Here is a 57,671-nt window from a genome sequence, read left to right on the forward strand (position 1 = left end):
TAGAATCAATCGTAACTTTTTTGACTAGCTCATCATTCTTCTTTCGAATCTCTCGAATGATAAACCAAATACTGGAAAATAAGGCATAAAGCACCAAGATAAATAATAAATCAAACATCCTAACAATAAATGGGTTTGCTGGCCCCTTTAACAAGAAAAAACTAATTGTTCCAATCATACTTTCATCTCCCGTATAAACTGTTTCATAGAATCGCCTATCTGAATAGTGCGATTTTATGAATGCTCTAGAATTAGATTATTCACCCTCATATAACCAAATAAGTAAAGATATGTTTACCTATAGTATAGTTTAATCTCGCGAAAAGTAAAGATATATTTACCTTCAGAGTAAAAAAATCTGATTGTTACTTTTTCTTTTGAAAGATGTCGATCCCTTTATAAAACTATCTCAATTGAGTTTATCCCTCCATCACCCGATCCTGCATGATCCCCGCTGCTTTCAAAAACATACAGGTAATGATCGGTCCCACGAAGCTGAAGCCTCTTTTCTTCATATCCTTTGCGATCACCGTCGCTTCCGGCAAAGTGTTCGGGACCTCATCCGTCATTTCGTACTGATGAATGACAGGTACTCCCCCTACAAAATCCCACAGATAATCAGCAAAACTATCGTACTCCTCTAGCAGTTTGACGATCGCCCGCGCATTTTGGACGACTGCTTTAATTTTCCGCGTATTACGGATCATCTCTGGGTCTTTGGCGACCCGCTCGATATCATCTGGAAAGAAGGCGGCTACTTTGCGAAAATCCATCCCGCAAAAATTTCGTTCAAATACTTCTCGTTTGCTGGCGGCCGCCTGCCAGCTTAATCCAGCTTGAAAAACACCAATCGTCAACAATAAAAAAAGCATTTGATCATCATGGGTCGGTTCGCCCCAGCGATCGCTGTACCATTGAGATTTATTCATTGTCGTTGCACCACCTTTAATTCATTCATCATACAGCTATCTTTGTTTAAATGTACAATTATTAATCAAAAATACGAAGAAGGAAACTTATTTGTACTTTGTAAACTATTTTTAACGGGCTAAGCCAGATAGAAAAACCGGCTTTTCAGCCGGTTCGTTTACTATACTTCTTTGTGACACACTGCTTCAATATTGGAGCCATCTGGATCGAAGACAAAGGCGCCATAATAATTCTCATGATAATGGGGGCGCAAACCTGGTGCACCGTTGTCCGCTCCACCGGCCTTCATCGCTGCTTCATAAAACTCATCAACCGTTGCCCGATCCTTCGCACTAAAAGCCAGATGGATCTTGTTAGGCTCCATTGCTCCGATCCATAAGTCCCCGCCATCAGCTCCGAAGCAAATGGCATTATCCATCTCAATCTTAACCTGATAGCCTAACGGTTTTAATGCTGCTTCATAAAACGCTTTGCTTTTCGCTAAATCAGTAACACCAATACTCAAATGATCAATCATATACTACACCTTCCTCTTCGTTAAATTAATTTCAGTATAGCGGAAAAAACGTTCGCAACCAAGAGAAGTTCCAGATAATGTATTTTCACACTCAATATAGGCTTCGCTATCGTTTTTAACAACCCGCTTTGTTCGTATCGACGTCTCATTAAGTAAATCAGAATTAAAACCGATCATCGTTTTTTCTGAAATCAAAAGTCACTCACTTTTTCCGTTAGTAGGACAAAATATTGCTGTTGATGCCTTTTTACTTAATCAATGAACTGTTTTTTTGAAAAAAATCAGAGCCCATAATTTGAACTGATTTTAATATTTTTGGTGTCTCTATCCTAATAACGAACATTCAATAAAAAAAAATGAATTTTTTTAGGAAAATCACATTCGACTCGAAGACCAATTCACAAATCGATAAACAATTCGTATTAATTGACGAATTTTTAATGTCAATAAGCTATTTCCATCAAGAATTAGGTCAATAAGGCTATGCTAAAATTAATTTATAAGCAACATTTAGTCTGTTTTAAATAATCGTCGCTTCGAAATAACGGAATAATAATAGAAAGGGTGGAAGTTATGTTTAGAGAACTGTTCTTAACCAATCAGCAGCAGAAAAAGATCCATTTTTTCAAGCTAATGGAAGGCTATCCAGAAGGGGAATATTCTGTCCACACACTTAGTCATAAATTTGAGTGCAACTACCAGTCCTTTTTACAGATGCTGCGAGAACTTAACGAATCACTCCTTGAACTAAATGAAGCTCCTCTGTTTATTGAAACTTCGAAGATTTATTGGAAGAGCGATCCCAGTCGATCCAATCGATTCTTAATCTCACAGGTCAAACACTCCGTTCCGTATCGTTTTATCGTGAATTCCCTCTTTCAACCTGAAAAAAGTCTAGCGGATTTCAGCAAAGAAACTCATGTCAGCGAGTCCACGATTTTACGTAGAATGCACCCTCTGATCGATTATTTAACCGAATGCGGAATCCAGCTGAACTTTTCAAAAATGGCGCTCACTGGGCATGAAGCAGTGATTCGTCTATTCTATATTAAGACGCTTTGGTCTGCGTCATTTGGTGAAGATCTAGCGAAGTGCAAATTTGATTTTACCGCCGAAGACAATCTGATCAGAGATTTGATGTCCGTCTTCTCTTTACATATCCATCCGAAATTACTTCGTTTGATGCTTTGTGTCTGCCGCCTGCGAAATGAACAAAAAAAATATTTAAACGAAGCTCCTTTTGACGATCTCTTATTTTCTCAATCGACCCAAATGCTTGAAATCTACCTTTCTAAGATTTTAGATTCTCCAGTCCAAGTCAAAAGAAATATCGAATTTTTCAATTATCTAATTTACTACTACCCTTACTGTGTGAAAAAAGAGCCTCACATGGTCAACCCGTTAATGATTTACTACAATCGAAATGTTGAAGAGCGGGATCCTTTGTGTTTGGCGATCGACAGCTTTTATCGCTATTGCTCTGGGGAACTGCTGCAAAATGTATTAGGCGAACAAGAAGAAAAAACATTGTTGAACAACATTGCCCGAACCTTCTTAGGCTATTCGATTCAAAAGAAAAAAATCCCGTTGCTTTTTGAAACAGGCAATAAGGAACAATTTGTACAATCCGAGCTATATTGCAGGCTCTATCCAGCGATCAAAAAAGCGATCAAAAAACTAAGCCGCCGTAGGAAACTGGAATGGCTGGCAAGAGTAAATGACTCGCTTTCAAAAACGCTATGCCTAAGTCTCTTACCGCTTTTTATCGCCAATGATGAAAAAATCCGTGTCGGATTAGTCTCCATTCCTAACTATCTTTACTTACAGCATGTCGTCAAATTTCTAAATAATTTGAATTTCATCGAAATTGTTTTCCAACCAGAGCCAGACGAACCGATCGACCTTTTTATTACAACGTTCAAGGAATTATTACCATCCCAAAACAGCGATTATTATTTGATCAATGTTTTGAATGCTGATTATACATCCGACCTGCTGCCGCAGTTGCTGGCGATCCAAAATGAAAAAAGATTTGCATAAAAAAATCGTCTGGCTCGATTCGAGTCAAACGATTTTTTTTAGCTATTTTTTTGCAGGTCTTCATAGAACGCTGCTTTAGTAGCAGAGATATATGGTGCCAACCAAAAATAGGCGATTCCCAAAGTCAGGGCTGTCACGAAATACCAGCCGATGAAGGTCACATCCAACCAGAACAATCGGCCTTTGTGCCCGTCCATCAACCGGCGACTCGCCGTGATCGTATCCAGTACTTTTGGTTTCTCACCCGTTTGCTGGATGTGATCGTAATAGATGAAAAAGCTTTGCGAATACGCATAGGCTTTTACGATCCCTGGAATAACGAACAAGAGCGTCCATAAAGAAGTAAAGATATTTGTAAGCAACGCTAGTAGGACCACGCCGCCGATAAATACACCCTGGAACCCGCGAAACGCATCTTTAAATGGTTCGATTCCTGCACGTTCCCCTCTTAATAGATCCAAGTACGTCCAAGAAATTCCACTCATAAACAATGCGCTAATAATTGACGAGACAAGACTGGTTCCCCCGCCGCCAGTATTATTTTGCTGATACTCGGTAACAGAAGAAACGATATTGTCTCCTGACCCATTAATAAAAAAACAAATGATACCTGATACTACGACGAAAAAGGTCACTGCCAATCCCAATAATGTCGGAATCAAATTTAGTATTACTGCTTGTCCCCATTTGCCTCTCAATGCGGCTTTCGCTTCTGCTTTTAGCTCAGCAGTCGTTTTCATAAAAATTTCCCCTCTCTTTCTCCTCATTTTAGTATATCAGGGCGAACTTAGAAAGCTTTTTGCTGAAACAAAATGAAAGAAGCCTACTCTATTTGATTCAGCATTTGCCAAAAATCAGCGAGCAGACGAGATTGATATCGGCTTTTACGAACCAGGACAGAGATATCATTCGTCAGCTGCCAGTCTGCCACCTTGAGTTCTTTCAGTTTTCCCTGTGCGATCTCGCCCTTCACTAAGCGGTAAGGTAGAACAGACAGTCCAAAACCAGCTTTGACTGCTGAAATGAGTGTCTGGGAATCCACACTTTCCCAGATTGGAAAAAGTTTAAATCCTTGAAGTACCGCCGCCGATTCAAACGTTTCCCGCACCGCACTCCCTCTTTCCCGCAGCAATAGTGGCTGCTGCAACAGCTCCGCGAAGCTTAATTTCGCTTGGGCAAATGCTGGTTCCGCAATTACACATAAGCGATAATCTGCAATTTTTTTTGCATCAAAAGAGGGCTGCAGGATATGGCCTTCAATAAAAGCCAAGTCCACTTCCCCTGCTTCTAAACGCGCAATTGATTCCGAAGCAGGAAAAACCTGCACATTGAAATGCGCCTCTGGATATTCCGCATTAAATGTTTGCAGCAGCTGCGGCAACTCGGTCTGTGCGTAAGTAATGCAGGAAGCGATTTTTAACGGCGGTTGGTTGTCCAAATTCGGCAAATGTGCTTCGACAGCTTCAAATTCTTCTACTATCGGCTGGATCTCCCTTAAGAATAATTCACCGGCTGGCGTCAGCTTGACGCTGCGATGCAGACGTTCAAAAAGCTGCGTACCTGCTTCCTCCTCCAGATCCTTGATTGCATGAGAAACGGCTGATTGGGTCAAAAATAAATGATTCGCTGCTTTAGTAAAATTATTTGTCTTCGCGATCTCACGAAAAATGACGCACTGTTTGAAGTTCATACTAGCTCCTTTATGATGAATTGAATTCATATCTAACTATTAATATTATCATTTCACACATGGCAAACCAAGTCTTATACTAGAAAGATAGTAGTAAGAGAAGAAAGGTTGTTTACATGTCGAAAATCAGATTTTACTCATGGTTAGCTGGGATTAATCTATTCATTAGTACCTTCACCTTTGGCGGCGGCTACGTGGTTGTTCCCATGATCCGAAAATATTATGTCGAAAAAAAGGGCTTGTTTACAAACGATGAGCTCATTCAAATGGCCGCTGTCGCCCAATCCTCACCCGGGGCCATCGCCATCAATCTAAGTGTATTAGCCGGGAAAAAGGTCGCTGGCACACTTGGCGTCTTCATCAGTGCCATCTGTGCGGTCATCCCGCCGTTAGTGATCATCGGCTTGATCTCAAATTGGTATGCTGCCTTTGCCACGAATCAAGCTGTCATGGCCGTCTTAAAAGGAATGCAGGCATGTGTGGCAGCGCTGATCATCGATATCGTAATCGATATGTATCAGCTGATCCGCCAAGAAGACTCTAAATTGTTGAATGCCTTAGTTCCCATCGCATTTATCGGAAATGCCTTTTTCAATCTTAATGTCATCTACATTTTATTATTCAGTGTTGGAATCTGCCTGCTCCATACTTATTTCCAACAAACAAGGGAGGCTTGATGATGCAATTATTTTGGACATTTCTAAAAATCGGCTTATTCAGTATTGGCGGCGGCTATGCCATCATTCCGGTGATTCAGGAACAGGTCGTTCATCAGCAGGGTTGGTTAAGTGAACGCGTCTTTAGCAATATTATCACCATTTCCCAGATGACTCCCGGTCCAATCGCCGTGAACACCTCCACCTTTGTGGGTATGCAGATCAATGGAGTCACTGGCGCAATTGTCGCGACGATTGGTTGTATTTTAGGCGGCGCCGTTATTTCCATTAGTCTATATCAGTTTTTCCAAAAGCATAATGAATCACTTTACGTCTCCACTGTTCTGGAAAGCTTGAAAGCTTCTTCGGTTGGTTTGATCATGTCGGCTGGCTTTACGATCCTGCTGCTGACCTTTTTCGAGACCTCGGAATTCTCCAGCAGTATTCTTGCGCAGTTTGACTGGAAGGCCGCTATTTTATTCGTTGTCTCTCTAGTGATCCTGCGCAAATTCAAACCAAATCCGATCCTTTTGATGTGTTTAGCCGGTGTCGTAGGATTCTTTATCTATTAAGAAAGAGGCACTCTCTGCTGAGAATGCCTCTTTCGTTTATTTTATGACAACAGCGCTTCTTGTTCCCGCTCCTGTTCATAATATTCCAATGCGGTACTAGTTAAGAGATAACCTTCACCCCAAGAAGTTTGAACCGTTTCTCCTACCACGCCGTCTTTTTTGAAGGCGATGCGCAGTTTCTTGATTAGGATCGAAAGCTGCGCTAAACGTGATTTCGTTGCGCCGTCCTTCCACAAACACTCGCATAATTCTTCTCGTGAGATGACTTTGCCATTTGCTTGATAAAGCTGCTCTAACGCACGCCGCTCTAATTTTGATAAAGACAGCGAACCAGTCGGAGTAGTTTCATTTCCGTCGCTGATCCGACTTCCCACCAATGATAAAATGACTTCCTGTGAGGTTGGATATTTTTCCCACTGACAAAGATTTTCCCGCAGTTCTTCAACAGTCGCTTCCTCACTGATCCAGCCATGAATTCCTTCTAGCTGCTTCTCTGGCTCCCTCTCCAGCTTCCGCAAAATAGTTTTCGATTCCGGCAGCAAAGTCAAAAGCTGCTGCAGCTCATTTTCTGAGATTGTTTCGCTGAGGATGATATAGTCAAAATAATTAATCATCGGCAGCCTTTTAGCCTGCTGAGTCATTAAATAGAACATGTTTGAGCAACAAAAAACCTCATAATTCAATCGCTGCAGCTTCGCTTGGAGTTTCTGTTCCACTAAAATATTTTTTGTTAAAAGCAACACAGATCCCATTTTCTTCACCTCTCTTTATCGATCATTTGATTTACTCATCATTTCGTCGCTGAAATTTTTTCTTAAGCTGTTTGTTCATTTGTTCGGTCATTTTGGTGCTGACACTGAATAGAATGCCCTTTCCGATAAAGAAACCCGTAAGTATTACTACAAAAGATAGAACCATGGTTTTTGCCGGAACATTCCAGACAAAAAACTGACTGCAGCCGATGAATGTTGAAAAAATAATGAAAAGGTAAGCTACTTGAATCCAAAGAATTCCAAGAAAATCTACCAGCGAATCAATGTAAAAGATGCCGCAACCAACCCCAGCGATCAAGGAAAAAATCAGGATGGAAAAAACATTTTCGTTTGTTAAATTTGCGCCCGTAAAGAGCGCAAAAACGATACTCAAGGTAAATATGAATGAAACAATAATCGTTAAATCACGTACAACAATCCATTTATTCATACTCACTCCTCCATCCCTAATTGATTTTTTAAGTTTCGGACATAATTTCTAGAGATAGAAATTTTTTCGCCATTCTTCAACTTTACGATCAATCGTCCATTGAAGGTTGGACTGATTAATTCAATTTTTTCAATATTCAGAATTACTGACTTAGAGACGCGTATATACTGTGTGTCTTTATATTTTTCTTCTAATTGGTAGAGTTTTTCTTTGATCTCAAAAACTTCATCTTTCGTGTATAAAAAAACTTTTTTCTCCACTGCTTCAAAGTAATAAACATCCTTCAATTTTATCTTTTGCAGATGTTCATCTTTGGTTACCCACAAAAAAGCATTTTTTACCTGCAGAGAATTGATCAATCGCAGTAAATCATCATCTAATGATTTTACTTTTAGGACGAGTTCTTCCTCTCCTTCGTCAATGATATCCACTTTAATTTTGATAGAAAAACCTCCCAACCTTACCAGAATATTATACATAAAAAACAAATATAATTGTTTTAATTCCTTCTGTTATTTATTTTATATGAAAAGTCTGTTTGATTGATTTTATCTATCCAAAGGAGATACTGTTGTTTTTTTCCGATCAACACGTATTCTCCTCCTCTTACATCAACCTTTTTTATCAATGCTTCAGAATCAAGCTGTAATACAACAGGTTTACTTGCCTCAAGCACAGGCTTGTTACTTTTTTTATAACACAGTTTATAATCGTCATTTTCAGGATTAACAATTGAAATAGTATAGCAATGGTGTGCGATGATCTGCTTTTTGATTCGCCGCCAAAATAGATACAGGATACCAATGAAAGCAAGGATGCCCAAGGCGATCACTAAGAATAACAGCCATTTTTGTTTTTTCTTGAGAGCGGCCAGTTCTTGTTTGGCTTTAGTCGGCAGCTTCGTTCGTTCGCCGGTCACCAGTAAGCGATGAGAGTTGACCATATAGGGCGTGCAGGTGAGCAGTGTGACTAAATCTTTTTGCGGTTCAATTTTTAATTGCTCGGTTTCTTCCGGTTTGACCACTTGTATTTTTTTTACCTTGTACGCAAAAGTATTCCCGCCAATCTCGATGTAAAAGAGGTCCTTCTTTTTTAACTCGGGCAGATCGCTAAAAAATTTCGCTTTCGACAATCCGCGGTGGGCAGAGATTACTGCATGAGTATTTTCCCCGCCGATCGGATAAGAGGTTCCCTCTAACAAGGAAGAGCCCCGTTCAAGAAAAAAATCACTGGTCCGATCGAAAATCGGCAAGCTGACATCGATCTTAGGAATCGAGATAGTGCCAATCGTATGATCCGATAAATAATCAGGATTTTTCGAAAAATCCTTTTCATCCTCTTTACCGGAAAAAGGATCTCCGCCAGCATTGATACCTTCTAACGCCAGCTTGGCATTTTTTTCTAGCATCTTTTTTTGCGAAGCAGCCATATTTTTTTGATCCTCGCGATTCGCCTTTTCTTGCGCGTCCTCAATAATACGCTGATCAAGATACGACATGACTGTATTCCCCACAAAAGGATAGGCAATGGCCCCAATCCCAAATATCAAAATCAGCATCATGAGGACGTCGACGATGATCTTTCTCTGCCATTTCTTCATTGAGCCACTCCCTTTAATACAAAGGCCGAGATTCAAATCACAAGTGATTGATATCCCGGCCTATGATTGATCATTTGTTTGCTTTAGTCTTCAGCTGTTTCTTTATTGCGTAAGAAGTACACGCCAACCGCTAGGACTGCTACTACACCGACTGCGATAATCGCGTAGATGCCGTTGCCGCCTGTTCCTGGCAAAGTACCTTTGCGTTTGTTTTCTACTTCAGTTTCAGAACCGACTACAATTGTTGATGTGTAAGTTCCATAGTCAACAGTAAATGGAATATCTGCTGTCAATGCTACATAGTTATTATTTGGTGCTTTTGTTTCTTCTAACCAGTATTGAACTAATTCTTTGCCCACTGTTGCTGGGTGTGATGGATCCCCGATTGAAGAGCTTCCTGGTACTGTTTCTAAAGGTAAAGCTGTTCCACTTGCATCGTGACTCACAGTTCCTTCAAGACCTGAAACAGTGAATAACCCGCCGCCTGCAGAAGTCAAAACTAAAGCGTCTGTCTTAGTTGTTGACCAACGAGAAGGGCTAGTTGGTGTTGCTTGAGCGATCATGTACTCAGTCACGCCATTGTTTTTACGTTTAACGATGAATTCTGCGCCATCTAATGAAGATCCATTGTCTTGGTCAACTTTTTCAAAGCGACGTCCGTAAGTAATCACATCATCACCAGTCCAAGGTAAGGTTTGTAACCCATTCGTTGGATTATTTTCATATTGTAACGTTGCTTGGTTATCGATCCATGTATCTGGAACTGTATTTTCATCTAAATACATGCGATATTTGAAGACTAATTTTTTCCCAGCGTAAGCACCAAGTTTTGTAACATCGGGTGTTTGATTTGCCAAACTATCTTTATCATTAAAGAATACGTGGAAGATATTGTCATAACCTGTTTTGATCGGTGTTCCACTTGGATCTGCGACTACTGAGAAGTCCACATCACTTATTGCTGTTAAAGTAACTCCATCTGCTTCTACTACATAAAGTCCTTGATTATCTAAATAGTGCAAGTTTGGTTGTGACTCATCACGTAAGAAGAACTGCGTATAACGATAAACTGGATTTAACGGATCATTATTTGCTAAACCGTCGATCCCTACTGGTACATCAAACGTGATCTTAAATTCGATTGGTTCGCCAACAGTGAAATCATCTTTGATTTCTTTTTCTTTTTCTACATCAATATCATCTGTTTGAACGTTTTTTGGATATAAGAAAATTTCAGAAAGCTTGTCATTGGTAGGTGTTCCATCTGCATTCATTTTGTAGACTGGGAAAATCACTACCATGTTGTCTGCTTTATTTGCATTAGAAACGTTGCTTGGACGAGACGTTTCAACGAATAGATAGACAGCATCTTTTTCTACCGAATTTACTGTTACTTTATCTGGTAACGTAAATTTAGTATGACCAGTCGCATCTGTGATTTGCTCAGCAGCTGCTACAGATAGTCCAGCTTCTCCAGCCGCTGCAATCGCATCACGCAAATCATTAACTGACTTAGATGGATCTGCCGCTGCTAGTGTGTAGAATTTTTCCGTTGCATCATAAACCGTGAAACCAACATCTTTTAATGGACGTCCGCCATTGTTCGTATGCCAATCTTCGTCTTTTTCCCCGGTATTTTGAATATCTGTTGGTTTTGTATCATAAGCCCCCTTATAAATATTTACATCAACATCTGTTGATGCTGCTTCGGCTACAAGCCCGCTGCCTAATAATCCAGTAAAGCTGCTTGCCATGAAGATAATAACGCCCAATAATCCCCAAATCTTTCTCTTAATTCTCATGCCTAATACTCCTTTTCGTTTTTCTTAAAATAATCACTGTGAGAACACAGATAACACCAATAACTAATAAATAAATCGATTGAGTCATCCCGGTTTGCGGCAATCGTCGGTCAGGCAAACGATACGTTAATCGCTCGAATATCCCTGGTGTACCGTCGTTCGGACTGCCCGTTGGCGGTAATTTCTTATTTTCACCCTTCTTATTAACGATTTTCAGCGGTTCTTTAGTTTCGCCGCTGGCTTCATTAATCTCAAAATCAATAAAATGATTTTCTGGTAAAAAGTAGCCATCTGGTGCTTTGACTTCTAGCAAGGAATAGTTGCCATATTCCATTCCGTCTAGCTCAAAGAATCCTTGATCGTTTGAGGTCAAAATCAATAGCTCATCCGTGTGTTCATTGCCATACTCGGCTGTGACCCATTCTTTTTTCTTCGTTAGATAAAGCGTGTCTTTATTCGCAACGACAAAGCTTGCATCCTTTAACGCATCGCCGGATTTTTCATCGACTTTTTTGAACTGCTTCTTGCCAGCTATGCGATTGTTGTAAACAACTGGCAGCTTATCCTTTTGCGATAAAGCGCCGACTTCGATTCCGTTGATCAAGATCAGTTGCCGCTGATCTTTTGGTATCTCCACCGCTATTTTGCGTGATTGGTCTGATATTTCGTAACCATCCACTGTTGCGACCTCTTCAAATTGATATGTGCCGCTTTTCAGTCCAAGATTGGGACGGACGATTCCGTCTTGATCAGAAACCATTTTTTTCACACGTTCATCTTTTAAAGGCGAGTCGGTGACATCTTTTTCAGAAAGCCAGTCGCTGACTGAGCCGGCGGTGGTTCTTAAATAGAATTTCTCGCCCTTCTCATTCTTCGATAAAACGAAGCTTGCGCCAGCTAATGGCTTCGTGGATCCGTCATAATCCTTCGCCATTTTGACAAAATAGGGTTCACGAATATACGCTCTGTTTTTGGTGTAAACATGTGTTGCACCTGATGCGAATAATTCGCTGTCTAAAACTAAATAGCTGGATAATCCGTCATGATCGACTGGTAGACTGTCGCCGCTGTCTAATTCGACGATCAGATAGATTTGCTTGTTGCCTGTTTCCAATGAAACGGAGAGCAAGCCATCTTCAGTCACACTATTTCCGCTGCTATCAGTAAAGCTGCCCTTTGCTGTTTCTTTGGTTTGAAGGAATTTGATTCCTTGGTAACGCGACTGGATAGCTGCAAGATTCGCATGATTCGGTGTTGCTAACACCTCTAACTCGTTGCGTAGGACGTTGACCTCGTCAGCGATAAATTCTTTGGCTTGATCCAAAGTAATATTTAAGCCGTTGAGGTAATCACTAACTTCAAAGATGGCAAAGGTCGCTCCATTAACGCCATATGAATCCTTCAACAGCTCCGCATTTCCCAGCTCACCGCTTTGATTGATTTGGCTAGGCGCTTCTTGATTTACAAACAATCGTTTATGGAGATGGACTTGTGTTTCGGCTGCGTTCGCTGATTGAGTCCAGAAAAGACCAACCATACAGACCATTAACAGAGAAAGAATATGCTTCATTTTCATCGTCCATCACCTGCCTTTTTTTGCTTGAATAGTTCGTTCGCAAAATAGAGGAGCACGATCATCAAGGAAACGACTGCCATTCCAATAATCAATGAATGACCATTGCCGCCAGTTTCAGGTAACGTACCCTTCGGATGATTTTCAACCGTTACAACATTGGCCGGTGCTAATTGACCGCCGGTAATCGTGAATGTTACTGGTTTAGAAAGCTGTACATAGCCAGTCGGTGCTTGGGTTTCTACAAAATAGAAGGTTCCTTCTGGCATGCCAGTAATCACTAATTTCCCTGCTGGTGTCACGACATTTTCTAATTGGAAATTCCAAGTCGAGCCCGTTTTGACCGCCTTGTAGGTTCCCTTAGCTGCCGTTCCATCGCCAACTTCCAATTCTTCTGGAGCAAAGAAAGTCGTACCCGCACTATCAGTAGCTACTTTAAATTTCGCGCCCTTCAAGTTCTTATCATTCGTGGCATCTTTCTTCTCCAGCGTTACACCGCCTTCTGCTCGATCATTGGTTACATCATAGGTGATCGTTACACCCTCATCCGTGATCTCGCTGACAGCGGTCTTGCCGTCACCGACAATTTTGTGACCATCCGGAGCTTTGGTTTCCAGCAGGTAGTACTTCCCTAAAGGCAAGCCGGTGATGTTGATCTCACCCTTCGTTCCGGTACTTTCAATAAATTCATATTTTTTACTGGTCGTATTGTACTTGTACTCGTAGTTTTTACCGGTAACAAATTTCGTTCCCATTTTGCTTTCCGAAGTGTCTGGATTAACTAAGTACAATTCAAATTCAGCACCGTTTAGCAGCTCACCATCAGGATTCTTTTTCGTGAGCTTCAATTTTCCGACTTTTTGTCGGTTCTCTCTCGTTACACTGACCTCGTCTCCATCAGCGGTAATTTTGACCGAACCAGACTTGCCATTGTCGTCATACATGTAGCCGTCTGGCGCCGCTTCTTCTTGGAAATAATACTCATCAATTGGCAACCCTGAGACAGTGATTTCTCCTTTTATACCAGTTGCTCCACCATCTTCTACCAATTCATAAGCTTTACTTGTATCGTTGTATTGATACTTATAATTTTTACCCGTTTCCAATAAAACCTGCGGCGTAACCAGCTCACTGCCATCTTTCTTGCGAAGGGTGAACTTGGCACCATTCAGTTTTTCGCCCGTGTCGGCATCTTTTTTTACTAAGGTAATTTTCCCTTTTGCTAGCACATTGTAGGCACTTACCGCAACGCCTTCTGCGGCGCTTTTATCGATCGTAAAATAATACTTACCAGACTCATTTTTTCCATCTGGTGGAACGATCTCCAATTTATCCGTGTATCCTGGATTAGGGTTGTTCAGCTCAACCAAACAATAATTTCCATCTGTCAAATTCTCATAAAGCAAGACACCGTTGCTATCTGTTTTCTTCTTTCCTCCTGTAATCGCGACATAGGTATTTGAACCAGGGGGAGTTTCTTTTCTTAACTCAAACTCGACATTTCTTAAGATAACTTGAGTGTCCTTATCCATCTTCTTCAAACGGAATGTGGTTGGCGGCACGCGAGTTGCACCACCACCCCAGTTACTGACAGTGACTTTACTTGCGTCACTCTCTTCACCAGTATCATTAGTTTCCCAATATACTGTTGCTTTGTTTTCAATAATCGATCCTTCGCCTAGGGTTGTTGTACAAGTGATTCGAACAACAAGTCCAAATGGATAATTATCATTTTCTAAATTCCCATCAACACTGAAATACTTTTCATATGCTTCTTTGGTTTTTTCACCACGAGAGGCAGTCATTTTCCCTGCGGTAACCGCTTTGTCGATTTCATCCCAAATGCGTTCTTTTGCGCTTTTGGCTGCATTACCAAAAAGTAAAAGTCCATTGCTCTTATCATTGGTTAAATTGGGCAAATCCTTAAAATTCATTACCAACAAATTACCGGAGGTGACCCCATAGCACGGATAATTATAGCTTTCAATCCGACTCTCAAAATCAGCATCGGATTCAGAAGGATTTTGTGTGATTAGCTCTAGAGGCAGGTTAGTGTTGGTTCCTGTCGAACTTAACATTTGATGGGAGATAATATTATCCGATGTCATGTTTCCATCTTCATCTGCTGCGTAAATATTCATATAGGTAGAATATTCCAACAAGGTTAGTGAAGGATCTAGTTGGTCTTTTAAAACAACTTTTTTGTACAAATTGGGACTATCACCTTCGAAGGCCTTTTTGTAATTGTCCATCATAATCGGGATATTCCAGTAAACGCGATTACTATTATTGGTCGCTCCACCGCTTTTGGTGATTGGCTTTTGATCCCCAATCGTTTTTCCCGGAAACGACTCAGATGGTTTAGGATCAATTACGATCGGATAGCTTCCAGTTTCTGTATTTCCAATTTGACCACTGCTATTTTCTTTACTCGCAGTTCCATACGCAGTAGCATAACAATCCTGTAACCCATTCCAGTTCTTTTCAACATCAGCATTGAAGGTGATTTTCAAATATTTTTTGGTCCCTATTGTTTCTAGCGTCATATCACCGATTTTATCGCCACCGCTCTCATAAAATGGCACGGTATTGCTGACAGAAGAGAAATTGAAATATTCTTCTGGCAATGCAATATAGATATAGTCACCATCTTTCAAGTTAGCCGAAGATGGAACCGTAAACGTATAATCAAAATAGACACCATCACCGACCTTGATTGTTGGTGGAGAAGGCTGGACAACACCATTTTGTACAATGTAGATAGGTGTATTACTGCCATTCTTGATATAAATATTGTTTAACTTCATATCAGTAATTGAAGTTGTTTTTTCACTTCCAGAAAGTGGTGTGATACCCCCACCTAGGGGTTTTATTGCCTGACTGCTTTCACTCGTTTTCTTTTTGGTGGTACTTTTCTTACTCGTTGTTTCTTTAGTTGGCTGCTCTTGCTTCAGAGCCAGATAAAATTCGTACGCGTTAAAGAAATTCAATGTTACCTGTGATTGTGAACGTACTTGATCAGCTAACTTAAAGTCAAAACTCACTCCTTCAACCGAAGCCTGCTGGTCGCTTTCATTGGTGAACTTTAGTTGATTATCTTCAATTAAGACAGTGATATCTTCGTGTTGATAAAGCTTCTGATCATTTGTCGTGATTTCTGCTGGAAGTCCGTAAGTGCCCTCTTCGTTTTCCCCAATGACCAGATCAAATTGCGCAACAATTGAAGCATCTGGCTCTACCTCTTGCGAAAGAGCTTTCCCCTCAATATCCGTCAGCTGCAGATTCTTTACAAAAGATTCTTCTGACGGCTGCAGGTTCTCAGCGATCGTTTGAAGCGGAAAACTTGATAAGACGATCAGCAGGATTGAAAGTATCGCCCACCAATGGCTTTTGTATTTGTTCATGATACCCTCCTTTCCCCTATGACTTTTCTAACTCCTTTTTCCATTGATCCCCTCCACTCCATCTTTTGATGTACTTATTTCCTAAGCAAAATTCAAGCAAATAATTATGTTCATTCATTATTATAATTACCCGAACTTATACGCTTATAAAATAAATACATAAAATCATTTTGAAATCATTTTTATTATATTCACGCTATTTTTATAAGGCAATATTTCCGGAATAAGATGCATTTCATTAGAATAAGAGGTTAAAATTAAGTCGCAAAACTCATTCTTCGACGTTGGAAATAAGGTAATAATCTAAAAATATTATCTAGAACCACAAAAACATTTTATGTTTCATTATTATTCAATTACTTCGATACAATTAAAGAAGTTCTCCATTTTCTCAAAAATATATAAATAAGATAATAGGGAATAAATATATTTTTATGTAAAAAAAGAAGCCGTATCCTTCCACTTGGATACGACTTCGTGATTAGAGCTTTTCCCATTCTCCTGATTCTCGATAGCTGTCCGCATAGGCTTCAGCCTGTTCAACGATTTCCTGATCATAATGACAATAGGCCAACAGTTTGATCGCATTGCTGCCAGTCGTCACACCCTCTCGCAAGGTATAATCGAACAAAATATCATCCGCTGTGATCACTTCTCGGAAATGATAATTTTCATAGCGTGTACCTAATATCTGACTCAGCTCCACATCATGAGTCGCTAAGCAAATAAAGCAATTAAGCTCGGCGAATTTTTTCAGAATGATCGAAGCGGCAGCGATTCGTTCGATCATGTTGGTTCCTTTAAACATTTCATCCATGAAGATCATGGCGTAGTCATTGGATTCTGCGATCTTTATCAAACGCTTCAATGATTTTATTTCCGCCATATAAAAACTGTCTCCAGTAACAATGTCATCCTTCAAATTCATCGAACTATAAACGTGACAAGGTTTAAAGGTATAACTTTTCGCCAGACACGTATTGAAGAGCTGTCCGAAGATCGTATTGATCGCTAACGTTCGAGCAAATGTTGATTTTCCGCTGGCATTTGAACCTGTGATCAATATCTTATTTCCAATACTGCGAGAATTAGGAACGGGCTCTCTCAATAGCGGGTGGATGATTTCCTCAAAAGTCACCTCATTTGTATCGCTGAAATACGGCTGACAATAATAAGGCAAGCTTTCCCGATAGGAAGCTAGAGAAATACACAATTCGACATACCCAATCGTCTCATATAATTTCAATGCCTCCTTGCGATATTTCTGAAACATTCGGACCATCGCATAATACGCATAGCCATACAAAGAAAAGTACGAAGTAATGATCATCATCAGGCTATTGGATGAGCCAGAAACTTGAACAAGATAATCCGCTAATCCCGTGATATTTTTGAAGACCTTTAGATTCTTACGCAATTGTTCCGTTTCTGCTTTAAAAGCAGGCAAATCGAGCTTCACCATCACCTTAGCAGCCCGAACCATTCTGGTAAACATCCCCATCGCTTCAAAGGCTTGATAGATTTTCCGCAAAACAATCGAAAACAAAATCAATCCCAAGCAAAAGCTCAAACAAACAGCCAAGACACCATAATCAATATCGATCGCCAGCCAAATCAAACTCCCGACCCCGATCACTGTTACTAAAACAATCGGCAGCATCGAGATTTTTGGAAACTTGCTGGGCTCTAATAATAAATCAACCAATTGATTATTCGTCTTCCGTCCAATCCGATAAAAAGCAAATTGCAGCCGTTCACGTGCCTCAGCACTCTCACTCATGCACTGAACAGCTTCTTCAAAATGAGCCAAATCTGGATTTTTCTGTTTTCTGAAGAAATAATAGCTATATTCATCACCAATACTGGACTGCGTATTTTTCATCTGTTTGAAGATCTGATCCATATTCAGATCATTAAAGGTGATATCATCAATCGCCGACTCGTCTGTTTTCTTGTGCTGATAATACTTTTTCATACTGGCATAGTCCCGTTCATCCAACTTCCATTCAGGCTGCTTGCCGTATTCCTCCTTGATTCTCGCTTTGATTTTTAGATTCCGGCGATACAAGAAGTAAAAATAAAATAGAAAGAAAATCCCAACAATCCCTATAGCAATTCCATAATACCCGATAACTCCCAATAACTTTCCCTCGCATTCCTTTTAGAATATCTTACCATTAAAAAACAGCATCCTGATATAGAATCAGCGAGCTGCTTAATGAAGAATATTAACTATTCGAAATACATAAATTTCGCTCTGCTTCTTCTAATCTATGTAAACAAACATGATCCTGATTCTCCAAAAAGACGATGGAGAATTTTAATCAAAAAACAGAATCGAATTGAGCTTTCTAGGTTTCTGTTACCGAGAATGAATGATACAATAGTGAATTGTATTGAACCAGATGCCAGTTTAATAAAAGGCTACAGCTTATTCAGTAAGTTGGAATAGAAAGAATAATTATTTCTGTTGAATTACTACTTTGATAGAAACGAGGAGAATATATTTAATGACCAATGCACTTGAAATAAAAGAGTTAAAAAAAGTCTACGCCACTGGTGTTGAGGCTTTAAAAGGGATTGATCTGACCGTTGAGGAAGGCGATTTTTATGCGCTTCTGGGTCCCAATGGCGCTGGAAAATCCACGACCATCGGAATCATCACTTCTTTAGTCAATAAAACCGCAGGCAAAGTAAAAGTTTTCGACTATGATTTGGACACAGAGCTAGTCATGGCGAAGCAGCAAATCGGCTTAGTGCCGCAGGAATTCAACTTCAATCCGTTTGAGACTGTCCAACAGATCGTTGTTAATCAAGCCGGCTATTATGGGGTTCCCCGTAAAGAAGCCCTGATCCGCAGTGAAAAATATTTGAAGCAATCTGATCTATGGGAGAAGCGCAATGTCAGAGCGCGGATGCTTTCTGGCGGGATGAAGCGCCGCTTAATGATTGCCCGTGCGTTGATGCACGAACCGCGCTTGTTGATCTTGGATGAGCCAACAGCCGGTGTCGATATTGAACTGCGCCGAGAAATGTGGACATTCTTAAGAGAGTTGAATGCCAATGGAACCACGATCATCTTAACGACCCACTATTTGGAAGAAGCCGAGATGCTTTGCCGCAATATTGGGATCATCCAATCTGGTGAACTGATCGAAAACACCAGCATGAAATCTTTACTATCGAAATTACAGTTTGAAACCTTTATTTTTGATCTTGAACCTTATGACAAGCAACCAGTAATCACTGGCTTCAAACATAGCTTTGAAGACGATCAAACCTTAGAAGTGGAAGTCGTACGGGATCAAGGGATCAACGAATTGTTCGAACAATTAACAAGTCAAGGAATCAAAGTCCTTTCCATGCGGAACAAATCCAACCGCTTAGAAGAACTATTCCTGAAAATCACGGAGGAAAATCATGTCTAATCTCTATTTTACTGCCCTTAAAAGTCTGGCAGTCAAAGAAACCAATCGCTATCTGCGGATCTGGGTACAGACTTTAGTTCCGCCAGTCATCACCACCTCGCTGTACTTTGTCATTTTCGGCAATTTGATCGGTGGACGAATCGGTGATATGGCCGGCTTCTCTTATATGGAATTTATCGTTCCCGGGTTGATTATGATGTCGGCGATCACCAGTTCATATGCCAATGTCTCGTCTTCCTTCTTCTCACAGAAATTCCAGAAGAATATTGAAGAAATCTTGGTCGCACCTGTTCCTACTCATATTATTATCTGGGGCTTTGTGACCGGCGGGGTCGGACGCAGTGTTTTAGTAGGATCGTTAGTGACGATCATCTCGCTATTTTTCGTTCCGCTGCATGTATACTCTTGGGCGATAGTAGTTATTACCTTATTAATGACCGCCATCCTATTTTCATTAGCTGGATTATTGAACGGCATCTTCGCTCAATCCTTTGATGATGTGTCGATCGTACCGACCTTTGTTTTACAACCATTGACTTACCTTGGTGGGGTCTTCTACGCTATTTCCATGCTGCCGCCATTCTGGCAAGCTGTCTCAAAAATCAATCCGATCGTCTATATGATCTCCGGTTTTCGCTATGGCTTCCTGGGCGTGATGGACGTATCGATCGTCGTATCAATGTCGATCTTAGTATTATTCATTGTGGTTCTTTACAGCGTTTGCTGGTATTTAATTGATCGCGGGCGTGGGTTAAGAAGTTAAAAAAAGAGAGTTGCATTTGAGCAATTGACTCAAATGCAACTCTTTTTTTATTTTAGTGCTTGCTTCATCATCTGCAACAACTTCTCCACGTCTCCTGGTCTTGTATTTCCGGTCTTAGGATCAATAATCGAACTATAGACATGGGGGATGATTTTTTTGACGCCTGCATCCACCGCTATTTGGACAATCTCCGCAAAATTGTCCAGATCTATCCCGCCGGTTGGCTCCAAGTAGAAATCATATTTAGCACAAGCTTCAGCCACTGCTTGATACTCCTCTTTATGAGACAAGCCCTTCATCGGGAAGTATTTCACCGAGCTGCCCCCCATATCCTGCAGCAGTTTAATTGCTGTTTCGATTGGCACGGTGGCTTCTGGTGCCTGCGAACTTAATGGTCCAGTCGCAATATTGACATAGCCGACTTTTCCAGTTGGTGAGACTAAACCGTTAATGATTGTTTCCTTCTGTCCTAATAGTGCGCGGGAAGTTCCCACCCCAGTAAACACTTGATTGACATGTTGCGGCTGTAAAACAGCGGAGATGCGTGAGACCATTTGACTTTGATTAGGATCACCAGCCCCTAACCCAACAGATAAGGCATTCTCCGTTGCCGCTTGATATAACTTCATATCTGCAATCGCCGCTTCATCGGTAGCATAATTCTTCGACAATACACCTAGTACAACATGCTCTTCTGCAGCATCATAACAATCTTTGGCATTCTCTACAGAATTGGCTAAGACATTTAAACAGATCCGATCATTTAAATAATTGGGACTTAATGACATAGTTCATATTCCTCATTTCATAATTTCTTGCAAACGTTGAACGATTTTCTCCATTTCTTGCTCATTAACCGAACGAACATCAAACTCAATAATTCCGTTATTCGCTTGGTATTCCCGTGTATAAATTGCCGGATTTTCTTCTTTCAGTTCAGCAATGACTTCCTTGGCTGATTTTGAGCCGCTGACTTTAAGACTCCCTCGATAAATATCGCGTCCAGCGCCATCTTGTACAATCTTCGCTTCTAAGCCAGCAATTTGATTGACTACTGCGATAAATGGTTCCAAGCGCTGCTTCATCGCGTTGCCAGATTCGCTGCCATGAGCCAAATAATCTTCCACCGCTTGTGTAAACCCCAACACATTATCCTTGCCGATCTTCATTGAACGGCCGATTCCTTTGCTCTGCAATCTCACCCATTCCACATACTGCTGCTTGCCGATAACTAATCCAGCGCTGGGGCCTTCGATCGCCTTAGCCCCTGAATAAATCACTAGATCGGCACCTGCTTGAGTATAGTTGAAAAGATCCTCTTCCGCAGCGGCATCCACAATCAAAGGGAGATCGTATTTTCTAGCTACTCCGACTGCTTCTTCTACGCTCAGCATACTTTTTTGGACTGTATGATGGCTTTTTATATACAAAATTGCCGCTGTTTCAGCTGTTATCATCATTTCTAAATGTTCCGCTGAACACATATTGGCATAACCGGCCTCAACAACTTTTCCGCCGCCCTGCTGAACCATGACCTCCACCGGAGTACCATAATCCACATTGTGCCCTTTTGGAAGGATGATCTCACGCTTCGTTATCTTAGAAGTATAAGGATGGTACACGTGATAGAGACTGCCTTCGCCAATCACCGCGGCAACAGACTGAGCGATGCCTGCCGAAGCAGAAGAAACGATTTGCGCACCTTCTGTTTTCAGCAAGCCAGCCAGATACTTCCCTGTTTGAACCATTAAATCACTCATCTCAAAGAAATGTTCGCCGCCAAAGCGCTGGGCTTCCATTACTTTTTTCGATACCTTCGACACGCCTAAAATCGTCATTCGTCCAGACGCGTTGATGACTTCTTTTAGACCAAATTTTTCATAGCTGATCATGTTTACACCTTCATTTTTATAATAGTCCGAAGAACGATGCGACGATACTGATTATGACGATCGTGCCGATAATGATACCGTAGCGCGGACCTTTTTTAACCATAAAATAGTAAATCGCGAACACCGCAGTCAGCGGCAACAAGCCTCTCACGATCTGATCAAAAATATCTTGTAAAATAATCGTAGCACCACCGGGAACTTTGAATTTCATTGGGCTGGTGATATTTACATAGCTGGCACTCAGAGCCCCCATCATCATCATTCCTAAAACATTGGCAGCATAGATCACTTGCTTGATCTTGCCGTCCTTCAGCAAGCTCAAAATCGAATTACGTCCTAGCGTATAGGATTTATTGATTAACAACCAGCTGATATACATCGTTACTGCTGTATAAATCACAATTGGTCCAATCCCGCCGATCGCATTCCCATTCGAAGCCATTGGAATAAAGATCGAGATGATCAGCGGCATAACAGCCGCCCAAATAATTGAGTCGCCGATCCCAGCCAACGGTCCCATCAAACCAGTTTTGATCGAAGTGATCGCCGTATCCGTGATCGCTGCGCCGTTGGATTTTTCTTCCTCCATCGCAATAACGATCCCTTGAATAGAAGAACCGATCGTTCCCTCTGTGTTAAAGAAATTCAAATGGCGTTTCAAGGCTTCTCTTTGCGCATCCTCATCATCAGCATACAGCTTTTTGACCGCCGGAATCATTGAAGCACAAAAGACCAAACTTTGCAGACGCTCATAGGAATTGGATAGCTCACAACCTAATTGATAGATCCAGAATGAACGAGATAATTCTTTCTTCGTAATTTTCTTTTGCTCTAATTGCTGTTCGTTTTTTTCTGTCATTTGTTCCATTATGCTGCCGCCTCCTCATCTAACGCTTTGTTTCTAACCAAGAATGCTATACAGATACCAATAATTGCTACAGCCATGACCTCCGCACCAAAGTAAACAACGGCCACAAAACCGATCAAGAAATAAGGAATCAAATGCTTCTTCCCGATTACCATAATCGTTAAAGCAAATCCAAGGGCTGGCAAAATTCCACCCATAACTTCAAAGCCATGCATCAGCCATTTCGGAATCACATCTAAAATCTGATTGACGATCGATTGACCAAAGAAATTCGCAGCGAACACAAGCGGAAAACGAATAACAAAACCAGCCATTGCAGGATAAAGAAATGCTGCCCGATAAATCCCTGAATAATTTAAATCCTCCGCATATTTGTCTGCCATGTGAACCCAAGTCGCATTGATCGTCCGGCGAAGCTGATCCATGAATACGCCCAATACACCAAACGGCACCGCCAACGCAATCGCCGCTTCCGCATTCATACCAACACCTAAAGCAATCGGAATCGCAATAGCAGATGCAAGCGCCGGATCACTCGGAACATTTCCGCCAGGTGTCGAGGTTACACCCAAGTAAACCAGCTGAATCCCTGCACCGATCACCATCGCCTCCGCCAATTTACCTGTCGCAACTCCCGCGATCAACGCCGCCGAAAGCGGCTGGGAAAGCATTCCTGAGAAGGTGTAGCCAAAACGCAGACGCGCAAACCAATAGTACAACCCCATCACGATTGAAATACCTAGAACACCCATAATTCAAACACTCCTTTTTCATATTAATGTATTTATTTTTCCTTCAGAAAAATAAGTTTGATTTTCAAGCCGTATACCATCTAACTAGATTTTGTTCATTGATTTGTTCTGAACTTTCGTTTTCATTTCGCATCAAGTAAACTGTGAAAAGTTAGACTGGCATCCTTTTTCATATTAATGTATTTATTTTTCCTTCAGAAAAATAAGTTTGATTTTCAAGCCGTATACCATCTAACTAGATTTTGTTCATTGATTTGTTCTGAACTTTCGTTTTCATTTCGTATCAAGTAAACTGTGAAAAGTTAGACTGGCATCCTTTTTCTTTTATAGTGATTTGTATTTTTCGATTAATTTTTGGATCGGTACTGGTGTTTCTTCTGGAATGGCTTGGAAGTATACGTCCATTTCCTTCGCTAATAGTCCTTCTAAGATTTCGACATCTTCTTCGGATAGATTAATATTTTTCACGACGTTTTTACGACTAGGTCCGCCGCCTAATCCGCCGACCTGAATCGCTTCGGTCACGATCCCAGCTTCGACCATTTCCTTTAAGGTGGTTAAATCAGGAACTAAAAATAATACCTTCGTATTTTTTGTTGACGCTTCATTCTCCCAATAATTTTTAACTGATCCTGTTCCTTTGATGATGACTTCCACTCCCGGAGGTGCCGCCATCAAGTAAATACTTTGCAGAAATTCATCCTGTTCCAATTCATCACTCACTACAATGATTTCATTCGCTGCTGATTGTTGCAGCCATTTAGTAACAACTTGACCATGAATCAAGCGACTATCTACTCTTGCTAACACGATTTTTGACATTTTACTCATCCTTTACTGTTTAATGGGTAATTCCAATATTTGACAACTATCAACGACTGTCCTGTGAATCTCCTGCGCCAACTCCCTTGTAAACCCGCCAGCCTCCTGCTTCATGACTGCCTCCAATAACATAGATGCACACAATCCTGAAATTGCCACGACTTCATAATCCTTTGACAAGCGCAACGCGACATTACTTGGTGTTCCACCCTTGATATCTGTTAGAATCAACAGTTTATCGCTCCATTTCAATTGATCAATCTGCGCTTTGACTCGCTCCAAATAATCTGGCAAAGAATCTTCTGCGTTTAAAGCAACCTCATGAACATTGCTGATTTCTCCAACAATCATTTGAACACTTTTTAAAAGCTCTAGTCCCCAACCATTATGTGTCAAAATTAAAATCGGCTCTTTTTCCATACCCTCAATCCTCGCTTCCACTAACATTGTTTTCACTTTCCTATAAAGCAAGTGCTGTGCCAAAAAAATAACCCTTTAGAAAAGGGCTATTTCTTGCGGTTTAGACATTGACTTCAAACAACAATTCATAAATATATTTCACTTCAAGCGGCGGAATGACGACATTGTATGACACTTCGATCGGTCGGAAGGCCATTTTTATGACAGATGCTAATTCTGGCAGCTCCCGATATGACAGTTCATAAGACGTATGGTCGTATTCCGGATGTTGAATCTGCCGTTCGATCATACAGGCACAGTGAATGATGAAGCGCAGAAGTCGTTTTTCATCACTTTTCTTTTTCGTTTGCATGCAGATATCCGAATAAATCTTGGATAATTCGATCGTAATACTTTTCGGATTCAAAATAACCAATAAATCGGTAATGGCTTCAATCGACAAGCCCTGAATGTATTTGGCCGAGACCTTTTTCAGTACCGCTTGGTTCTCATCTTTGGTTAAATCAAAGCCCAGCATTTGAAAAACTAATCGAATTCCTTGATCCGATAATAAATTATCTAACGAGACAAACGGAATATCAGGTATTTCTGTCTTCACAGTCCCGATAATCCCAACTAGCTTTTCATCTTCATGAACAAAGGATAGCAGTCCACTGAGATCCTCCAGCTCCTTTTTCTCCAGCGTAATAATTCTCACGTTGGTCAATAATTCTTGCGGGAACGTATTCAGCAGCAGCTTTTCGATCTTTAGTGCTGTACCTAAACCCGTCAGACAAGAAATGACCAAAACTTTGGAATCCTCAAAATTCCCTTTGCGGCAAATCAAGGCTTTATGATTCTTTTCTTTTAGAACAGGTAATAGGTATTCAAAATTGGTTGACTCATAAATCACTTCACGCGCCACCTCAAGCAAGGTCAGCAGATTAATATTGCTGATCAAGAGTACCTCGATTTGAAATTCCTGACTGATCACATTACCAAAATAGACGAGTGAACCGATGTCTACCATCAGAATCAATTTACTGTAGCCGTTATCTCTGACGACATTTCGCACCTTGTCCAGCGTTTCCTCCACCGACTGATTGATCGGCATATTGACCGAATTCATCAGACTCGTTGAAAACAGAACGTTGGTATATTCCACCATGCTGGAGGCTGTGGCACTGCCATGAGCAACCACCACGATCCCGCATTTTTCATCCAGCTCATAGCGGCGATCCGTCGCCTTGGTTTTCCGAATAAACAAATCATAAAAAATGATTTCGGTATTCGGCAGCTTTAAAGCAAAGTAATCTTCAATATACAAAACAATCTTTTCCGCCAGTTGATAGTTTTCGATTTTTCCTGAATAAATATTTTTCGTCAGATCAAAAAAATCTTCATTGATCTGAGCCGAATAAAAGACGCTGGAATAAATGTGGGCCGCCAAAACATCCTTCAAATTCTCCGGCAGCAGAATCGCCAGCTCCTGTTCGATGTATTGAATGATTTGATTGATTTGTCCATAGAACTGCTCGTCAATCTCATGGTCTTCTGATACGGTCTGACTAAAAAGATCCATGTCGTAAAGCTGATCCAGCTTGTTTTGCATCATCGCGACGGCATCCTTCGACGAAATATTGACGTTCTTAAGATCGGCGTATTCCTTCAATAAGAAATTATAAAACCGATCGTTCTGCTTATCCTTCACCTGCAGCAGCTGCTCCACATGCGGATAAAAATAATCATGCTGAATATTGATTCCGCGGCTGGGAACATACTCATTCAACACCACGATATCCTTCGTATCGACTGTATTCTCATCTAGCATCCCTAGCGGCAAATCGATTTTCAATTCATGTATTTCATAATCAATCGCATCGAGATAGGCCTGGGCACAAATAAATTGAATCTCTGACTTCAATTCTCCAACATTGGCCTTATATTTAGAGAACACCAAATACTTCAAGGTATTATAAGAAATGAAAATATCCTTCTGAATTCCCTGACTTTCCTCCATAAAAAAGGTCAGAATCAATTGGATTTTTTCTTTGATCGAACGCTCAGACAAGCTGGGAATATGTAGATTGACCGGTATCCGCCGCAAAAAGGTTTTTAGGAAGGTCTTCTCCAGCTCTTCGGTCGTGGCGAAAATAAACTTGATCGACACATGCCGCTGCTTCTCCGCTTCCCCCATCCGAGTAAAGTAACCTTTGTCTAATAAAGTAAATAGCTTTTCCTGTCCTTCGTTGGTCAGCCGATGAACCTCATCTAAAAAGAAAAATCCGCCGTCTGCTAGTTCCACTAAACCTTGATGGTCATTGTCTGCTCCGGTAAAGCTGCCTTTTTTGTACCCAAATAAATGGGAAGTTAACAGCTCTGGATTATTAAAGTATTCTGCACAGTTAAAGTAAATGAATGGTACCTCGGTCCCCGTTTTTACTTCGAAAAACTCATGCAGGTGTTCAGCTAACAAGGTTTTCCCAACACCCGATTCACCCGTCAACATAATATTCAGCCCTTTAGGCGGATATAAGACAGCCGCCTTCATCTTTTTGATACTGTCAGCCAGACTGCCATCATGACCAATCACTTTTGAAAATGGATTTTTTCGCAGCTCCTGCTTTAATAGCTCCTTTTTCTCTAGCTCTTGCTGAATTTCCTTTTTCAGCTCATCTAATGAAGCGTATTCATCCTTTCGCGGAGAAAAAAAGAACACTTTTTCCAAAACTGAACGTGCGAAAAACAGGACTGGACGTGATTTCACCTTGATTACTTGATGTTCGCCAGTTAATTTTGTCAAATCCTCACTGACCGCCGTCCGGGCATAGCCCGTTACTCCACAGATATCCTTTACCCTACAACCGATTAAGTTGCTGGCAGTCACTTCATGCTGTTGATGGAATTCGTAAAGACATTCAAATATCGTATCAATCCTCATAGGCTTCTCCTTCAAAGAGTCGTTAGCTTGTTTTTATCATCTAGTGAGTTAGAAAGCAATACATTTTTACCTTTCAAGCACTTCATATTGCTCATCCCGAACCCAAACCACCTGATGATCATTGATCACTGCTAGCTCTTTCTGATCCTGATTTTCCTGTACCATCTGCTCCGATGACACCTTAAATTCTCGGCTTTGATAATGAGGAACGACATAAAAGTCCACCAGCCCTAGACCTGTATAATCTGTCAGATCAGTGGCTTTTGCCGGATCGTCCATGATTGAGGAATAACCGATATCGGGACAAGCAACGATCGCTCCGGCTGATTCGCCAATGTAGAGCTTACCCTGATTCACCTCATCAATAATCAGCTGATCGGCTCCCGTCCTACGTAGTTCTTGAAGCAGGAAAAAAGTATTGCCGCCTGCCACAAAAATGATGTCATTCTTGGCTAATGTAGCTTTAATCTGTTGATGATCCGCCTGCGAAATCTCCAGCTCTTCCACCTTCATTCCGCTGAAGCGCAGAGCCCATTTGCCGATTCGAATAAAGAAGCCAAGCTTCTCAACTTTGCTGGCGGTTGGGATATAGGTCACCGTTTTGCCCTTCACGTCTTCAATCGATTTAAGTAATCCCGCCACATTTTGAAACACTGAAACCAAAAACAGCTTTTTCATTCTCGCTCCCTCTCTTTCTGCAGCTTCTTCTATTCATTATAAGTGAGCGTAAAGGACAAAAAAACTGATTTCGAACGTGTTGTCGTTCAAAACCAGTTGTGATCATTAATAATAAACTTCGTCCAAGAAAAGACCTTGTGCTGGAGCTGTTTCGCCAGCGTTTTGACGGACTTTATTTTCTAACACTTCATCGATGATATCCACCGATAATTTTCCGGCTCCGATCTCCAGAATCGTTCCCATTAAAATGCGCACCATCTTGTGCAGGAAGCCATCGCCGACGAAAGTAAAGTGCAGCATGCTGCCTTCACGTTCAATCGAGATGCTATCAATCGTTCGTGTTGTAGACTTTTTGGTCTTTTTCAATGCAGAAAAACCGATGAAGTCATGCTTGCCGATCAGCTTCTCGCAGGCTTCATTCATTTTCTCCATGTCTAATTTATCAGGAACATAAAAGCTGTGATAGCGTTCAAAGGCGGTTGGAATCGGATCGTTCCAAACATAATAGCTGTACTGCTTGCCCTTCACATTGTAACGAGCATGGAAGCGTTCCGGCATCTCCTCCACTTTTTTCACGACAATATCGCTTGGTAAATAACGATTAAAGAAGGTCAGCATTTCATTCCGTGCCATTTCTGAGTTCGTTTTAAAATTCGCGACTTGCCCATGAGCATGGGCCCCCGCATCGGTCCGGCCAGAACCAATGATCTCGATTTTTTCGCCAGTCATTTGCGCGATTACACTTTCGATTTTCCCTTGGATCGTCTTTTCTGAATCTCCTAAACGCTGCCAGCCTAGGTAACGTTTGCCATCGTATTCGATGGTTAATTTAATATTTCGCATAGGATGATATCCTCCTCTATAGTTTCCACTGACTCACTGTACCACAGAAGTCTGAGATGCTCTAGTGGATAGGATAAAAAAGGAAGCCAGAACAATGGTAAAAACTGCTCTGACTTCCTTTGAAATTAAACATATTCCATGCTCTTGCTATATTCTTTTTTGATCCGACTTAAGGCCTCCAGCAACAGCTCCCGCGGCATGCCGATGCTCAAGCGGACAAAGCCCTCGCCATCTTGAACAAAATAGCTGCCGACTACCATCGTGAGATTCGCTCGGCGGAAAAATTCCTGCATCTCCGCTTCATCCTTGAACCAATTATGGACATCGATCCAAGCTAAGAATGAAGATTCGGCCGGCATCACTTTGGCTTCTGGGATTTCCGCAAAGAAATCGTAAATGATCTGCATGTTCTCTTCCACATAGTCGATCATCTCATCCAGCCAGGCTTCACTTTCATTGTACGCCGCCACGATTGCCGGCACAGCGAATACATGCGGTGAGGTAATGGAATTCTTTTGCAGCTGATCCAACAGCGTTTCTCTGATTGTTGGATTAGGAATCACCACATAAGAAGTTTTCAATCCACCTAAGTTGAAGCCTTTATTCGGTGACAGACACAACACACTGTGCTGTGAAATCTCCGGATGGGCATTCCAGATTGAAGTAAATGTCTGGCCTTTATAGACGATGTCGCGATGGATCTCATCGCAGACCAGCAGAACATCATGGCGGATACATAATTCCGCTAATTGGAACAGCTCCTCCTTGGTCCACACCCGACCAGATGGATTTTGCGGACTGCAGAAAATGAAGAGCTTGATATCATTTTCCATCATCTGCCGTTCCATATCTGCAAAATCGAGATAGTAGCGATTATCACGATTAATTAATGAACTGCAATAGAGTTTCCGATCATTGTGTTCGACTGCTTCCGCAAACGGATCGTAGGCAGGTGTATTGATCAAAACGCCCTCGCCCTTTTCTGTATAAGCCTGCACGACATAATGCAAGGTCGAAACCGTTCCGAAGGTCAGCTTGATCCATTCTTTTTCGATGTACGTGTCATAGCGCCGCTGATTCCAATCAATCACCGCATCATAAAAATCATCCGACACATAAGAATAGCTATAGTCGCCGATACTCGCTCGCTTCATCAAGGCTGCTTGAATCGCGGGAGCGACTTCAAAGTCTATATCCGCTAAATCCATCGGGATCGCACCTTCATTCAGACCGAATTTTTCCTTCAGCACTTGATTGCTCCACTTGCGGGCATTGCCCTGTTTGCGATCGATGACCTTATCCAAGTTATACATAGCATTCACCTACACTCAATAATTCTTTCGTCGTCTGGTTTAAAGCAACGCCGACACCGTTTTGGATCACGACATCGTCTTCGATCCGGACACCCCCGATGCCCGGCAGATAGATTCCCGGCTCAACGCTCATCACCATGTTTTCCTTCAAGACCATTTGACTCTTCGGATTCAAGATCGGAATGTCGCCGCCCATCCCGATACCATGTCCCAAGCCATGACTGAAATATTCACCGTAACCAGCATTAGTAATGATCTTACGAGCAACCACATCGACTTCCTGTCCAGTCACACCTTCGCGAATAAAGTCCGACGCTGCTTGCTGGGCTTCCTTAACTACTTGATAGACCGTCTGCAATTCCTGGCTTGCTTCCCCTAGCGTGACGGTCCGAGTCATATCTGATTGGTAATCATCCAAAACGATCCCAAAATCAATCGTTATAAAATCCCCCTGTTCAAACGCTCGTTTGGTTGGGCGACCATGAGGCAGCGCACTGCGGGGACCACTGGCAACGATCGGATCAAAAGCCATCGCCGTAGCACCTTTTTTCAATGAAAGGTAATGAATCAAGGCACCCAGCTCATTTTCCTGCATGCCGATTTTGATTTCTGGCAGTAATTCTGCGAAAATTTCATCGGTCATGGCACAAGCATTTTTGATCAATTGAATTTCTTCCGCTGATTTGATCGCACGCAATTCTTGAATCTGGCTCGACCAGATCTCTACCTCAAATGCTTCAGAAAAACTACGATATTCCTGGATCGATAAGCCATTCGGTTCGATCGCCAATCGTTTGATCCCCTGCTTATGCAGCCAATCGAAGATTATCGGCAGGTAGCTGCCCTGAGGGACTTCAACATTTTCAAAACCGTCTGTTAAATCTTTTATTTCTTGTCGATAACGCCCATCAAAAAACTGCACTTGAGAAGAAGGCGTGACAACTAAATAGATGCCACTGCCTCCTAATGAACCAAAATATTTTTTGTTTTCGCGGTTTTTGATGATGATTGCGTCCTTACCCGACTCGGTCAAAAGCTGTTGGATTTTTTCAACTCTCATCTATGACACTCCTCTAGAAGTCTAGGTCCAAACCGTCCAAGATATCGGTATCGCCTTGGTCGAAGATATTTTTCTCTTCTATTTTCTTCGCTTCATCCTTCAATTCATTGCGTTCCATAATTTTGAAGAATGGTACGTAAATGGCAACCGCCAGAACTAATTGCAGCGCATTTGCAAATATTGTCCGCCAATCACCATTGGTCAGGAAACCTTCCAAAAAGACCCCGACATACGGCGGGTCAAAGATCGGTTTGTTCAACCAGCCCCAGTGCATAAAGAACATTGGCAAAGTTCCAATGATCGCCCCGCCAAATACGTGGGGAATGAACATCAATGGATTCAAAATAATCGGTGCACCAAACAAGATCGGTTCATTGATACCAAACAACGCTGGAAACAGCGAAACCTTTCCGATTTGACGATAACGTTTTGACTTCGAGATTAAACACGCAACAACACAACCAATCGAGATTCCGCAGCCGGTAAAGCCGAAGAAGGCACTTGAGGCTCCCGCAGTGTAGAAATGGGGAATCGGTTGTCCTGCTTGAAAAGCTGTAATATTTTCAGCGATAAACGCCACCATGATCGGACGTGTGATTGGGCTGAATACGGACGAATGAATCCCAAAAAAGAAGATCAAACAAATACAGAAGTTCAATGCCAAGACGGACCATGGATTGTCCATCGAACCAACCAATGGAGATAAGAAGCGGGTTAAGATCGTTGGCGGCAATTCTCCAGCTGTTTGCATCAAAGCGAATCGTCCGAGAATGAAGGTTCCACCTACCAATAAAGTGACTGGAATCAACTCAAAGGATTTGGAGACAAAGTCTGGTACCCCTTCCGGCATCCGAATCGTCATGTTGTGTTTCTTACAGAAGTTGTATAATTCCACTGTGATTAACGCCACGAACATCGCGGTAAATAGACCCTTGGCGCCAAAGTTGGCAATATCCAGCATCCCATTTTCGTCAAATACAGCGGTCATAAATAGAAAACCAAAGAGTGACAATGTCACCGCTCCTGGGATGTACAACTTGTAGTGGTTCCCTAAGTTATAGGAAATCGCTGCACAAGCGTATAAACCGATCAATCCTGTCGATAAAGTGACTGGTAGATTAAACAACTCCGCATTGCTCAAAATAAACTGACTAAAGGCATTGGACTCTCCCAGCATATTCGGTAATGCTGGCAGAATCGCAAAGAAACTTCCTAAGATAGTGAATGGTGTCATAGCAACCATCCCGGCTTTGATGGCACTCAAATGTCGTTGGTTATCAACCTTGTGAGCTAGCGGGACGAAGAAACGGTTCATAAAAGCCTCAAATTTTGCGAACATAGTATTTCTCCCCTTTTCTTTGATTAAACTGCTTGTTTCGCCAACTGATGCTTCTTATGAGTGACCAAAGCCAGTTTCATCACCGTTGCTCCATCCATTTGTCCATAGACATCTTTATCAATCACAGCATAGGGAATATCACGCGGCTCAAGAATTGATTTGATGAAGTCGATCTTATGAGTGATTTGCGGTCCGACTAAGACGATATCCCAGCCGTCAATTTGGCTTTCAATCGAATCCGCTGGGATCGCAGTAAAATCAAAGTCCGCATCATTCAGCTTGGCACTTTGTTGAACCACCTTCCGCATGTTTTGCATCAGCATATTTGTAGAGAATCCCCCGGCGCAGCATAGTAAAATTTTCATGTTCAATTTCCCCTTTATCTTTATTATTTTTATTATTGCAATACTGAAATAAGTGTTTCAATCAAATCACGAGCCAGCTGACTGGTCATGTAATGATCTTGTGCGTGAACCATCAATAAGCCAACATTCGAAGATTCCACCTCTTCATTTAACTCACGGGTGATCAGCTCTGTTTGAATGTTATGCGCTTCCAAGTCAAGGTTGCGAGATTCTTCAATCAATCCTTTTGCTAAGTCAAAGTCTTTGGTTTTGACACATTTCAACGCTTCGAAGGCTTTGGCTTTGCTTTCACCAGCGATCGAGATCAGTTGGACGATTTCTTGTTCTTCTTTTGTCATGTTGTTCTATCTCCTTGTTCATATTAATGTAATAATTTTTTTCAAAAATTAGGTTTAGTTTCTCGCCGTATACCATCCAACTAAACCTCTTGTTTCAATGTTTCAGCTTTAAAAATCTGAACTCTCTCTTTTTTTTGACAAACTGGCAAAGTTGGACTGGCACCCCTTTAAACAAAATCCACCATACGATGATAGGTTTCTTCCGTGAAATTTTTGAGTAAGCCTTCAAATAGATCGATCATTTGCTCTACATCCTGTTTATTAACGATCGAGTATGCACAATGACCATAGCGAACCGGCAAGATCGTTACGACAGTCGATTTGCCTTCATTTACTTTATGGGCTTCGCCGCCATCGGTCCCGCCTGAGTTGAACATATCCAATTGCAGCGGAATGTTTTGACTCTTCGCCGTTTCTTTGACGTAGTGAACCATTTCTAAGTTCGGTGCTAAGGTTCGGTCAAAATGGGTTAGGATCGGACCTTTGCCGATTTGTCGCTGATTGGTATGATCGCGAACCAATTCGGTGCTGAAGGTTGCCACATCAATCACAAAAACGATGTCTGGATTGATTGTCTGAACTGCCGTCTTCGCACCGCGAATCCCGACTTCTTCACTGCTGGTATTGGCAAAATGAACCGTTAATGGCAGCTCTTCATCAGCCAACCGCTTCATCAGCTCACCCATTACAAAACAGGCTAGACGATCATCAAAGGCTTTGCCGGCGTAGATATCCTTAACATCAAAGTCTTCAAACTCCGTTGCGTAACAGCCCATATTGCCAACTTCAATGCCTAAGTCAGCCACTTCTTCGGCGGTCGTTGCACCGATGTCGCAGTAAAGATTTTCCGTTTTGCCATCACGATACTCGCCGTTGATAACGCCGCTGATTTTCCGGCCGTCAAAGGTTGTTATCCGAATTTTTTGCAGATGTTGCGCGATCGGTTTTACACCGCCGACCACCATCAAATGGATCAAACCCAAATCGCTGATGCTGCGAACCATGAAGCCGACCTCATCCATATGCCCGCAGATCATGATGCTCTTGGGACTTTTGCCTTTTTTCGTAAAGATCAGGCTGCCAAGCCCGTCTGTTCTTTTTTCATAAGGCAATCCATCTAGTTCCGTTAGAATCGCTTGCCGGACTTCCTTTTCATTACTGGCAATCCCATCCGCATTGGACAAATTTTTCAAAAACTCAATGTTCACTCTGATTCCTTCTTCCTAAAACCCGTTTTAATGTATAGTAAAATTCGTGGTAATCTTTACTTTCAGCCAACGCATTGATGGCTGCCGGATGATTCATCAGCTTGCTCAGTTCTTTTGAGATTATCTGGTGAACATCCAGCTGTTCTGCCTTCAGCGAGACCATGAAGATAATTTTGGCTGTTCGTTCCGTCCCGCTGGCGCCTTCCGGTAATAAACAGACCGCTACTCGATTCTCCTTGCCGGACATGACCAGCGGATGGGGAATCGCGATCCCGTTTTGATAGATCGTGGATAAATACTCTTCCCGTTCCATCAGTGAATCCTTATATCCTGTAAAACCAACCTGCTGTTCGACTTGATCCGCTAACTCGATCAAGATATCTCTGTAAACCCGATCCTTTTCTATGCGAAACAGTGATCCGGAAAATAAGTCGAAGAAGGCGCGTTCGATTGAAAAGTTTTCGTCGCTTTTTAACAGGCTTAGATTCTCACTGACCTCTAAATAGTCAAGTTCGCTTTGTATCTCACTCATCAAAATCACTGGACAATCAACGTCGATCGTCAGCTCAATAATCGAAAAGATCAAATCCGGGAAATACTCCTGAATCTTCTCTATTTCAAACATCGAAAAGGTCTGAATCTTGGCCCATGGGAAAATCCGCCGCAGCTTCATTTCTACTAGATAAGCCATCCCGCCGCCAGAGGAACAAACGACTGCGATCCGATAAATATTTTCGATCAAAGTTTGCTGCCACTTGTGATAAGGAACCGTCATATGGGTCGCCAGATAACCAACCTCATCTGAGGCGATCTTTAGCTGGAACTTTTCCTCCAGCCATTTTGAAAACATCACCGCAAAATTGAAGATCACCGGATAGTCCTTGCTGATATCCTCCAAGTAGGGATTGCTGAAATTTACATTCTTCCGGGAACGTTCGATCAATGCCGCAACATGGAGATAGACGAGATCCAAAAACTCATGGTCCGTCGAGAAATGCGTGTTTTGCTGCTCATCCATTTGAAGGAAATAATTGGTGATCTCTTCCTTCAGCAACTGCTGATTGCTTAGAATTTCCAGCTTCTTCGTTTTCGCTAATAAGCTGGCTTCAAAATAGTCATGAATCGCTTGTTGTTTAGGGTGTGGTATCCCCGTTCCCTGAAGGACCTCTGTTAACAAGGAATTCGGTATATCGGCCGTTTCTGACCTCTCTTTAATCAACAGCAGCAAGAATATTTCTTCTTCCAGCCGACGAAACTCTACATAATCAATTTCCCAGTTGTGATCGCGAATTAGATGATAGAGGTTGTCCTTCAACTGTTTCTGTGTTTCCAAGGTAAAGGCGTCCTCCAGCTTTTCCAGCAATTTCGCATTGCCTCTCCTGTAACAATCCAGTAATAGCAAGAAACGATTTTTTAACTCACTAATGATGCGGATACCGTAATGCGCTTTGCGCTCCAGAATTAACGAGCTGCCTTTCAGATATAATTCAAGTTTCGATAAATCTTTTTTTATTTGACTACCACTAACCAGTAGTTCATCACTTAGGTGTTTCACTGTCTGATAATTTTCATTAATCAGCAGTAAGCCTAGCAAAGATTCGATCCGATCTTTTTGCATCTCAATCGGCACCTCAGAAAGTCCCGATAAAAACATTGAGAACTTTTTTTCATCAGAAATAGCCAAACGACAACCCAGCTTTGGAGATTTTTCAATGGTAAAGCCTTGCTGTAATTCTGATAGCTCTTGCAGATCATTACGGATCGTCCGTGAGGAAACACCAATCATTTTTGCCAGCTGATCGATTTTCAAGTAGTCGTGCTCTCTTAATGCTGTCAGTATTTGTACTTCCCTCATCCTCACCTCTCCTTTTTTTGCAAGCGCAATCATTTATACGTTTAGTATAGGAAACCCCTTTCAATTAGAAAAGTTGAACTTTTTCCACCCGACGATGCAAAACGTGTCTGTTTTGAACAAATTTCAGATATCGGGTCTAAACCAGTGTATGCGCTTTAAGCATTGTAACAAGGGAGAAAGCTCCTCACAATGAAAATGAAAGATTTGATATATTAATTAATCGCCTCATCATTGAAACTAAAAGAATCGTCTCATTTTACTTAAAATATAAAATTTCGACGCTCACTTTTTTTCGCTGAAGAATTATTATTACAGTCTTAGGAAATTCCAGCTAAATTACAAGCGAATTTGTTTTTTTATAAAAATTGAGAGCATTTGCTTTTTGAGAAAAGAATTATTTTCAGTAACTTCGCTGAAGCGGTCAATTCAACGTCTTACCAGCAAGCCCTTTTTTTTACAAAAAAACTTAAGTTAACTAACTACTCAGTACTTGGTTTTATTGATATAATGGGTAAAGAAACGAGGAGATGACATGCAATCCGCTGTATTATTAAAAATAAAATCATTAGAATCAAGTTTTACTTCTAGTGAACACGACATCAGTAAATTTGTAATTGAAAATCCTGAATATGTTATTTCAAATACCATCACAAATTTAGCCAAAAAAACCAATACTTCGGAAGCCAGCATTAATCGCTTCAGTAAAAAAATTGGGTTTAAAGGGTTTAATAAATTTAAGATCGCATTGGCTCAAAGCATGACTCATCTGGAGGATCAAGAAAAGTCCTTCGATGAATCAAACTTGATCGAATACGTAACGCTTGATTACCAAAAAATGTTAACGAATACATGCGCGATGCTGGATGCTCAAGACATTGAAGATGCAGCGTCAATGATCACACTCAATCGCAAAGTATTTATTTTATCGATCTATAATACTTCCTTTGTCAGCAAGGAATTTGCCTTCAAGCTGCGTCAATTAGGGATGGAAGTCACGACTCTAAAAGAGAACCTAGAAACTCAGCTGGCAATTGAAAACATGAGCAGTGACTCGGTCTTGATTGCAGTCGTTCCATCAGTCATTACAAAGGACATCATTCCCTTCTTGACAAAGATTAAACGAAAAGATGTCAAAACTATTTTGATCTCAAGCAATGACAATCCGAAGGTCAGCGATATGATCGATATCAAGTTCATTATTCCAGATCACATGTCCGCGAATAATTCACTTGTATTGACCAATTCAGTGATGATTTCTTTAGTATTCGATATCATCTTCGCAACGATTTTACGGGATAACCGTGGTTTGCGGCAACGTAAATTAAGCAGCGATACGATAATTAATTCCTATGAATCCGCTGATTCGGCTATTTATGAATGGTAACAAAAAATACTCAACCAACTATTTAAAGTTGATTGAGTATTTTTTTATGCTTGATAATCTTCACTAAGTACTTTTTGAGCTAATGCGAAGTTCCCAATAGTAGCACTCGCGTTATCTTGGAAGGTAGAAGCAACAATGAAAGCATTCAAATCCGGTACAGTCACATAACCAGCATTAATTGCTTCAAACTTTCCGCGAACCAGCTCCATCAACCCTTCATTAATGACCCCTCCGCCAAAAATTATTTTAGCTGGCGCAAAATTTACTCGCAGGTCATATGCTAATTGCGCTAAGTAGTAAGCCTCGATAGTCCAAACAGGATGATCCTGCGGAAGCTTCTCACCACTTATCCCCGTGCGTTTTTCAATGCTTGGTCCAGCAGCTACCCCTTCAAAACAGCTTCCGCCATGATAAGGACATACGCCAGAAAAATCAAGATCAGCTTCGTGACGATGAACAAACCCGTGTCCAATTTCTAAGTGTGTCGTTCCGCCGACAAATTGATCATTTTGAATCACCCCAGCACCAATCCCAGTTCCAACGGTGACATAGACACAGGAAGCGTCTTCCTTAGCGCCGCCCATCGCATACTCTCCATAGGCACTCGAATTTACATCGGTTGTTAGAAATACTGATCCTGAAAACCATTCTTTTACGGCTTGGATAAAATTAAACCCTTGCCACGCTTTTTTGGGAGAGGCCAAAATTTCTCCATAAGTTGAGGAATTTGGTGCAATATCAACCGGTCCAAATGTTCCGATGCTCAATGCATCGACTGGATATCGACTAAAAAATTCTTTTACCTGTTTCATCGTTTCCATAGGTTCATTAGTTGGAAAAATGCTTGTCTCAAGAATCTCAAAGTGCTCATTTCCCACCGCGCAAACAAATTTTGTTCCGCCTGCTTCAATACTCCCAAATCTTTTCTCTGACATCTAATCTTCCTTTCGAAATAAACAGCTAGACGCTTTCGCATCTAGCTGTTTGGCTACATTCTTTTTAAAGCGTTAAATTGCGCATACTCTTCTTCAATATCCTGCTTAGATAGTTGGTTTTTAGTTAAGAGATATTGATAATCGTAGAAGCTTGGTAAATGTTTTAAGTTCAACAAGTGTTTTGCGAACGCATTCGCGGCTATTTCACTCGTTCGACGAATATGAGCCTTTTGAGAAAATCCCAGAATTTTTGCACTTTCAATCGGCGCAAATTGATCATAAACATGACTGTCACTTTTTTCTTCTAAATAGTGAAAGTATTCATGGGCTAAAATGATTCGCTTCATTTCTGTTAATCCCAATTTGTTTGCCTCTGCCAATTGAGCAATTGATTTCTCGTACAAATAAACGAGGTTATTGCCTTTTCGATCCGATTCAAATTGCGCCCGCATCTGCACCTTATAGAAAACACCATCATGTTTTTCTTCTTTGATCCTGATGTCACTTTCTGCATAAAGTTCAAAGATATCCTTTGATTTTAATTTTGAAACGAAGCTTTTTCCGATTTCCAAAGATTTCTCCAGATAATTCCAGATATCATCTGCGGGTATCTTATGAAAAAGCATATCTTGCTTCAATTCCAAATAAGCTAAAAATTCGTCTGAAAAATAATCCATTGTTGCTCCTTTTTATTTATACGCTACCGCAATGACTTCTTCATTCGTATCTAAATTTTCTGTCTCAACATCCATGATCGATGTTAATTGTTCCAGAGTCTGCATTCCAGTCAAGTCTAACATTTTTTCTCTAAAGAACAAGAATACTTTTGGAATCGTTGCATTGGCATCTGAATAAATCGTATGCTCATCAATAAAAGAAAGAAACTCTTTATCAGATTGATTTTTAGGGAATTTAAAATAGTGAGCATTGCTGTGTTTAAATCGAACCACTCCTTCACGGTCAACGACACAGACATTCGTGCGCTTGCTCTTGAAGAAGAGTTTCTTCTTGATGACCGTTGCATCCATCAGATTCCAACGACCTACTTTTCCCGCACATTTGATACTGTTCGTATCCAGTCCCAATGCCTCTGAAGTAATTGTCTTCAATTGATCCTCAGTTACGTCCGAAGCACCCAAACTTTTTTGCCGTAATTCAGTTGCACCAGTCGCAACTGCACGAACGATATTACGTTGAGTATCGATCTCGATATTGACTTCGACCGTTTCTTCATTGGCACCCGATTGAATGATTTTCTCGATAACATCTGCACGGATTTTTTTAATGTCGCTTTCACTTGGATTCGTGATCGAACGCTCGATTTGTTCGCGAACCATCGCTAAAGCTACACCGATCGTTGAGATGTATGGCGCATTTTTCGCTAGTTTCCATTTATAATCAAAATATTCTGCTAATGCTGGTACGACGATCGCACCAGATCCGCCGCCGCCGACTAATGTAATGAAGTTACGATCCATCTCGTATTCATCAATCAAATCATTAATGACTGGTTCCAGTTTTTCCATTGCAAAATTCATGACTTCTTTTGCGGCATCTTCAGCAGATGTTCCAAGGTAAGCCCCTAATGCATCCCACGCTTTTTTATTTGCTTCAGTATTTCCTTGCGCGTAATCATCTTCGGGTACATAGCCTAATAAGTTCGCCGCACCTGCTAATGTATAAGAGTATGCATTGCTGCCGGTTCCTTGAACGACTACATATTCATTTGGGTCACCTTCACGAGGAGATACAAACTCGATCGTTGGATCATTTAAATTTTTCACGTCAGTAAAGCATTCATATTCTAGACCAGCGATATGGGCACTTCGCGGACCAACATCAACGATTTTTTTGTCTTTCACACGGATCATACTTCCACCCGCAACCGCTAACGTACGAACATCCAATGAACGAAGGTACGTTTTGTGTCCACCAACTTGAGCGTATTTGATCATTACTTTCCCGTTCTTGATGACAGAGATATCGACACTGGTTCCACCGACTTCAAAGAAGATTCCGTCGCTGACTTTTTCATACATTAATGCGCCCGCAACACCTGCGGCTAAACCAGATAGCATTGTTAAGATCGGACGTTGACGTACTTCATTGATGCTCATAACCCCGCCGTCACAACGCATAATCATTAAGCCAGATTGGATTTTAGTATCTAAGACCGCAGATTCTGTCATGTTGGCTGTCTGCATCATTTTTGGAATCAATGACGCATTCACGACTGCTGTCCGTGTCCGCATTTTCAAACCATAAAGCTGAGATATCTCATGTCCGCCTGTAGCAAACAGCTTTTCTTCCTGTGCTTTTTGGATCACACGCATTTCATTTTCAGGATCATCGACAGAATACGCTTCACTGGCAACAATTACCTGACAATCTTTATTTATCAGCTCATGAATACTTTTTTCAACTTCTTGTTCGGTTAATTTTGCCGAATCAACAAAAACATGTTCAGAGTGCAAATACTTATTCGGAGCCAACTCGATATGTTCGATGGCTGTCTCTTTTTTAGCGGTACGTGCATCCATTCCGGTACCCATGCCGACGATTCCGACTTTCGCTACATCTCCCTCAAGCAACGCGTTCGTTGCTTGAGTGGTTCCATGTGCGATGAAGATCACATCTTCAGGTGCAATATTGTTTTCATTCAAAAGCTTTTGGATGATTTTTACAATCCCTCTGGCTACTCCTTCTTCATGAGTAGTCGGGATCTTTAATTTTGCGATTACTTCATAGGTTTCGTTATCAATCGCCACCGCATCTGTGAAGGTGCCTCCGACATCAATCCCAATTCTTACTTTTTTCCCCATTTTATTTACCTTCAATCTCTTATTAATATAGGAAGAACGAAGCGACAACTAAACCAACGAAGGTGGAAACTGCTACCCAGCCAATGGTTTTCTTCATTACTTCATTGACATCTGTCTTGATAAAATCTGACACCCAAACATTATGGGAGTTGGTTGGATCACAAACAGATTGTACGTTGCTGTCTAAACGTAATGCGACCATCGCAGCGATTGGATTCATTCCGCCTGCAACTAGCAGGGAAATAATCCCACTTCCTAGTCCCCAAACATTTAATGGTCCACGATAAATTGCCAATGGTGAAAGAAGTCCAAAAATCAAAACGAACATCAATTGATTTTTAGGAATCATCATAGAGATCGCTGGTTGTAAAATAGTCGATACTTCAGCAGACATTACTGCATTCAGCAGCATTCCGATACCAATCATCAAACCGGCTGCCCCAGCAACTTCTTGGATTCCTTCAACAAAAGCGCTGCTGACAACATGAATCGGATTTTTCGGTGTGCTCAAAATCAAGGTTACGATAATCCCAACAATAATTGCTGCTACTAGTGGAACTTGGAAAGCAAAAACTAGAACAACTGGGATAATCGGTGAGATCAAAGCGATACTGCGAACTTGACCGTTACGACCTTGCTTAGTCGGCATTGCCCAAGCTTTGCGGCGTTTTCCACTGAATTGAACATAATAAACAACCATAATAACTGAAACGATGATCAATGGTAGTCCGACCATCCAAGAATAAGAAGTAACTTCGCTTAATTTCAAACCTAATACATCGATATAAACAGCTAACGTCGAAACTGAGAAGTTTACGCCGATCCCATTTGCCAGTAGTAAAATAATCCCGCTGACCATTGGTGAAAGACCCGCTGAGATCATGATTGGAACAATGATCGTTCCAACTAAGATCACCATGCCTAGTCCATTACTTGCTGCAAAAATCACTGAACAAACTGCTAAGAATGATAGGGCGATCGGTAAGGCTTTGTCTCCCGCCATTTCTGCCGCTTTTTTGATAATTGTCTCAGTGACACCAACTTTAGATAATACCTTCCCGAACAACGATCCAAAGATCAAACCTGATATCGCTGTGGACATCCGCATCGAGCCGGCTTCTAAAACATCTTTAACAATTGTAAATTGCTCTGGATCCTTCGAGATCAATGTGATCCCTGCAATCAATGAAATCGCGATTGCCATGATTGGCAAGGCCAAAATCGTTGGTACCTTTCTTGTCATCATCAATCCAACTAAAATGAAGAATACTAAGAGTATCCCTACTAATTGTACTGTCGCCATTGTTTTCCTCCTAGATTTCGATAAAGCTCTTTTGCTCAATCAATTTATTTTGTAATGCTTGAATGTCGATTTCTCCAGTTGCTTTGTTATCTGCCGCTGCTAGTGCCGCTGCTGTTCCGGCCGCTTGTCCTAATGCTGTCATTGTTGGTGTCGTGCGAATCGCTGCTTGCGCTTCAAAAGATGCTGAGACACAACGTCCTGTTACAATCAGATTGCTGATTTCATTCGTGATCATGATTTCATAAGGGATACGATAATAGCTGTCAAATACAGACTTATCGAATTTTTCATGCGCAACTTCTTCAGTTTGATTGGCATGTACAGAAACAGTTCCTTCACCCTTTGGATTATGGATATCAATTGGGTAGCCTGAGTGAGCGATAGTTGTTGTAAATGGTTTGTTTTCTAGTACATCCTGGTTTGTCAACGTGTACTTGCCTTTGATCTGTCTCGTTCCACGAACACCAACACTTGGTCCGCTATAGGCGATTTTTGCGTTTTCAAAACCTGGTACTGATTCAACCAAGAAGCGATACAATTCTTCACATTGTTTGCGACCAATCATTTCTGCCCGAGTCAGACCTTCAGCAGATACACCGCTTTCATTGATGATCCGTGACGTGTTCATGATAAATTCTCCCGGCACATTGGTTTCAAAGAAAAGGATATCTTCTCGTGGAATGCTGATCCGACCTTCTTCTTTGGCTTTTTTAAACTCATTATCAAAACCCACGAAAGATAAAATTTCTGTGTTTTTCATGACATCTAAATCCCTGTTCAGGCGTGGGAATTTCGCTGGATCATTTAACACTGCCTCACGAAGTTTTTGTGTATCAACACCATAGACCTTTAGATTCATCGTCATCGGCTGCATCGCATTGTCTGTTTCTCGACCTAATTGGAATGGCACATCTGACATTACCGCTAAATCGCCATCGCCCGTTGCATCGATAAATACCTTGCTTGAAATTTGGCTGATACCATCTTTGTTAACAATCGAAATATTCTTGATCTCACCAGCTTCTTTTTCCAAACTAATCAGATAGGTGTGGAATAAAACATCCGCGCCCGATTCACTGACCATCTCATCCAAAACAATTTTCAATCCTTCAGCTGAAAATGGTGTTACATAAGAAATGTAGTTTGTGGAATCCAGCACATGCCCGGGTGAATAACCGCGCTCAACTAGACGTTCAACCATTTCTTGTCCCAATCCTAAAATAACTTGTTTATCTCCAGCGAAATAAGTCATCATCGGACCGACTCCATTCGCTGTAAGTGTTCCTCCAAAATATCCATTTTGATCAATGATCAATGTCTTTGCACCGTTTCTGGCAGCAGCGATCGCGGCAAATGCTCCTGACATCCCCCCACCAGCTACTACCACATCATAATTTTCTTTCAAAATACTTGAATCCAAAAAATGCAACCCCTTTCTGTTTGCGTTTGCAAAAACAATAATACATCATTTTCAAAAACTGTCAATACCTATGGAATTTTTTTTCAGATAAAGTTATACTGACAAAAAGGAGGAATCTGATGTTTGAATTATCTTACGATTACATTGATAAAAGCGTAGTTTTTACCAAAATTTCACTAAAAAAAGTGTTAGAAGTGACCTTTTCAAATCTTGGTGCTTCAGTTTTCGAAATTCTATTTTCAGATAATTGCAACAATATGGAAAATATTTTAATGGCTCCGCAAAAAGATACCTGGTTGACCGACAAAACATTCGCGGGCAGTATCGTTGGACCGTTAGCTGGTCGATATGAAGTTGGTGAAACGGGGCTTGAGAAAAATCGACCGCCAATTCATTTTCATGGAGGTTCTGATGGCTGGGACAAGGTGGTTTGGGATCAATCAATTACAAAAAACGATGATTCTGTTACTGTATCTTTTAGTCACTCAACCTCAGACTATAAGGCTTCAGTTATTTATGTCGTTGACAGGAATTACAATCTGACAATGGAAATCTTGGTGAGTCCTACAGCTACAACTTATCTCAATCCGACGAACCATATGTATTTTAATTTGAATGGTTCAGCTTTCTTACCTGTCACCAATCACCTTTTTCAGCTGGATTCCGATTCAATTTTTCATGAAAAAAACGGCTTGATTCAGTCTTCTGATCCTGTAAATGTTCCAGAACATTTTGATTTCCAAATCTTGAGCAACCTGTCTTCATTACCAACATTCCATGGCATTAATCACACGTATAAGCTCAATAAGGATTATTCCGGGATTTTGAGACATCCGACAAACGGTCGTCAGATAACTTTTAGGACATCTTTACCAAGTGTCGTTATTTATACATTTAATGCTGCACAAGAAAATTTCTCGCATAATACTCAACTCTATCCTGTTTACAGCGGAATAACCTTTGAAACGCAATATCCGGCAAACAATTTGGAGCGGGTGGGATTTGGGCCAACAAACCCTTATCATTCCAAGACGACCTACAGCTTTTCGATCATAGATGAAAAAAATGATATACACTTAGCGGAGCAGAACTAGCCAATTATACTTTGGAAAATCGATCTTAATAGAATGCTTCCTGCGATTATGATCTGTTCTGGTGATACCTACAAACTGTTATCGAGTATGAAAATCCCCTGCTCATTTTTTTAATGAGCAGGGGATTAGGTTTGAATCAATTATGAAGAAAGCAGCAAAACTATTCTACCTTATGATTTTCCTTAACAGAACGCAGTAGGCAGGGGCTTCCTAACTCATTCACTTAATCCACCCGAAGGATCACTTTTCCTTTTGGATGTCCTTTTGCGACTAACTGTAATGCTTGATCAACATCCTCTAGTCGAAAACCGGTAGGATCAATAGCCGGCATAATATTATTTTTCTCGATAATACGGCTGATTTCCTTCAATTGTTCACCATCTGAACGAACGAAGATAAACCGGTATTCGACGTTTTTTTCTCGGGCTTTTTTATCGAATTTTTTTCCTGCTAAACCAAAAAGCAATTGTTTTGCTTTTGGCATTCCTTTATCAATCTCAAACTGTTTATTTGGACCAGCGATCAAGCTAACTAATTTCCCTTCCGGCTTGATAATCGAGAGTTCTCGGTCGAATTCCTTTTCGCCTAGAGTATCTATTACAAAATCGACAGGTTCTAATAATTCCCAATAGTTCTCCGTCTTATAGTCAAAATATCTATCCGCACCAGCGTCCAGCGTCCGCTCCTTTGCTTCGGCACTGCCTGACACGATCACCGTTAGCCCTAGATCCTTAGCCAGTGGAATCGCCATTTGTCCAAAGCTCCCTGATCCGCCGGGAATAAATACAGTTTGTCCAGCCTTTGCCTGTAATTCCTCATGCAACGCTTGATAAGCAGTCAAGCCGGTCAAAGCGGCGGCAGCTCCAGTTGTGAAGTCTAAATTTTCAGGAAGATGAGCGATTGCTTTGGTATCTACTGCCACATATTCCGCAAACGCACCGATACTGTCGATAGGTAACCGACTATAGACTTTTTCGCCGACTTGAAAATCCGTGACGTTTCTTCCAACTTTTTCGATCACACCGGTCAACTCATTTCCTAAAGTCAATGGCATCGGATAATCCTGCATTAGTTTTACAGCACCTGTGATATTCAATAACTCTAGAGGGTTTACCGCCGCTACCTTCACCTTTACTAAGACTTGATCGTCAGTAATCGTTGGTACTGGAATCTCCTTCACCATTGTCTGTAAATCTTTCGTATACTTCTCAATTTGGACTGCTTTCATGATAACTCTCCTTTTTTAGAATGAACGTTCTAATTAATATAAAAATAGTTGTCTCAGCGATTTGCCAAGACAAACGATAACTAATTGATAATACTTAACGCCAGATCAATCGATTGATAAATCTTTGCTGGATCAGTGGTAACTTTCGCATCCACACGTACTCCGAGCCACACGGTATGTAAGTAATGAGCAGCATTTTTTAGCGTCAATGTTTCGGGTATTTCACCCTTTTGCTGTCCTTCAACTAATAAGTTGTAGATGTAGTTCTCACTTCTGCTAAATATCTCATTGATTTTTTGACTAACCTCTTCATCGATCAAGGCCAACTCAGAGGCTGTGTTTACGATCAAGCATCCAGCAGGCTGATCCTCATCCCGTTCTAGTGTGATCGAGAGCAAACGGCGAAGCTGCCCTTGAACGGATTCATCCGAAGAAACTCGCTGCGTGATTCGTTTAGCTAAATTGTCTTCGTACAAATCAAGGCTTTTTAAAAATAGCTGATGCTTGTCACCGAATGTGTCATAGATACTCCGGCGATGAATGCCCATCCGATCGACTAGTTCCTGCATCGAGGTCCTTTCATAGCCTTGTTCCCAAAATAAGTTCATCGCTTTCATCAAAACGACTTGCTCATCAAATTCTTTGGCTCGCGCCATAGTCTCCCTCCTCACTTTCAAGAATGATCGTTCTAATATTAACCGATGTTGCATTCTTTGTAAACCGATACGAATGAAAAAAGCAGATCTCTCTATACGAAAGATCTGCTTCATATTAAACTTATTTTCCGATTACCATTCTTCTAGTATACACTGCTTGTCCCGAATGCATCACAGCATCATCAATCGCAGATACAATCCTCACTTGGCGGGTGACTGGTGGATCCCAATTCGTATCGATCACATCATTCAGACTCGCTTCTTCGACGTTTTTCAAGTATTCCTTGGTAAAGTCGATACTGGCAGATAAATAATCTAGAACTAATTGTCGATCGGATACGACTACTTTCGCTGCTTCTTCAGGCGTATGTCGATAATCCGGTGTATCGTCGGGCAAATCCAAAGCAAATTTTTCTGACCAGCCAGCACTTGTCCATAAAAATTCCGTGCCATTTAGATCAGAAATCTGCATATCCAATTCCCGGGCTGTATGCCACATCAACCAAACCACCGATTTGATCAAAGGAGCCGGCATTTTATTCGCTTCTTCGGTTGTCATCTGATCAAAGGTATCCACAAAACGTTCCTGCGCACGATCCAGCATTTCCATCGCGAATTCCGTGTTCTTCATCTTGAATCCTCCTCATTCATTCTCTACTTTCACTTTACTACGAGGCGTTTCGATGAGCAACTATCCGAATCCTATAATGCGAATAAATACTCAATATCCTTGACGAACTGTTCAGTTTCTTCAACAGTTTTAAAAGGAATTTGAAGCTCTTGATTCGACAGCTTCACGATCACCTGCTTATTTTCAGACTGCAGGTCAATCATCTCGTGCGGAAAAAACTCATGGGTAAATTGATCCAAATCAAGTTTCGGATGGATGACCATCAACCCTTTTTGATAGAAAACAACTGGCGTTTCATCAGCCGCTTCGACCAGGGTAAAGCTCATCAATTCCTCTTCGGAAAGTTGTGAATCAATATACGCCTGCAGAATCAAAAACTGTTGAGCTGAGTCAAATACTTGTTTAAATTCGCTCATGATTTACTCCTCGATTAAAATCGCCGGAATGCCAAACCCTGCTAAGATACGAGCAGAAGTATAGGTGTTCAAGCCTTTTCTAAACGTAATATACACTTTGCGATCTCTTGGAATCTCGTTGATCCGATCACGCAGCTCATTCATAGGAATATTCTTTGTTGCTTCAATACTGCCGGATTTTGCCTTATCCGGTTCACGGATATCCAAGAAAAAGGCAGTTGCTAAATCTTCTGCTGGAATATCTGTAGCTTTGATGGTTTCCACAACGTTGGTCATTTGATTGATCGCTACATACCCAGCAATATTCAATGGGTCACGTGTGGTTGAATAAGGAGGTGAGTAAGGCAACTCCAAATCAGGTAAATCGAACACAGTTAGATTGCCAGTGATTGCCACAGACAATTCACCCATTCGTTTATCAACTCCTTTTTCTCCGACAGCTTGACCACCTAAGATTTTACCGCTGGTGGCATCAAAAATAATTTTCAAGTTTAAGCGAGTTGCGCCTGGATAGAAATAAGCATGATCAAAAGGCGTTACAAAAATTGATTTATAGTTGGTTATTCCCGCAGCCTTCAACGCATGTTCGGTCATTCCTGCATAGCTTGCCGTATAATCAAAGATCTTCGCTACACCCGCACCGATATAGCCGCGATAACTCATTGGTGTCCCATTGATCATGTCCGCCAGCATATGTCCCTGACGATTGGCCGCGCTAGATAACATGCTGGAAGTTGCTAACCCTGTTACTGCACTCGTTGTTTTGATAATATCTCCGATCGCATAAATATCTGGTACATTTGTTTCCAACTGATCGTTGACAATGGTCTGACCATCATCGGACAATTCAATACCCGCAGTTTTTGCCACTTCATTATTCGGTGCTACGCCAGTCGCGAATAAGATCAAATCTGGGTTAAGACTTGTTCCATCAGATAATACAACTTCTTTTCCTGTTTGGCGGATTTCTTCTACACGTGTACTCAAATGGACATGCAATCCATTTTCGATTAATTTGTCGTAAATCAAGTCGGCAATTTCTTCATCATAAGGAAAGGCCACTTGCGGCAATTGATCTACTAAGGTAACATCCATTCCCCGATGTTTAAAGTTTTCCGCTAATTCCAAGCCCATGACGCCCGCGCCTAAAACTAAAATATTCTTAGGCTCATGAGCATCCATGTAGGTTTTGATATCGGCTGCATCCGTGACACTGCGTAGGACATAGCCATTTTCCGCTTTATCTGCGCCTTTGATTGGCGGCAACGTTGGTCGTGCCCCCGCTGAGATTACCAATTTGTCATAATTCGTCGTGGTCTCCTCACCCGTTGCTAAGTCCTTGACGACCAATTGTTTTTTTGCTGGATCGATGGCTTGGACTTCATGCTTCGTCAACACATCGATATTGTTTTTTACTTTTAAAATTTCCGGTGTCCGTTCAATTAAAGAATCTAGGTCTTCGATGACTCCGCCTAAATAGTAGGGCAGCGCACAGCTGGCATAGGATATATTCTCTCCGCGTTCATAAATCACGATCTCGTGTTCTTCATTCAAACGGCGCAGACGTGTAGCAAAGGATGGCCCACCCGCTACTCCGCCGATAACGACAACTTTCATAGCAAAATCTCCTTTTTAAATCAGATGGATAGATGAGTCCTTTAAAGAGGACACAGACATTCTTTTTCGATAGTACTATTTTTTTTAAAGACCAGCAAAGAATTGTTCTTCAAGATTTGCGGCTGATACGAATTGGTTTTCACTTTTTTCTAAGACTCAAAAAAACTACCGATCAATCAGCTTTGTCTGCTGTTTGATCAGTAGTTATTCTTTCTTTAATTTTAAGACGTTCTCTGTTTTTCCATTTCTCACAATTTTGAGCTTCAGCTGTTTTCTTCCAGTTCTAAAAGCCTGATATTCAATAGTGTGTCGATCATCTGTCACAATCATTCTTTTTTTACTTGAATTGACGTCTAAACGACCGATTTTTAGAACAACGTTCCCTTTTTGCTTAACCGTCCAATCAGTAAAGTTTTTATTTTTGGCTGTAAAAGAGTAGCTGTTTGTTTGATTTCTCCAATTTCCCTGCAGCCAAGCAGAATTATTGGGAGACAGCTTGTTGATGAACATCAAAAGCAAAACAATCGCTGTGATTACTATAATGCGGGCAATTTGCTTCTTCCATTTAAATAAAAGATGTACAAGATTTTCTATGATTTCTTCTATAATCGAACGAGTCATCTTCAGCATTCCCTCTCCGCCAACTGTGTATTCTACGAGACTAGATAGTGAAAATGGTAACATAGCATTTAGGGCTTTACAAACCCTTTTTTCCTATGTTTCATTCGTTTTGTGAATAAAAAAGGTTCAATCATCCGTAACGATGACTGAACCATAGTCTATTCAGCTAAATTTTCTTCAAGGATTTCTATAGCCGTAGCAACATAGTCAGCACAGGGCCTTTTTCCAAGTAACTTAATGCAATACAAGGAGTCGCATTCACGTTCAAAATCTTGCGTCATTTCAACCATGAGCTTCCCCGCATCATCGTCTTTGCACTTTGCAGGATCAGTCATTTCAGGAGTTCCCTTTAGATAATTGGCTACCATATAGGTTCCTGCCAAAGCACCGCATAGCCCTTGATAACGCCCGCCGCCATAATCAGCCGCCAGCTCATTTGCCTTCTCTTCAGTAATCCCCAGTTCAGTGCAGTAGGCTCCGACGACCGCTTGACAACAGTTTCTACCAGCTTCAAAATAAGTCATTGCTTGTTCTTGATGATCCATCACTCGTCCACCCTTTCAGCTACTCACTCTAAATCCTTTTTCTAATGTAATACAAGATACGCCGTCTTCTTCATAAGGCTCGCCAATCTTGAGATAACCTAGATTTTCATAAAAGCCAGCGGCCGTCAGCTCGGCATGAATCAATAGCTGCTTGACCTGCTGCTTTACAGCGACATCTTCCAAGGCCTTAACTACTTGTCTGCCCAACTGTTTTCCCCGATATTCTTTCAGCGTCGCCACACGTCCGATACGAGCAACCTTATCTTCTCCACTTAACAAACGCGCAGTAGAAACTGGAACTGCTCCATCAAAAAGGACACCATAGATAGTATCCGGTGTATCGTTTTGGTCAAATTCATCAGCCAATGCCAAGGAACGTTCTAAAACAAAAACCTGCATACGAATATAGCTGCTCGCCGCTCGTAAGTGGGTGGCATTGCCAACTTCTAATTTCAAGTTATCCATAAGCCCTCTCCTTTTCTTCATTATACTATTTTTGGGGACTGTCTTTGATAGGCAATCCGGCTTCTTTTAAAAAAGGGGAGATATCGATAGCCTTATTGTTGACCATTTTGGGATAAGTCACATACAAATTTTCTTTTGCTCGAGTGATTGCCACATACATTAGCCGACGCTGTTCTTCGATTGTGGTTGGTGGCGCCGCTTCTTCTTTGGCCTTTTTCAAATCACAATCGGCTTTTTTGACCGTATGATGGTTTGGCAGTGAGTCCTGATAGACGCCTTTGATAAAAATATTTTTCTTGCCCAGACCCTTGCTGGCATGAATCGATAACAGATACACGGCGTTCAGTTTTTCCTGATCGTACTCCCTTAATCGTTTTTTCATGCCTTGATTTTGCTCACTGGCTTGCTGGTATGCTTTCAAAAGTCCTGGCCAATCACCTGCTGCTGTCAGCTCCTTCTTCAACCAGTCCGCTTCTTCTTCACTCAGGTCCTTCTTAAATTTCGGTGTCGCCAATAATGCGTCCGCAAATGCGGCAAGATTTAACTGTCTGCGTTGATAAAACAAATAAATCTGTTTAAAGAATTCTTTTGCTTGATCTTGAGACGCCTGTGAAAGATTCCGTTCTTTGACTAGAAAAGCGATCAGATCATTGATTTTAAATTTATTTTTACTAAATAGTACTTCACTGAATTTGGCACTAGCACCAAATTTGATGAAGTGATAAAAAGCGTACTGTTGAATAATTTGCTTCAAGGCATCATTTTTTTGCTGACTTGAAGTAGCAGATGCCAGCATGGTTAATTGCTGAAAGAGCGTTTTGAATAAGGGCAAGCCAAAGATACCTAATAAATCATCGTTAGACGGTGTCACAAACGGTACCTTTTGCTTCTTCAGTTGCTTCAACAATGAGCGCAATTGCACTCGTGTCGGATATAGCACCATCGTGTCACGATAATCTGGACTGCCATCTTCCATCGGGGTAGCTTTCGCCAATGTTTGAATTTTCTTTCCAATCCAAGCGGCTTCTTCCTCATCATCAGGAAAGCCGATGCCGTAACAGTCATGATTTGTGGCGGTTTTGCTAGCGATCATTGTCTTTTCTAAGCGATCATGAGCGTTGTATTGAATCAAGCGATTCCCAGCCTCTACGATTGGAGCATCGGAACGATAATTGGTCATTAATTTCAAGGAAGTTTGTTGGTATTCTTGCTCAAACTCTTTAATATACCTTGGTTCTGCACCGCGAAAATAATAAATACTCTGATCATCATCGCCAACGATGATCAGCTTGCTGGTATTTTTTTGAGGCGTTTGTTTATCCGGCGGACAGATTAATGCGATGATTTGTTTTTGCAGTGGATTGATATCTTGAAATTCATCAATAAAAATATACCTATATTTTTCCTGCAGCGACGCACGGACCTCACTATCGTTTTCTAAGATCAACTTCAAATTAAACAGCATATCATCGAAATTGATAAATTGCTGACACCTTTTCAACAATGCCAAATCGGCTAAAAACTGCTGAAAAACCTCACTCAGCTTTTGATTTGGAATCAATTCCTGCGTGTCAAAATACTTCGCAACAAACTTGACCATTTCCTGATCCGAATACCCCATATTGCGCCAATAACTGATGCGTGAGGCAATCGTTCGTTCTTCAAATTTATCAAAAGTGTATAAGTGATATTTCTTAATCAATTGATTGAGCGTTTGAAAATATTGTTCTTCATCGATCGTTGCTTCGATTCCCCACTGTTTTGCTGCTGGAAATTGACGAATCAAATCATTGTATTCCCCATTGAACCAGCCGTGGAAGGTCTGGACATTCATCCGCGCATAACCGCCTAAGTATTGATTGACTCGAGCTTCCATCTCTAATTTCGCTTTGCGGGAAAATGTACACATCATGATCGTTTTCGGATCAATGGATTTTTCCAACACTAAATAAGCCGCTTTGGCACAAATCGTCTGGGTCTTGCCGCTTCCTGCCCCTGCAATAATCCGTAAATGCGTCTGCATCGGAAAACGAATCGCGGTCAGCTGCTCCTCACTAAAAGAATTGCCGCCATTTTGTGCAATCAGCTGCTGCAGGGTATCTCTATCATCTATTTCTGCTTCGATTAAATCGGATTTTATGTAAGTTGAAAGCTCAGTAAGCATGAATCTATGGTTCCCTTCTATGTAAATAAAATCGTCCTTGTCCATTATACCGAATTTGTTGAACTTTGATAGTCCTTCCAGATTGACGGAAAAAAGACCGAATCATCCTTTATTCGGTCCTTTCACTATTATTGGTTTTCAGAATTGACAAGCTACCCTCGCTTACTGCGATCGCAACTTGTCTTTGCGATAATTTAACGGTGTTATCCCAGTGATTTTTTTAAAGCTGCGGACAAAATAACTCGGCTCGACATACCCCAGTGCATCGCTGACTTCACTGATTGACCAGTTTGTCGTTTCCAATAATTGCTTTGCCCAATACACTTTCAGTTTTCCATAGATTTTACTAAATGGTTCGCCAAATTCTTCCTTTAGCAGACGGCTTAAGTAGCTTGGGGAAACATTCGTCACCGTAGCCAACGTGCCCAGATCGATATGCCGCTCTTTATTCTCAAATACTAGGTCAATCGCTGGCTGCAGCAGGGTGTTTTTTGCTAAATAGACCCCAGTGGCTTCCTGTAAACGATTCTCTAATTTGGAATGCTGGATATCTTTTTGTACGAACTCCAAATCTATTGGATTCTCTGCGATTGGCTCCTCTCGCTTAGAAAGTCGCAGCGTCTGCTTATAAGCTTTAATCAGATAATCCTTCTTAATGGCTTCACTGACAATGTATTCACTGATTTTTTCCAGCATTTCCGCTGATTTTCGCAAATCCTCTTTACTAAAACGTGGATACTGATCAAGTAATTCTTGATGATCCTTTTTGAACGTTGCCAAAAAAATCGGGTCTTCCAGTTGCAATACCTGTTCTAGTTCATCTTGCCCGTCCTCTAATAGTATTTCCCCCGCCATAATTGCGCCAACATAACGATTGTCCACCATAATCGGAATCGCCATATCCACAATGTCAAAATGACAGCGATAAATAAACGGTTGGCCGGTGCGCACTGCTTCAAGTCCGCCTCTTGAATCACATTTCTCACAATAAACAGACAGCTCTGGATGAGTACGCACTAGCTGGCAAAAAGGTTTCACTTGGCTATGCCGCGTAATCGGCTTTCCTCGATAATCCACTAATATGATCGCCAAGTGAGTCGCTAGTGCGATACTTTCCTGTACCGCCTCCCATTTATTCAAATCCAAAACTTGCTCAATATCAAATTGGGCATTATTCACACGATCACCTCTCCCATTCATTATAGAACTTTCCTGCTGAATCACAAAATAGTTCTATTTTACAAAATAATTCAATTGATTTCTGTAAGAAAGCGGTAACAAAGTTCAATGATTTTTTAATGATAACGCTTTATGATTAGCCTGTAAATAAAACCAAGGAGGATTCATCCATGAGAAAAGCACTGATTTTACCAACGAAATATGTTCAAGGAGAAGACGAATTACTAAACTTAGGTTATTTTGTTTCAACCTTTGGCAAAAGCGCTTTATTAATCGCTAACCCCGATGATGTGAAACGGGTTCGTCAACAATTGGATGTCACAGCAGAAAAATTTGATGTTTCATTTATTGAAGGCGGATTCAACGGAGAAGTGACCCGGGAAGAAACCCAACGCTTACAAGCAATTGCTAAAGAAAAACAAACAGACTGTATCATCGGACTAGGTGGCGGAAAAGCGATCGACGCGTCAAAAGTGGTCGCTGAAGGTGAACGCCTAATCATCGTACCGACGATTGCGGCTCAAGACGCCCCAACATCGCATTCTGCGGTACTGTATCATGCCGATGGCTCTTTTGATGATTATGCGTATTTCAAACAAAGCCCAAGTGTTGTTTTGGTGGACACGAAGGTCATCGCCAAAGCACCTACTCGTTTCCTTGTTGCTGGTATGGGAGACGCATTATCGACTTACTTTGAAGCACGGGCGACCCACAATTCCTATTCTCGCGTAAATGCAAGTTTGCCAATGGGCTCTCGCGAAGGACTCACTCCTCCAGCTAGCGGCACCTACGCAGCACTAGCTATGGCAAAACTCTGCTGGGATCACCTGCAAGAAGACGGGTTGAATGCGAAAATCGCCTGCGATGCGGACTTAGTGACTGAATCCTTGAACAAGATCGTTGAAACCAATATTTTACTTTCAGGTTTAGGCTTTGAAAGCGGCGGCCTGGCAGCTGCTCATGCGATCCACAATGGTATGACTGTGCTTGAAGGCACACACCATTATCTTCATGGCGAAAAAGTCGCCTTTGCAACATTGGCACAGCTTGTTTTAGAAGATGCGGACACTGCTGAAGTTACAGCTGTTATGGACTTTATGGCAGCAATCGGATTGCCGCTTACCTTAGCCGATCTTGGTGTAGAGTCTATCACCTTTGAAGAAGCGCTAGAAGTCGCTAAAATTGCTTCAATCCCTGAAGAATCCATTCACTCAATGCCATTCCCGATCATTGAAGAAGACGTTGCTAACGCCATTATCGTGGCCGATCGAATCGGTCAAGCTTACAAAGAAAAACATCACGTATAACGCAAGCTTTTGAAGCTAGTCTAATCAAAAATGAAGGAGCAATTCGATGAACAAAGCAATTCTATTAATCTCTCATAGTCAAAAAATCACCGATGGTATCAAAGAAATGATCGAACAAATGGCCCAAAGCGAATCGCTTCAAATTTTTTCCTTGGGCGGAACCTCTGAAGGCGAATTAGGCAGCGATCCGACAAAAATCGTCGATGCAGTCAATGAAGCACCTTCTGTCGATAAATTTTTCGTCTTTGCCGATCTTGGCAGTGCCGTTTTAAGTGCCGAGCTCGCCTTTGATATGCTGGAGGAAGAGCAACAGGCAAAATATATCTTAGTCGATGCGCCGCTAGTTGAAGGTGCCTTCGCGGCTGGGATCACCGCTAGTGTCTCTGATGATTTCGAGCATATTCTCGCAGAAGCGAAAAATGCGCCTAAGAAAGGGTGGAATTAACATGAAAAAAATCATCAACGAACCACAAAACATCATTGAAGAAATGCTGAATGGGATCGTCAAAAGTTATACCACTCTTGTTCACCGTGTTTCCGACTCTCGAGTCATCGCGAAAAATGACAAGACGAATCAAGTCGGGCTTGTATCAGGCGGCGGTAGCGGACATGAACCTGCTCACGCCGGATTTGTTGGCAAAGGGATGCTTAGCGCCGCTGTTTTAGGCGATGTCTTTACCTCCCCAACGCCAGATCAAATAGAAATAGCGATCAATGATGCCAACCAAGGTCAAGGTGTACTCTTAATTGTCAAAAACTATACCGGTGATATTTTGAATTTCGAAATGGCTAAAGATTTAGCTGAGATGAACGATATTCCTGTCGAAATGGTTGTGGTTGACGATGATATCGCAGTCGAGGACAGTACCTACACTGCTGGTAAACGTGGAGTCGCTGGCACTGTATTGGTCCACAAGATTCTTGGGGACGCGGCTAAAAATGGCGCCACGTTAACTGAGCTGAAAGAGCTAGGCGACCGTGTCGTTGCCGCTACAAAAACAATCGGAGTCGCCTTAAAAGCGGCAACGGTTCC

53 protein-coding genes (1 of these 53 running past the window's edge) are annotated in these 57,671 nt (G+C 41.4%); 10 read left to right on the forward strand and 43 right to left on the reverse strand.

Features of this window, described 5'->3' with window-relative positions; all coding sequences use genetic code 11:
• Positions 1-419: 419 nt before the first annotated feature.
• Both AC4J95_RS12495 and AC4J95_RS12500 read right to left on the reverse strand, forming a co-directional pair.
• Positions 420-929, reverse strand: coding sequence for a DNA-3-methyladenine glycosylase I (locus AC4J95_RS12495; protein WP_494550171.1), 510 nt, complete (start codon positions 927-929; stop codon positions 420-422).
• 161 nt (positions 930-1,090) lie between these two features.
• Complete coding sequence (locus AC4J95_RS12500) at positions 1,091-1,447, reverse strand: VOC family protein (RefSeq protein ID WP_494550172.1); 357 nt, start codon at positions 1,445-1,447, stop codon at positions 1,091-1,093.
• A gap of 573 nt (positions 1,448-2,020) precedes the next feature.
• Between AC4J95_RS12500 and AC4J95_RS12505 the strand changes: the two genes are divergently transcribed.
• Positions 2,021-3,487 carry a helix-turn-helix domain-containing protein gene (locus AC4J95_RS12505; RefSeq protein ID WP_494550173.1) on the forward strand — a complete coding sequence of 489 codons (1,467 nt, stop codon included), beginning with the start codon at positions 2,021-2,023 and terminating at the stop codon, positions 3,485-3,487.
• A gap of 38 nt (positions 3,488-3,525) precedes the next feature.
• Here AC4J95_RS12505 and AC4J95_RS12510 read toward each other — a convergent pair whose 3' ends face one another.
• Both AC4J95_RS12510 and AC4J95_RS12515 read right to left on the reverse strand, forming a co-directional pair.
• Complete coding sequence (locus tag AC4J95_RS12510) at positions 3,526-4,227, reverse strand: DUF975 family protein (RefSeq protein ID WP_494550174.1); 702 nt, start codon at positions 4,225-4,227, stop codon at positions 3,526-3,528.
• An 83-nt stretch (positions 4,228-4,310) separates the two neighbouring features.
• Entirely contained in the window at positions 4,311-5,177 is an 867-nt protein-coding gene (locus tag AC4J95_RS12515; protein WP_494550175.1) for a LysR family transcriptional regulator, read from the reverse strand.
• 116 nt (positions 5,178-5,293) lie between these two features.
• Between AC4J95_RS12515 and AC4J95_RS12520 the strand changes: the two genes are divergently transcribed.
• Positions 5,294-5,854 carry a chromate transporter gene (locus tag AC4J95_RS12520; protein WP_494550176.1) on the forward strand — a complete coding sequence of 187 codons (561 nt, stop codon included), beginning with the start codon at positions 5,294-5,296 and terminating at the stop codon, positions 5,852-5,854.
• Between the two features lie 2 nt (positions 5,855-5,856).
• Entirely contained in the window at positions 5,857-6,405 is a 549-nt protein-coding gene (locus AC4J95_RS12525; protein ID WP_494550177.1) for a chromate transporter, read from the forward strand.
• Positions 6,406-6,446: 41 nt separating this feature from the next.
• On the opposite strand, the gene AC4J95_RS12530 is transcribed toward AC4J95_RS12525, so the two are convergent.
• From AC4J95_RS12530 to AC4J95_RS12565, 8 genes are all read right to left on the reverse strand, one after another.
• Entirely contained in the window at positions 6,447-7,157 is a 711-nt protein-coding gene (locus tag AC4J95_RS12530; RefSeq protein WP_494550178.1) for a winged helix-turn-helix domain-containing protein, read from the reverse strand.
• A gap of 31 nt (positions 7,158-7,188) precedes the next feature.
• Positions 7,189-7,608 (reverse strand): hypothetical protein, encoded by a 420-nt coding sequence (locus AC4J95_RS12535; RefSeq protein WP_494550179.1) that lies wholly within the window; start codon positions 7,606-7,608, stop codon positions 7,189-7,191.
• 2 nt (positions 7,609-7,610) lie between these two features.
• Positions 7,611-8,039 carry a LytTR family DNA-binding domain-containing protein gene (locus AC4J95_RS12540; RefSeq protein ID WP_494550180.1) on the reverse strand — a complete coding sequence of 143 codons (429 nt, stop codon included), beginning with the start codon at positions 8,037-8,039 and terminating at the stop codon, positions 7,611-7,613.
• A 68-nt stretch (positions 8,040-8,107) separates the two neighbouring features.
• A complete protein-coding gene (locus AC4J95_RS12545) occupies positions 8,108-9,208 on the reverse strand; it encodes a class C sortase (RefSeq protein ID WP_494550181.1) in 1,101 nt (366 codons plus the stop codon).
• An 83-nt stretch (positions 9,209-9,291) separates the two neighbouring features.
• Entirely contained in the window at positions 9,292-11,010 is a 1,719-nt protein-coding gene (locus AC4J95_RS12550; protein WP_494550182.1) for a SpaH/EbpB family LPXTG-anchored major pilin, read from the reverse strand.
• Complete coding sequence (locus AC4J95_RS12555; protein WP_494550183.1) at positions 11,000-12,586, reverse strand: SpaA isopeptide-forming pilin-related protein; 1,587 nt, start codon at positions 12,584-12,586, stop codon at positions 11,000-11,002. Before AC4J95_RS12555 ends, AC4J95_RS12550 begins: the two co-directional genes overlap by 11 nt.
• Positions 12,583-15,987: an MSCRAMM family protein gene (locus AC4J95_RS12560; RefSeq protein WP_494550184.1), complete on the reverse strand. Its 3,405-nt coding sequence runs from the start codon at positions 15,985-15,987 to the stop codon at positions 12,583-12,585. The genes AC4J95_RS12555 and AC4J95_RS12560 overlap by 4 nt, the downstream gene beginning before the upstream one ends.
• A gap of 481 nt (positions 15,988-16,468) precedes the next feature.
• Positions 16,469-18,127 carry a MutS-related protein gene (locus AC4J95_RS12565; RefSeq protein ID WP_494550185.1) on the reverse strand — a complete coding sequence of 553 codons (1,659 nt, stop codon included), beginning with the start codon at positions 18,125-18,127 and terminating at the stop codon, positions 16,469-16,471.
• Between the two features lie 370 nt (positions 18,128-18,497).
• Here AC4J95_RS12565 and AC4J95_RS12570 point away from each other — a divergent pair, with 370 nt between their 5' ends.
• Both AC4J95_RS12570 and AC4J95_RS12575 read left to right on the forward strand, forming a co-directional pair.
• Positions 18,498-19,415, forward strand: coding sequence for an ABC transporter ATP-binding protein (locus AC4J95_RS12570; RefSeq protein WP_494550186.1), 918 nt, complete (start codon positions 18,498-18,500; stop codon positions 19,413-19,415).
• A complete protein-coding gene (locus AC4J95_RS12575) occupies positions 19,408-20,178 on the forward strand; it encodes an ABC transporter permease (RefSeq protein ID WP_494550187.1) in 771 nt (256 codons plus the stop codon). The genes AC4J95_RS12570 and AC4J95_RS12575 overlap by 8 nt, the downstream gene beginning before the upstream one ends.
• Before the next feature lie 47 nt (positions 20,179-20,225).
• Here AC4J95_RS12575 and dagF read toward each other — a convergent pair whose 3' ends face one another.
• The 16 genes from dagF to AC4J95_RS12655 form a co-directional block, all read right to left on the reverse strand.
• Positions 20,226-20,966, reverse strand: a complete 741-nt coding sequence (dagF, locus tag AC4J95_RS12580) for a 2-dehydro-3-deoxy-phosphogluconate aldolase (protein ID WP_494550188.1) — start codon at positions 20,964-20,966, stop codon at positions 20,226-20,228.
• Positions 20,967-20,978: 12 nt separating this feature from the next.
• Positions 20,979-22,070, reverse strand: coding sequence for a DgaE family pyridoxal phosphate-dependent ammonia lyase (locus AC4J95_RS12585; RefSeq protein ID WP_494550189.1), 1,092 nt, complete (start codon positions 22,068-22,070; stop codon positions 20,979-20,981).
• 16 nt (positions 22,071-22,086) lie between these two features.
• Positions 22,087-22,938, reverse strand: coding sequence for a PTS system mannose/fructose/sorbose family transporter subunit IID (locus AC4J95_RS12590; protein WP_316403143.1), 852 nt, complete (start codon positions 22,936-22,938; stop codon positions 22,087-22,089).
• A complete protein-coding gene (locus tag AC4J95_RS12595; protein ID WP_494550190.1) occupies positions 22,938-23,690 on the reverse strand; it encodes a PTS mannose/fructose/sorbose/N-acetylgalactosamine transporter subunit IIC in 753 nt (250 codons plus the stop codon). Before AC4J95_RS12595 ends, AC4J95_RS12590 begins: the two co-directional genes overlap by 1 nt.
• Positions 23,691-24,014: 324 nt before the next feature.
• Positions 24,015-24,512 carry a PTS sugar transporter subunit IIB gene (locus tag AC4J95_RS12600; RefSeq protein ID WP_494550191.1) on the reverse strand — a complete coding sequence of 166 codons (498 nt, stop codon included), beginning with the start codon at positions 24,510-24,512 and terminating at the stop codon, positions 24,015-24,017.
• A gap of 12 nt (positions 24,513-24,524) precedes the next feature.
• The gene (locus AC4J95_RS12605) at positions 24,525-24,932 is read right to left on the reverse strand and encodes a PTS sugar transporter subunit IIA (RefSeq protein ID WP_494550221.1); all 408 of its coding nucleotides are present in this window, start codon (positions 24,930-24,932) and stop codon (positions 24,525-24,527) included.
• Positions 24,933-25,032: 100 nt separating this feature from the next.
• Positions 25,033-27,852, reverse strand: a complete 2,820-nt coding sequence (locus tag AC4J95_RS12610) for a sigma 54-interacting transcriptional regulator (RefSeq protein ID WP_494550192.1) — start codon at positions 27,850-27,852, stop codon at positions 25,033-25,035.
• A gap of 66 nt (positions 27,853-27,918) precedes the next feature.
• On the reverse strand, positions 27,919-28,530 hold the full coding sequence (locus AC4J95_RS12615) for a Type 1 glutamine amidotransferase-like domain-containing protein (RefSeq protein ID WP_494550193.1): 612 nt from the start codon (positions 28,528-28,530) through the stop codon (positions 27,919-27,921).
• A gap of 105 nt (positions 28,531-28,635) precedes the next feature.
• The gene (truA, locus tag AC4J95_RS12620; RefSeq protein ID WP_494550194.1) at positions 28,636-29,373 is read right to left on the reverse strand and encodes a tRNA pseudouridine(38-40) synthase TruA; all 738 of its coding nucleotides are present in this window, start codon (positions 29,371-29,373) and stop codon (positions 28,636-28,638) included.
• A gap of 125 nt (positions 29,374-29,498) precedes the next feature.
• Positions 29,499-30,686 carry a MalY/PatB family protein gene (locus AC4J95_RS12625; RefSeq protein ID WP_494550195.1) on the reverse strand — a complete coding sequence of 396 codons (1,188 nt, stop codon included), beginning with the start codon at positions 30,684-30,686 and terminating at the stop codon, positions 29,499-29,501.
• Entirely contained in the window at positions 30,679-31,746 is a 1,068-nt protein-coding gene (locus tag AC4J95_RS12630; RefSeq protein ID WP_494550196.1) for an aminopeptidase P family protein, read from the reverse strand. Before AC4J95_RS12630 ends, AC4J95_RS12625 begins: the two co-directional genes overlap by 8 nt.
• 13 nt (positions 31,747-31,759) lie before the next feature.
• Positions 31,760-33,085, reverse strand: coding sequence for a PTS sugar transporter subunit IIC (locus AC4J95_RS12635; RefSeq protein ID WP_494550197.1), 1,326 nt, complete (start codon positions 33,083-33,085; stop codon positions 31,760-31,762).
• A 23-nt stretch (positions 33,086-33,108) separates the two neighbouring features.
• Positions 33,109-33,450 carry a PTS sugar transporter subunit IIB gene (locus tag AC4J95_RS12640; RefSeq protein WP_016179659.1) on the reverse strand — a complete coding sequence of 114 codons (342 nt, stop codon included), beginning with the start codon at positions 33,448-33,450 and terminating at the stop codon, positions 33,109-33,111.
• 32 nt (positions 33,451-33,482) lie between these two features.
• A complete protein-coding gene (locus AC4J95_RS12645) occupies positions 33,483-33,788 on the reverse strand; it encodes a PTS sugar transporter subunit IIA (protein ID WP_137613667.1) in 306 nt (101 codons plus the stop codon).
• Between the two features lie 167 nt (positions 33,789-33,955).
• Entirely contained in the window at positions 33,956-34,996 is a 1,041-nt protein-coding gene (gene ypdE, locus AC4J95_RS12650; protein ID WP_494550198.1) for an aminopeptidase, read from the reverse strand.
• Positions 34,986-36,851 (reverse strand): BglG family transcription antiterminator, encoded by a 1,866-nt coding sequence (locus AC4J95_RS12655; RefSeq protein ID WP_494550199.1) that lies wholly within the window; start codon positions 36,849-36,851, stop codon positions 34,986-34,988. The genes ypdE and AC4J95_RS12655 overlap by 11 nt, the downstream gene beginning before the upstream one ends.
• Before the next feature lie 532 nt (positions 36,852-37,383).
• On the opposite strand from AC4J95_RS12655, the gene AC4J95_RS12660 reads away from it, so the two are divergent.
• Complete coding sequence (locus tag AC4J95_RS12660) at positions 37,384-38,235, forward strand: MurR/RpiR family transcriptional regulator (protein ID WP_127977981.1); 852 nt, start codon at positions 37,384-37,386, stop codon at positions 38,233-38,235.
• Positions 38,236-38,279: 44 nt separating this feature from the next.
• On the opposite strand, the gene AC4J95_RS12665 is transcribed toward AC4J95_RS12660, so the two are convergent.
• From AC4J95_RS12665 to AC4J95_RS12685, 5 genes are read right to left on the reverse strand one after another with little or no spacing between them, the layout of a single operon-like run.
• Positions 38,280-39,170 carry an ROK family protein gene (locus tag AC4J95_RS12665; RefSeq protein ID WP_494550200.1) on the reverse strand — a complete coding sequence of 297 codons (891 nt, stop codon included), beginning with the start codon at positions 39,168-39,170 and terminating at the stop codon, positions 38,280-38,282.
• 53 nt (positions 39,171-39,223) lie between these two features.
• Positions 39,224-39,847, reverse strand: coding sequence for a hypothetical protein (locus AC4J95_RS12670; RefSeq protein ID WP_494550201.1), 624 nt, complete (start codon positions 39,845-39,847; stop codon positions 39,224-39,226).
• A gap of 12 nt (positions 39,848-39,859) precedes the next feature.
• Positions 39,860-41,992, reverse strand: a complete 2,133-nt coding sequence (locus tag AC4J95_RS12675; protein ID WP_494550202.1) for a hydantoinase/oxoprolinase family protein — start codon at positions 41,990-41,992, stop codon at positions 39,860-39,862.
• A 22-nt stretch (positions 41,993-42,014) separates the two neighbouring features.
• Positions 42,015-43,295 (reverse strand): transporter permease, encoded by a 1,281-nt coding sequence (locus tag AC4J95_RS12680; protein WP_438786140.1) that lies wholly within the window; start codon positions 43,293-43,295, stop codon positions 42,015-42,017.
• A 10-nt stretch (positions 43,296-43,305) separates the two neighbouring features.
• Entirely contained in the window at positions 43,306-44,715 is a 1,410-nt protein-coding gene (locus AC4J95_RS12685; protein ID WP_494550203.1) for an FAD-dependent oxidoreductase, read from the reverse strand.
• A 119-nt stretch (positions 44,716-44,834) separates the two neighbouring features.
• On the opposite strand from AC4J95_RS12685, the gene AC4J95_RS12690 reads away from it, so the two are divergent.
• Positions 44,835-45,809 carry an aldose epimerase family protein gene (locus AC4J95_RS12690; protein ID WP_494550204.1) on the forward strand — a complete coding sequence of 325 codons (975 nt, stop codon included), beginning with the start codon at positions 44,835-44,837 and terminating at the stop codon, positions 45,807-45,809.
• Positions 45,810-46,032: 223 nt separating this feature from the next.
• Here AC4J95_RS12690 and AC4J95_RS12695 read toward each other — a convergent pair whose 3' ends face one another.
• The 10 genes from AC4J95_RS12695 to AC4J95_RS12740 form a co-directional block, all read right to left on the reverse strand.
• The gene (locus tag AC4J95_RS12695; protein ID WP_494550205.1) at positions 46,033-47,037 is read right to left on the reverse strand and encodes an NADP-dependent oxidoreductase; all 1,005 of its coding nucleotides are present in this window, start codon (positions 47,035-47,037) and stop codon (positions 46,033-46,035) included.
• Between the two features lie 80 nt (positions 47,038-47,117).
• Entirely contained in the window at positions 47,118-47,693 is a 576-nt protein-coding gene (locus tag AC4J95_RS12700) for a TetR/AcrR family transcriptional regulator (RefSeq protein WP_494550206.1), read from the reverse strand.
• 121 nt (positions 47,694-47,814) lie between these two features.
• A complete protein-coding gene (locus AC4J95_RS12705; RefSeq protein WP_494550207.1) occupies positions 47,815-48,324 on the reverse strand; it encodes a DinB family protein in 510 nt (169 codons plus the stop codon).
• 71 nt (positions 48,325-48,395) lie between these two features.
• Positions 48,396-48,740 (reverse strand): hypothetical protein, encoded by a 345-nt coding sequence (locus tag AC4J95_RS12710; protein ID WP_494550208.1) that lies wholly within the window; start codon positions 48,738-48,740, stop codon positions 48,396-48,398.
• Between the two features lie 3 nt (positions 48,741-48,743).
• Positions 48,744-50,357 (reverse strand): FAD-dependent oxidoreductase, encoded by a 1,614-nt coding sequence (locus tag AC4J95_RS12715; RefSeq protein WP_494550209.1) that lies wholly within the window; start codon positions 50,355-50,357, stop codon positions 48,744-48,746.
• Between the two features lie 204 nt (positions 50,358-50,561).
• Positions 50,562-50,987 carry a hypothetical protein gene (locus tag AC4J95_RS12720; protein WP_494550210.1) on the reverse strand — a complete coding sequence of 142 codons (426 nt, stop codon included), beginning with the start codon at positions 50,985-50,987 and terminating at the stop codon, positions 50,562-50,564.
• A gap of 149 nt (positions 50,988-51,136) precedes the next feature.
• Positions 51,137-51,523: a C-GCAxxG-C-C family protein gene (locus AC4J95_RS12725; protein ID WP_494550211.1), complete on the reverse strand. Its 387-nt coding sequence runs from the start codon at positions 51,521-51,523 to the stop codon at positions 51,137-51,139.
• Between the two features lie 15 nt (positions 51,524-51,538).
• Positions 51,539-51,988 carry a GNAT family N-acetyltransferase gene (locus AC4J95_RS12730; RefSeq protein WP_494550212.1) on the reverse strand — a complete coding sequence of 150 codons (450 nt, stop codon included), beginning with the start codon at positions 51,986-51,988 and terminating at the stop codon, positions 51,539-51,541.
• Between the two features lie 25 nt (positions 51,989-52,013).
• Complete coding sequence (locus AC4J95_RS12735) at positions 52,014-54,152, reverse strand: ATP-dependent helicase (RefSeq protein ID WP_494550213.1); 2,139 nt, start codon at positions 54,150-54,152, stop codon at positions 52,014-52,016.
• Between the two features lie 162 nt (positions 54,153-54,314).
• On the reverse strand, positions 54,315-55,352 hold the full coding sequence (locus AC4J95_RS12740; protein ID WP_494550214.1) for a PocR ligand-binding domain-containing protein: 1,038 nt from the start codon (positions 55,350-55,352) through the stop codon (positions 54,315-54,317).
• A gap of 149 nt (positions 55,353-55,501) precedes the next feature.
• On the opposite strand from AC4J95_RS12740, the gene AC4J95_RS12745 reads away from it, so the two are divergent.
• The 3 genes in view from AC4J95_RS12745 to dhaK are tightly spaced (at most 46 nt apart) and all read left to right on the forward strand, a layout consistent with a single transcriptional unit that may run on beyond the window.
• A complete protein-coding gene (locus tag AC4J95_RS12745; protein ID WP_494550215.1) occupies positions 55,502-56,638 on the forward strand; it encodes a glycerol dehydrogenase in 1,137 nt (378 codons plus the stop codon).
• A gap of 46 nt (positions 56,639-56,684) precedes the next feature.
• Positions 56,685-57,083, forward strand: coding sequence for a dihydroxyacetone kinase phosphoryl donor subunit DhaM (gene dhaM / locus AC4J95_RS12750; RefSeq protein WP_494550216.1), 399 nt, complete (start codon positions 56,685-56,687; stop codon positions 57,081-57,083).
• Position 57,084: 1 nt separating this feature from the next.
• Positions 57,085-57,671 carry the 5' portion of a dihydroxyacetone kinase subunit DhaK gene (gene dhaK, locus AC4J95_RS12755; RefSeq protein ID WP_494550217.1) on the forward strand. It continues 397 nt past the right edge of the window, so 587 of the gene's 984 nt are visible here — the first part of the coding sequence; it begins with the start codon at positions 57,085-57,087; the stop codon falls past the right edge of the window.

Source organism: Enterococcus sp. GPZ-007 (assembly GCF_059374735.1).

What these genes read in the sequence shown, in the direction of transcription:
- AC4J95_RS12495 (WP_494550171.1), bottom strand. Translation starts at nt 929, where the DNA reads ATGAATAAATCTCAATGGTACAGCGATCGCTGGGGCGAACCGACCCAT.
- AC4J95_RS12500 (WP_494550172.1), bottom strand. Translation starts at nt 1,447, where the DNA reads ATGATTGATCATTTGAGTATTGGTGTTACTGATTTAGCGAAAAGCAAA.
- AC4J95_RS12505 (WP_494550173.1), top strand. Translation starts at nt 2,021, where the DNA reads ATGTTTAGAGAACTGTTCTTAACCAATCAGCAGCAGAAAAAGATCCAT.
- AC4J95_RS12510 (WP_494550174.1), bottom strand. Translation starts at nt 4,227, where the DNA reads ATGAAAACGACTGCTGAGCTAAAAGCAGAAGCGAAAGCCGCATTGAGA.
- AC4J95_RS12515 (WP_494550175.1), bottom strand. Translation starts at nt 5,177, where the DNA reads ATGAACTTCAAACAGTGCGTCATTTTTCGTGAGATCGCGAAGACAAAT.
- AC4J95_RS12520 (WP_494550176.1), top strand. Translation starts at nt 5,294, where the DNA reads ATGTCGAAAATCAGATTTTACTCATGGTTAGCTGGGATTAATCTATTC.
- AC4J95_RS12525 (WP_494550177.1), top strand. Translation starts at nt 5,857, where the DNA reads ATGCAATTATTTTGGACATTTCTAAAAATCGGCTTATTCAGTATTGGC.
- AC4J95_RS12530 (WP_494550178.1), bottom strand. Translation starts at nt 7,157, where the DNA reads ATGGGATCTGTGTTGCTTTTAACAAAAAATATTTTAGTGGAACAGAAA.
- AC4J95_RS12535 (WP_494550179.1), bottom strand. Translation starts at nt 7,608, where the DNA reads ATGAATAAATGGATTGTTGTACGTGATTTAACGATTATTGTTTCATTC.
- AC4J95_RS12545 (WP_494550181.1), bottom strand. Translation starts at nt 9,208, where the DNA reads ATGAAGAAATGGCAGAGAAAGATCATCGTCGACGTCCTCATGATGCTG.
- AC4J95_RS12550 (WP_494550182.1), bottom strand. Translation starts at nt 11,010, where the DNA reads ATGAGAATTAAGAGAAAGATTTGGGGATTATTGGGCGTTATTATCTTC.
- AC4J95_RS12555 (WP_494550183.1), bottom strand. Translation starts at nt 12,586, where the DNA reads ATGAAAATGAAGCATATTCTTTCTCTGTTAATGGTCTGTATGGTTGGT.
- AC4J95_RS12560 (WP_494550184.1), bottom strand. Translation starts at nt 15,987, where the DNA reads ATGAACAAATACAAAAGCCATTGGTGGGCGATACTTTCAATCCTGCTG.
- AC4J95_RS12570 (WP_494550186.1), top strand. Translation starts at nt 18,498, where the DNA reads ATGACCAATGCACTTGAAATAAAAGAGTTAAAAAAAGTCTACGCCACT.
- AC4J95_RS12575 (WP_494550187.1), top strand. Translation starts at nt 19,408, where the DNA reads ATGTCTAATCTCTATTTTACTGCCCTTAAAAGTCTGGCAGTCAAAGAA.
- dagF (WP_494550188.1), bottom strand. Translation starts at nt 20,966, where the DNA reads ATGTCATTAAGTCCCAATTATTTAAATGATCGGATCTGTTTAAATGTC.
- AC4J95_RS12585 (WP_494550189.1), bottom strand. Translation starts at nt 22,070, where the DNA reads ATGATCAGCTATGAAAAATTTGGTCTAAAAGAAGTCATCAACGCGTCT.
- AC4J95_RS12590 (WP_316403143.1), bottom strand. Translation starts at nt 22,938, where the DNA reads ATGGAACAAATGACAGAAAAAAACGAACAGCAATTAGAGCAAAAGAAA.
- AC4J95_RS12595 (WP_494550190.1), bottom strand. Translation starts at nt 23,690, where the DNA reads ATGGGTGTTCTAGGTATTTCAATCGTGATGGGGTTGTACTATTGGTTT.
- AC4J95_RS12600 (WP_494550191.1), bottom strand. Translation starts at nt 24,512, where the DNA reads ATGTCAAAAATCGTGTTAGCAAGAGTAGATAGTCGCTTGATTCATGGT.
- AC4J95_RS12605 (WP_494550221.1), bottom strand. Translation starts at nt 24,932, where the DNA reads ATGGAAAAAGAGCCGATTTTAATTTTGACACATAATGGTTGGGGACTA.
- AC4J95_RS12610 (WP_494550192.1), bottom strand. Translation starts at nt 27,852, where the DNA reads ATGAGGATTGATACGATATTTGAATGTCTTTACGAATTCCATCAACAG.
- AC4J95_RS12615 (WP_494550193.1), bottom strand. Translation starts at nt 28,530, where the DNA reads ATGAAAAAGCTGTTTTTGGTTTCAGTGTTTCAAAATGTGGCGGGATTA.
- truA (WP_494550194.1), bottom strand. Translation starts at nt 29,373, where the DNA reads ATGCGAAATATTAAATTAACCATCGAATACGATGGCAAACGTTACCTA.
- AC4J95_RS12625 (WP_494550195.1), bottom strand. Translation starts at nt 30,686, where the DNA reads ATGTATAACTTGGATAAGGTCATCGATCGCAAACAGGGCAATGCCCGC.
- AC4J95_RS12630 (WP_494550196.1), bottom strand. Translation starts at nt 31,746, where the DNA reads ATGAGAGTTGAAAAAATCCAACAGCTTTTGACCGAGTCGGGTAAGGAC.
- AC4J95_RS12635 (WP_494550197.1), bottom strand. Translation starts at nt 33,085, where the DNA reads ATGTTCGCAAAATTTGAGGCTTTTATGAACCGTTTCTTCGTCCCGCTA.
- AC4J95_RS12640 (WP_016179659.1), bottom strand. Translation starts at nt 33,450, where the DNA reads ATGAAAATTTTACTATGCTGCGCCGGGGGATTCTCTACAAATATGCTG.
- AC4J95_RS12645 (WP_137613667.1), bottom strand. Translation starts at nt 33,788, where the DNA reads ATGACAAAAGAAGAACAAGAAATCGTCCAACTGATCTCGATCGCTGGT.
- AC4J95_RS12655 (WP_494550199.1), bottom strand. Translation starts at nt 36,851, where the DNA reads ATGAGGGAAGTACAAATACTGACAGCATTAAGAGAGCACGACTACTTG.
- AC4J95_RS12660 (WP_127977981.1), top strand. Translation starts at nt 37,384, where the DNA reads ATGCAATCCGCTGTATTATTAAAAATAAAATCATTAGAATCAAGTTTT.
- AC4J95_RS12665 (WP_494550200.1), bottom strand. Translation starts at nt 39,170, where the DNA reads ATGTCAGAGAAAAGATTTGGGAGTATTGAAGCAGGCGGAACAAAATTT.
- AC4J95_RS12670 (WP_494550201.1), bottom strand. Translation starts at nt 39,847, where the DNA reads ATGGATTATTTTTCAGACGAATTTTTAGCTTATTTGGAATTGAAGCAA.
- AC4J95_RS12675 (WP_494550202.1), bottom strand. Translation starts at nt 41,992, where the DNA reads ATGGGGAAAAAAGTAAGAATTGGGATTGATGTCGGAGGCACCTTCACA.
- AC4J95_RS12680 (WP_438786140.1), bottom strand. Translation starts at nt 43,295, where the DNA reads ATGGCGACAGTACAATTAGTAGGGATACTCTTAGTATTCTTCATTTTA.
- AC4J95_RS12690 (WP_494550204.1), top strand. Translation starts at nt 44,835, where the DNA reads ATGTTTGAATTATCTTACGATTACATTGATAAAAGCGTAGTTTTTACC.
- AC4J95_RS12695 (WP_494550205.1), bottom strand. Translation starts at nt 47,037, where the DNA reads ATGAAAGCAGTCCAAATTGAGAAGTATACGAAAGATTTACAGACAATG.
- AC4J95_RS12700 (WP_494550206.1), bottom strand. Translation starts at nt 47,693, where the DNA reads ATGGCGCGAGCCAAAGAATTTGATGAGCAAGTCGTTTTGATGAAAGCG.
- AC4J95_RS12705 (WP_494550207.1), bottom strand. Translation starts at nt 48,324, where the DNA reads ATGAAGAACACGGAATTCGCGATGGAAATGCTGGATCGTGCGCAGGAA.
- AC4J95_RS12710 (WP_494550208.1), bottom strand. Translation starts at nt 48,740, where the DNA reads ATGAGCGAATTTAAACAAGTATTTGACTCAGCTCAACAGTTTTTGATT.
- AC4J95_RS12715 (WP_494550209.1), bottom strand. Translation starts at nt 50,357, where the DNA reads ATGAAAGTTGTCGTTATCGGCGGAGTAGCGGGTGGGCCATCCTTTGCT.
- AC4J95_RS12720 (WP_494550210.1), bottom strand. Translation starts at nt 50,987, where the DNA reads ATGCTGAAGATGACTCGTTCGATTATAGAAGAAATCATAGAAAATCTT.
- AC4J95_RS12725 (WP_494550211.1), bottom strand. Translation starts at nt 51,523, where the DNA reads ATGGATCATCAAGAACAAGCAATGACTTATTTTGAAGCTGGTAGAAAC.
- AC4J95_RS12730 (WP_494550212.1), bottom strand. Translation starts at nt 51,988, where the DNA reads ATGGATAACTTGAAATTAGAAGTTGGCAATGCCACCCACTTACGAGCG.
- AC4J95_RS12735 (WP_494550213.1), bottom strand. Translation starts at nt 54,152, where the DNA reads ATGCTTACTGAGCTTTCAACTTACATAAAATCCGATTTAATCGAAGCA.
- AC4J95_RS12740 (WP_494550214.1), bottom strand. Translation starts at nt 55,352, where the DNA reads ATGAATGGGAGAGGTGATCGTGTGAATAATGCCCAATTTGATATTGAG.
- AC4J95_RS12745 (WP_494550215.1), top strand. Translation starts at nt 55,502, where the DNA reads ATGAGAAAAGCACTGATTTTACCAACGAAATATGTTCAAGGAGAAGAC.
- dhaM (WP_494550216.1), top strand. Translation starts at nt 56,685, where the DNA reads ATGAACAAAGCAATTCTATTAATCTCTCATAGTCAAAAAATCACCGAT.